Source organism: uncultured Nostoc sp. (assembly GCF_937863485.1).
GTDB lineage: Bacteria > Cyanobacteriota > Cyanobacteriia > Cyanobacteriales > Nostocaceae > Nostoc.
Genome location: NZ_CALMFY010000092.1, coordinates 1 through 43709, shown reverse-complemented (window position 1 = coordinate 43709; position 43709 = coordinate 1). Strand labels below are relative to the sequence as shown.

Sequence of the window (43709 nt, the reverse complement as noted above, 5' to 3'; positions counted from 1 at the left end):
CGTCTAGAACGTCAAACCACCCTCTACTAGGGGCGCGTCCAACTGCGATGGTCATGAGAGCAAATCTCCAAATGTTTATAAGTACAGGTTGTATCTATATTATAGACGGCTATATAAAAGCCATCCATAAGCAGAAAGTTAACTGGTTGTTAACCAAGTTTACAATTTTTTACGAACCTTTAATCATTTTAGGTGTAAATCGCTAATTTTTCTAGGGGATTTGTCATAAAAATTAATTTTTGATCCAGATGAGGTCAAATTAAAGAGATGGAGCGCACAGGGGCAGAGGAGAATAACCAATGCCCAATGCCCATTTCCCTAGAATCACTCAGCTGACGCTAAAATGAGTCCTACAGTTAAATTTGATTATTGCTAAATGTTTACCATCGATTTAAGCATCAGAAACACTGCTTTCCCGATCTCAGTACAACGTAAGTCAGCAGAGGATGCTGAGGCTGTCTATCAGCTAATTTTGGCAGCAATCCGTTCTGGGAACCCTGACATTGTAGAACTCAAGTGCGAGGGCAAGACAGAGAAAAAAATTGCTGTCCGCGCTAGTGAAATTTCTGGGGTGCAGATTGTTCAGAAAGATGGTACAACCCCTGGTGGTGGCAGACCACCTGGCTTTTTCGCTGTAGCTGCTGAGTAACCAAGGTTGACAAATGGCTCAAGTGGGCATTGAGGTCAAGGATTTAAATTTCAGTTGGCCTAATGGAGAGAAAGTGATCAAATCTTGCTCTTTAGAAGTACCCAAGGGTGAGTTTTGGATGCTCTTGGGTACAAATGGTAGCGGGAAATCAACGTTACTTAGACTGCTGGCGGGGTTATTAGCTCCTGAGTCCGGGAAAATTCGGGTTTTGCACCCCGTTGGCTTTGTCTTCCAAAATCCAGATCATCAACTGGTGATGCCAACGGTTGGTGCTGATGTGGCTTTTGGATTGGTGGAAGAAAAGTTGCCACCTGCTGCCACCAGAGCAAGGGTTGAGGAGGCGCTAGGGGCGGTGAATTTGCTTGCCTTCCAACGACGCCCCATCTATGCGCTCTCTGGGGGACAAAAACAGCGAGTAGCGATCGCAGGTGCGATCGCCCGTCGCTGCGAAGTCTTATTATTAGATGAACCCACTGCTTTACTAGATCCAGATAGTCAGTTGGATTTAGTTGCTGGTGTCCGCCGTCTGGTCAAAAGTCGAGGTATTACAGCCCTGTGGGTGACACATCGATTAGACGAGTTAAATTACTGTGACGGCGCTTTCTTACTAGAAGAAGGCTCTCTGGTAGATAAGGGTGAAGCCCAACGCCTCAAACAACGTCTGATGCAGGTACACAGCGAAGCCTCTTAATTAAGTGCCCAGTGAAGTAAAAAGTACTCAGGACTTTCACACCCAGTACATGCTCCGCCTTTTATTGGTGGTCTTTTAACTTAGTACTCTTCATTTTCACCATTACTGAAAAAGAACTGTAACGCGCCTTTTAAACAAAGGCGCGTTTTAAGTTGGTGCGTCTGTCTTAGGTTTTAGTTTTATGAGGCTGCCGTATTTTTTATTTTGTGTAACATAGTGTTACAGACAATGCATCAATTATTATAAAACTTATGAATGAATTTTGTTAACTCTAGAAAATTGTGATTAAAAACCATGCCCCGTTCTATACTCCAAGCCGTTTTGTTAGTAGACGGCTACAATATAATTGGCGCTTGGCCTTGCCTTAAAAAAACGCGTGATAGTGTTGGGCTAGAGGCAGCACGGGGTGAACTTGTGGAAGCAATGGCTGGCTATAGTGCGTTTCAAGGTTATGCAACTCAAATAGTTTTTGATGCCCAATATCAAAACTCCTCTAGTAATAAAGAAATAATTACTGAGCATTTATCTGTTTATTACACTGATTTTGGGCAGACAGCAGATACTTATATTGAAAAATCTTGTGCGTCTATGCGCCAGCAAATAGCTCAGTCTTTGATTTCTCGTGTGATTGTTGCTACATCAGATCGGGCACAGCAGTTGATGATACAAGGGTATGGGGCTGAATGGTTGTCGGCACAACAACTCTGTGGGGAAGTGGAAGCTACCGTCTGTCGGATGCGACAGAAGTATCATACGCGCAAACAATCTAAGAGTAGGTTTTTAGCTAATGGCATTGATGCTAAGGCACGGCAGCGTCTGGTTGAATTACGAATGGGATTACAGTAGATATTAGTATTTAAAAGTCTCTGCTTGAGTTGCTGAATGGATTTTGGTTGCAAAATTCTATAATTAAGCATCTAAAAGAATATTGGCGAAAGTACTTGCCAAATCTTATTTTTAGTCGTAATATTATAAATCGTGAGTGATCCTCAGTAGCTCAGTGGTAGAGCGATCGACTGTTAATCGATTGGTCGCTGGTTCGAATCCAGCCTGGGGAGTTTAGCAATTTTGGATTTTAAATTTTGGGTTCTAGATTATCCGTCAGAAATTTATGGTCGCTTGACCCGGCTGTAACGTTTCTGAATCATGGGTCTTTTGGTGCTTGTCCTAAACAAGTGCTGGCAGTTCAACAAAGACTGCGATCGCAGCTAGAACAAGAACCCTTACGCTTTTTTGGTAGAGAATGGGAACCGTTGCTAGACGATGCCAGAAGTAAGCTGGCGGCGTTTGTGGGTGCTGATGTCCAAGATTTGGTATTTGTCCCCAATGCGACGACTGGTGTTAACTCGGTGTTAAGGTCGCTGACGTTTTCATCAGAAGACGAAATACTCACAACCAACCACGAATATAATGCTTGCCGCAATGCACTTGATTTTGTTGCCAGTCGCACTGGGGCGCGGGTGGTGGTGGCAAAAATTCCTTTCCCCATTGACTCGCCGCAGCAAGTAGTGGCAGCAGTAATTGAGCGAGTTACACCAAAAACACGATTAGCACTTTTGGATCATGTTACCAGTCAAACAGGGCTAATTTTCCCAATCCAAGAGTTGGTGAAGGAGTTGCGACAACGGGGTGTAAATACATTGGTAGATGGTGCCCATGCACCTGGGATGATTCCCCTCAATTTGGAAGAAATTGGCGCAACTTATTACACCGGGAATTGTCATAAATGGCTGTGTGCGCCAAAAGGGGCAGCATTTTTGTATGTGCGACGAGATAAACAGTTAGAAATTCGTCCTCTGACAATTAGCCACGGGACAAATTCGCCACGTACTGATAAAACCTGCTTTCAGTTGGAATTTGACTGGACAGGTACAGACGATCCTACAGCTTATATGTGTGTAGCAGAAGCGATCGCTTTTATGGGTTCGTTGCTACCTGGTGGGTGGACAGAATTGATGCAGCAAAATCACCAGCTAGTGTTGCAGGGAAGACGGCTACTTTGTGAAGCGCTGGAAGTGCAGCCGTCTTGTCCAGAGGAGATGATTGGTTCAATGGCGGTTGTGCCAATGCCTGCAACTTTGGAAAACCGTGATTTTATGGCTGTACACGATGAGTTGTTTGATAAGTTTGGTATTCAAGTGCAATTGATCCCGTGGCAGGAAAAACCTCGGCTGTTGGTAAGGATTTCGGCGCAGATTTACAATACACCAGAACAGTATGAGTATTTGGCAAAGGTGCTAAAGGGGTTGCTCTCAGCTTAATCTATAGCAGTCCTAAATCATTCGTGAGAAAACACCAGATTCATCGAGCTTAGGAAAGTCAAAAATTTGACAATTGATCGCCAATTCAAATAAACCTTTAACAACAGAGAAAGAATGACAGAAAAAATAAAATTCTCGAATCAATCTTTTTGCTTGCAGCCAGATATCTTCTACAGGATTCTGTTGTGGGGCGTTTGGGGCAAACCTCTCACAAGTTACCAACCATTGTTCTGGCTTGAACTCCCGATTTAAGCAGTCTAAATAATCTTTAATTTGCTGAGAACGGGGACGCGCTAGCACCATCCCAAATAATTAAACGTTTAGTTCCACGACGTTTTGACTTAAGGTATTCTAAAAAATTAATCGTATTTTCAGAGTCACCTTTTTTTGCCTCATAAGTTATAAAATATGATTATTTTGTAGTCGAATGCACCAAAATATGTTTGTTTATAACGAGCGTTGACAACTGGAATTGATATCCGCTCACTAGTCTGACCCTAAACATATCCACTTATGTCACCCCACAGCAAATGACATTCATCAATCATAAATACAACTAGCCTTCCAGACCGGAGGCGGAGCGTCTCCGGCTCCGCTCTATTTCGGCTCGTCGCGCCGACAATAAATCACAAATCTCTTTTTTTTTTAAAGCTACCTGCTTTGCGTCATATTTAGGATTATGAGCTTGAGTTTTTTTCCAACTAATACGTGCTTCTTTAAATAGATCGTAGTAGCTTTGCTTGGACTCGAATCTTCCCCATACTTGGATGAAATATAGTACTCTAATTCATTAAGAGTCGATGATTCTTTTGTTAAAAGCCATTCCATTATCTCTACACGTTGCTGTTGGTTTAAAATTCCAATACTTCCTTTATGTGCTAGCTTTAAACCCTCAACTCCATGAAGAAAAAATGCCTTTTTATACTTACTGAGAAAACCAGACGAAACGCCCAGTATTGGCATAATCGCCTCATGCTTGTGTCCTGAGAGTAACATCTTGACTGCAATCGCTCGTTTTACCTCACGTTTGTCTTGGCTCTGTTCGATAAACTCTGTTAGCGATACCTTCTCTACGAGACGCTCCGCGAACGGTGAGCTTTGCTAACGCATCCACATTACTACTACCCCTCCTTGGTCGCAAATATTACTTACATTTTTCTTCCGTATTTTCTCACGAATCATTCAGGATTGCTATATAACTCCCTTATGGGCGATTTTACACCCTGATTTTATTCCTGTAGCTGTAAGCGTATCGCCTATGGGTGTACGTTATTTACTGCAAACATCTAACGAGAAAGAGGATACTAAGTAACTTAAGTTTGACCGTAGGTATTCTTACACGCTACCTGCGGTCGTTAACTCCAACAATCGCATTTCAAGAATTATTTCTAATCAACTGCAACAAGATAGACTCAAGACTTTGTAATGCCGCGTTTGTGGTGCGCTGATGTTCTTCAAAATTACGTTGATGTTGTTCATGGCTATCACGTAATTCAAGTAACACATCATCCAAAATTGCACTACGACCCAAAACACGGTTAACGTTACTGGTTAGCTCTCTCATTTCTTGGCTTAGTTCATCCAGTTGTGCCTGTGTGTTAGCTTGTCTAATGGTTAAATTGTCTAATTGTTCTTGTGTACTAGTTTGTCTTTGTGCCAACCCCAAGATTATTTGTTCAATACGGTCTATTCGGTTAGGGAAATATTCGGGTGTATCAGTCATTTTCCTTGTATTGAACTCCTACAATTTTACTTTCTCCTTTGATTCAATATCCTCAAACACCGATAAATATTGTTTTTAGGGCGGCGTGACAGTTAAATTATTTAATCGCTAGCACTACAAACCTGATACAAATAACGCGATTTCCTACTGAGATAACCCCACTAAATCACAATTCCCCAAAGCGATCGCTACAGGGAATCAAAGGGTTATGCGTGTTAGGGGATGGTTAGGGCGGGTTAGTCCTCTACTTCAGAATTATTATATATTAAGTCAAAATCGCCCCACCCATCAAACGCTCATACCGATACTTCAACTCTTCTTTCATCAAATACCAACGCTCTAAAGTAACATCCATCTCTATAATTTTCTCTGCTGCTTGCCGCGCTAAAAGTAAAACTTCCTCATCCTCAACCAAGCTGGCTAAGGTAAAATCTGGCACTCCAGATTGGCGAGTTCCCAATACTTGCCCTGGCCCACGAAAACGCATATCCATTTCGGAGATGAAAAAGCCATCCTGAGATTGTTCCAACACCTTCAACCGTTGTTGAGCATCAGGACTTCTAGAACTACTCATCAACAGACAGTAGGACTGAGCCGCACCCCGACCGACACGCCCCCGCAGTTGGTGCAGTTGTGATAAGCCAAATCGCTCTGCATTTTCAATGAGCATTACTGTAGCATTAGGTACGTCTACACCAACCTCAACAACGGTAGTAGAAACTAGAACCTGCGTTTGGTTATCGCGGAATTTGGTAATCGCTTCATCCTTATCGGCTGAACTCATGCGACCATGCAGCAGCCCCACTTGAAAGTCGGGAAAAACGCTTTCCTGTAACTTTTGATGCTCCTCCACAGCCGATCGCAGATCCAGTTTTTCTGATTCTTCCACTAACGGCAAAACCACGTAAACTTGTCTACCTTGGGCAATTTCTCGGCGGATGAGGTCATAAGCATGGTTGCGTTGCTGACCTGATAATACTGTTGTCTGAATCTTTTGTCGTCCTGGTGGTAACTCATCAATTTGGCTCACATCCAAATCCCCGTGTATCGTCAGTGCTAAAGTTCGCGGAATCGGGGTAGCTGTCATAGTTAACACATGAGGTTGCTCGCCTTTTTGCTGTAAACGCGCCCGTTGTTCTACCCCAAAACGATGCTGTTCATCGATCACCACTAACCCCAATTGCTGGAAGTTTACAGGGTCTTGAATCAAGGCATGGGTTCCCACTAACAGGGGTAATTCACCAGTTACTAACTGAGAATGTATTTGTCTTCGTTTAGCAGTTTTAGTGGAGCCTGTCAGTAATTCCACTGGTAAATGCAGTAAATTAAACCAGCTAACTAACTTGCGATAATGTTGTTCTGCCAAAACTTCTGTGGGAGCCATCAGCGCCGCTTGGTAGCCAGATTGAATTGCTGCGAGGATAGCCAGCACGGCGACAACCGTTTTACCAGAACCGACATCGCCTTGCACCAGACGATTCATTGGTACGGGTTTTTGTAAATCGTTGAGAATGTCGTTGAGGACTCGTTGCTGTGCGCCAGTGAGTTGAAAAGGCAGTATTTCGTGAAACTTCTCGACAAGTTGACCTCGTGGGACAAGGATGGCGCTGGTTTGAATCGCCCTTGCTTGCTGTTGACGTTGCAGTAAACCAAGTTGTAGGTAGAAAAATTCATCAAAGACTAGGCGACGACGGGCAACTTGTAGGGCGGCGCTATCACTGGGAAAATGAATGTTAGCGATCGCATCTTTCAATTCCATCAAACCATACTTCTGTCGCAAACCATTTGGCAGAGGGTCTTTCAGGTGAGTTGCAGCGGGCAAAGCAGCAATTACCGCTTGTCGCACTGTATTTGCCACCACACCCTCAGTCAGTCCATAAATTGGCACCACCCGCCCAATATTCAGCGACTCAATCGAATCTCCTGGATTTGCCAAAACCTCTAGTTCTGGATTATCCAGTGTTAAGCCGTATTTACTTTCTTTCACCAACCCACACGCCGCCAGAATACTACCTACTGGATAACGACGTTTTAAACTTTCTTGCCAAGCGCGACTGCTAAAGCGTGTACCTGCGTAAAAACGACCAATTTTGATTTGACCGCTGTTATCTTTTACGACCAGTTCTAAAATTGATAATTTCTGATTTTTAGGGCTAGTAAAGCAGTTGCAACGCTTCACTGTAGCCACTATTGTCACCGTCTCACCCGCCTGTAACTCGCGGATATTCACCTGACGCGCATAATCAATATGGTCACGAGGATAGTAGAAAAGCAAGTCGCGGACAGTGTGTAAACCAAGCCGTGCCAAATTATTAGCTTTTTTGAAGCCTATTTCTGGTAAATCACTGAGTTTTTGCTCAATTTTTGGGGCAAGCCTCCGACTCACCTCAGGGATAATTTTAGATTTTGGATTTTGGATTTTGGATTGATAAATTCTCCCTTGTTCCTCTGCTGCTCTGCTCCCCTGCTCCCCCTGCTCCTCCTGCTGTAGTTGGGAGAGATACCTGCGAGTATCTGCTACTAAGTGTTGTCTTTCTTCCAGTGCTAGATGTGGATAACTAGCAAATTGCACCGCTAGTCCTTGCCAACGGCGGCGTTCAGTTTGGGGCAAGCCTGTTGGGAATTTGCCCAAAGTGAGGCTAAGAAATTCACTGAAGCGGTACTGTCTGCCCACCAAGTCTGTAAAGCCATGTTCGGCTTCTATTGCCAAGGCTTTGTGCAATCGTATCCAGTCTGGTTTTTCATTAGTCATTGGTCAGCAGAGTGAGGAGTTAGGAGTGAGGAGTTAGGAATAAATTACTCATAACTCATAATTCATAATTCATAACTCATAACTTTATTCAAACCAACTAGCACGCCATGCAGCTTCAGCTTCAGCGATCGCTCTTTCTCGATGTTTTTTTTGATACTCTCGTCCTAGCTTGTTGATCTGAACTAAAATACTGCGGATTTGCCTGCGCTCAGAGGAGAGTGTCACATCAGCAAATTCAATTTCCCCTAGCCGCAGGTTAATAGCCATGATTTGCGTCAGTTCAGAATCTTCTGACTGCTGCTCATTTTCAATTTCAATTACTAAGTTTAATAAGTTGGGTGGCCCTGGCATAACCTCGGCAGACGCTTCTGATGCAGCCGCAGCCGCAGCTGCTAAAATCGGTTCTGGTAATTTTTTGGGTAATACCCCAGCTTTTTGTAATAAAAGATTAGCATCATGCGAAAGTTTTTTCAGTATCTCTTGCGTGACCTCTTCTAAGTTATGTTGCCATTTTGCCAGTTCTATAGGATTAGAGGTGTCGAGGGTGAGAGGCTCAGGAGTAGATGTGCCCAGTATCACAGGAGATGAGGATGTTCCTCCCCCATCTTGCCCATCTTTCTCATCTATTCCATCTGTTCCATCTGTTTCATCTGTTCCATCTGTTCCATCTTCCCCTACTTCCTCACTTTTAATACAAGTGAGTAATTGCTCAGATGCCACTTGACCCAACTTGCGGATGGCTTGTTGCAATTGTTGACGCTGATTCAATGACAAATGCAGAAAGTTTTCGGGATAGCCTTGGGTACAAAGGTGGTAACTTGCCAGAATCAACTGTTTTCGTACAGCTAGCCCTAAAGTGTTTAGATAACTAGCATAAGCGCTTTGTAGTTCTGTTGCGATCGCCCGAATCGCTTCTTTCAATGCTGCAATATCCCGTTCAATTCGCTCGATTGCTCTTGCCATATCTTTTCGTTCTTGCCCATGTGAACTCTTACATAGTACAAATGTACGAATTTATTTAAGGATAACTTTCCAGAGGATTTTAGATTTTAAATTAAATGCGATATTTCGCGTCTCTACTAATAAAATACAGGTCAGGCAATTTGCTTGACCTGTCCTTAAATAAGTTAGGAGTTAAGAATTATGAATGATGAATTATGAAGCTAACTTCCTATTAACTCCTAACTCCTGTACAGACGCGATTAATCGCGTCTCTCCTAACTAATTATTACTTGCTGCCAATTTGTGCAGCGACTTCATCAGCAAAGTTACTTTCTTGCTTTTCAATGCCTTCGCCCAGTATATAGCGGACAAAGCGAGTCACTTGAATCTCTTCGCCTAATTGCACCTTCACTTGCTTCACCAAGTCTTCCACAGAAATACTCTGATCACGAATGTAAGGCTGATCGACCAAAGCCAATTCTTTCAAGCGTTTTTCAATCCGTCCCTGAACAATTTTTTCTTTGATATTATCTGGCTTGTTCGCCAAATCATCCTTGCCCATTTCAATGTCTTTTTCCTTTTGGGCAATTTCGCTAGGGATTTGGTCTACGCTCACATACTCGACATTTGGACAAGCCGCAACTTGCATAGCAGTGTTCCGTGCCAAGGTTTGGAACTCTTGATTAGCAGCCACTGACTCAGTTTGGGAACCTAGTTCTACTAATACACCAACTCGACCGCCAGTGTGAATGTAGCTGTCTACTATCCCTTGCGTGCCTTCTGCTAGTGCAAAATTCTTAAAGCGACGCACTTGGATATTTTCACCGAGTGTAGCAATGGTTTGCTTGATAAATTCTTCTACAGTCGCACTTTGATTATCAGCATAGGGTTGAGCCAACAAAGACTCAACACTATCAGCAGTCGCTGCTTGCTTTGCCAGATTCTTAACTAAAGCTTTAAAAGCCTCGTTACGAGCAACAAAGTCGGTTTGGCAGTTGACTTCGATGAGTACACCCACTCTACCTCCGGGCTGAATGTAAGTGTCTACTAGACCTTCTGCCGCAACGCGATCGCTTTTTTTCCCCGCCGTAGAGATGCCCTTTTTCCGTAGCCAGTCTACCGCTTCTTCTATGTTGCCATCAGTCTCTTTCAGCGCCTTTTTGCAGTCCATCATGCCGGCACCAGTTTTTTGGCGTAGCTCTTGGACGAGTTTTGCAGATATTTCCGCCATGTTGCCTCAATTCCTAACTTGACCTCGATTTGTAATCGCTCACGGGTGTTGAGTATCTCTATCTTACTCAGGGCTGGAGGAGAAAAAATAATCAAGTACAAAGGTATGAGGCATGAGTTTTTTGCCTCTACCTTTGCCTATGATTTGCCGCAAGCTAGGGCGGCTTGCTGCTACTTTGCAATCCACCGCCCTCCCTTGTCCACTTACTTCACCCCTGCTTTACTTATTCCTCTGCTTCCTCGTCGGGAATTACGGCGTCAGTATATTCGCTTTCTTCGTAGTCTTCGTCATACTCACCACCTTCGTAATCTTCGTAATCCTCTTCAGCATCCAGCTGACCATGACGACCTTCATAAATGGCATCCGCCAATTTTCCTACTATCAGCTTAATTGACCTGATAGCATCGTCGTTTGCTGGGATGGGGATATCTACTACATCTGGGTCACAGTTTGTATCCAGCATGGACACAATCGGAATATTCAGCTTTTGGCATTCTTGAACTGCGTTATATTCCCGCCGTTGGTCTACAATTACAACGATATCGGGGACTTTCCGCATTGTTTTAATGCCGCCCAAGTATTTCTGAAGCTTCGTCATTTCCCGACGTAGCATTGATGCTTCTTTTTTCGGTAATAAATCTAGTGCGCCAGTTTCCTCACGGCGTTCTAAATCTTTCAGACGGTCTACTCGTGTTTTGATGGTTGCCCAATTAGTCAACATTCCGCCCAACCAGCGTTGGTTAATGTAGTGGGAACCACAACGGCTGGCCTCTTGGGCAATAATTCCAGCCGCTTGGCGCTTAGTGCCAACAAAAAGAAATTTCTTCCCTTGTTCAGCGTGCGATCGCATGTAGTTATAAGCATTATCCATCAACTGGGCAGTCTGCACCAAGTCGATGATATGTACACCATTGCGGGAAGTGTAAATGTAAGGAGACATTTTTGGGTTCCAACGCCGGGTCTGATGCCCAAAGTGAACCCCTGACTCCATCATCTGAGCCAATGAAACTACTGGCATATATTTTCTAACTCCGATTCGGGTTAAACCTCCATCCAAGTGTATTTCCCAACTGGGAAACACCCGAATTCTTAGATGTGCGAGATTAGTTAACCATACTAGGTTAGCATATTCAGAAGAGTTGTAGTTGGTTGACAGAGTGAGAGCGAGAAAATAGCGCTGCCCATTCAACAATAGGGAAGCGCTATGCTTGTAGTGATAGTGATAAAAATCTTGCTGTTTTAAACGCCTTCAACAGCGAACTACCCTTTTTTATAGTAAGAAATACTCAGTAAGAAAGCTGAAGTTACGCGTTTTAAGCCAGGGGAGCTACACCCTAGTACATGGCGTCAGTTTGCCTACCTTTAAAGAAGGGATTTTGTCCCAAATCTTGTTAATTGAGATGGTAGCTGCATTTACGCCGTGATGTACTAGTGTTTAACTGACTAGTTTTAAACTACCCCTAAAAGACCTATTTACTCGCGGTCTTCTTGATCCTTGGGCTTGGATTTTTGTCGCCGTTGTTCGACCTGCTCGTCGATAGTTTCTCTAATTTTCCGATCAGCAGCGTCCATCGCAGAATACTTAAAGCGGTTGATTATGCCACTGAACAAATTGCCAAAGAATCTTTCAATTTCTTGCATAATTTTATACCTGGATTTTTAAAGGTAAATTTTTGACTTTTCCATTGGTCTTGGACTTTCTAGTAGAAGTGGAAAATAAAACGCTAACCTGTCCTCGAAGCATCTGTTAGTCTCTTAGCGTCTCTGGGTGCTTAAAAGGCTGGCGGTTTATTTATCCTTTAATTAAGTTTTGCTTGCGAATGACTGTATAAAACAGTCTTCTCAATCAAATCAGTATTGTTGAGACTTTCAAGATTGAAACGCGCTAGAGATTTATCTATTGTATTCTGTCTAAGATAATAAATGTGGCAAAGACACAAGTAACAAATTGTCTACTTGGCATTTAGCCGAGATATAACCAAAAACCTGCAAGATGATCTGGAAAAGCTTGATTTTCAGTTGTAAATCATGGCTGAAAAACTCAGATGTAGCAAATTGTTAAACCCAGATAGGATAAAGTTTTTCAGACCATCTTGCAGAAAATTAGACGTATTTCGGTTTTATGCCTTAGATAACCGACAAAGGCTATAATTTCTTAAACAATACTAAATCTTCAAGCATCATACATAGAAAACTTGGTTCTATGAATCCACTTCACCTGAGCGAGGATCACCATAACGTTTTCATGTATGGTCTAAAATACTACACATTTTTTGCTGGGAACGCTTGGGAGTTGTGTGTAGTATTGCTTGAAACACAGATGTCATGTGACTCTGGTTGCCAAATCCCGCTTCTGCGGCTACCTGTGTCAGCGATGCCTGCGGCGAGCTGCGCTAACGCCTTTGGTTTTGTAAGAGTTGTTGGGCAAGTTCCAGCCGACACTGGAGGACATATTGATAAGGCGACAGTCCAGTTGTGACTTTAAATGCTCGTGCGAAATCGTAGGGACTGAATCCTATCGTGGCAGCAATCTGGTTCAGATTAAGTTTCTGGGATAGATGCGCTCTAATGTATTCCAAGGCAAACTTTAACAAATTTGGGTCTAAAAACTCTGGTGGACGTTTGAGCCGTCCAGATAAGTTTGAACGTCGGTAAACGATCTGTGCCAACACCGCTGTTGCAACTGATTCTAAGTAAAATGCACCACCAGTTTGTCCATTATAAAAAAATTCTTGGATAGCGATCGCAGCACTCAAGCCCCAGTGAGTTTTGGGAATTTGCCCTGGCTGTAATTCAATTGTCTGTCCCTCTGCTTCCACTTTGACTATCCGCTCTAGAAAAGATTGGAAATATCCAAACACCACAAAACGAGAAGCATCTTCCCCCTTAGCCTCATGTTCCTAATTGCCCTAAAGTGGATGCAGGCTCTTAAGGGACTGTTGTGGATGCTAGGTACTCTATTGACACTAGCTCGGATTGCCCATGCCTGGGCATTAATACAGACTTATGGCCCATCACCGGGCAGGGCGATCGGTTTTTTCGGAACTTGGCTAGTTTATGTCGTCGGCAGTCTGGCTTGTCTTTACTACAGCGTGCAGCAATTTTTATAGTCCAGCAACGACCATAACTCAACAATTATAATGCTTAAAGCAATTGATACCGACCTTTGGGTTGCTGAACAACCCCTAACATATTTTGGCTTGGAAGTAGGGACGAGGAAGGCAATGTCTATGACGGGCGTAGCTTCAGCAACTTTTAGAATTACACCTTGCATGTTACTCAATAGTATCGGGATCTACATTGAGCGAACGTAACCTTGCCTTTAACTGTTCTATCTGCAATTCTGCCTGTTCTGCTCGTTGGCGTTCCTGCTCTGCTCGTTGGCGTTCCTGTTCTGCTCGTTGGCGTTCCTGCTCTGCTCGTTGGCGTTCCTGTTCTGCCAGTTCTTCTGCTTGCTGCCTTGCTAAAACTTCCTGCCGTAAAGCCTGTACCAGTTCATCAGAGATCAGTAATTTTTCCCCTGTATCCTCACGGTAAAACCCAATTAGCCTTTCCTCAACCAGCAAACGCAGTTGTAACGGTTCACTGCGTCCATCTTGTATAGGTTCGTAGATTTCTCCCCGCAGGCGATAGCCACGTAGCTGTTGTTCTACCCACTCACCTTTAGGGTCAAATAGCCAGTATTCCTTGACACCTAGCTGCTCATAGAGGGTCTTTTTGAAGATTTCGTCTTGTCCCTTAGTACCAAAAGATGTCATTTCAAAAATTACTGTGGGTACTTGACCCTCTTCCCAAATTTTATAGTTGTCCCGACCGCCGGGTGCAACATCAAAAATCACCATCACATCTGGGGCTACGCGCAACTTAGGAAAACCCTGTGCATAGTAAAGAAATTGATTTCCCAATACTGTTGCCTGATGATCTGCCAGATACTGTTTCAGGACTTCCAAGGTAGTTAGCAAGGCATAAAGGTGGTCGTAGGTTTCTGCCACTGGTTGACCATCAGCACTGGGATAGAAGATTTCTGATTCGATACCAACTCTTAGAGTAGCCGTCATGGTTGTAAAATCAGTGCTACGAGATTATTGTAGAGCAAGTCTAGCTCTGCCTAACTTAGGATGTGCAAGCTTTTCAAAATATAACTAGATAACTCACAAAATCCTTCGCCTTCGGCAGCGTTAGTAATATAAGCAGGGTGATATTTCAACTGATTCAGATATTCCAGCACGTTTGCCACGCCTACAGAAACAGGAAAATAACGCCGATCAAATAAACTTTCATCATTGGGGCTATCGCCAACAGTGACAATTTGTTCTGGTGAGTATTGGGGCAAATATTCGCGCAATACCTGCAACAATCCCACAGCTTTATCTTGCCCTTGAGGTTTAATATGACACTGCACGTTGCTATAGGTAAATCCCCAACCCATTTGTTCACAGAGATTGTCTAGGGTTTGTAGTTCGTCTTGACGCAAAGCAGCTACATCAAAAGTCCAGTCAGTGATGCGAAAGCAATTATCAGCAGATTCTTGGATTTGGGGAAATTTAGTTTGTAAATTCTCAAAAGTCGTAGCCAAGTGCTGGCGATGTTGAACTAAATCGGGAATGGGTGTTAAGACTACTGGTTTCTGGTTTCCAGGTGGAAAGTACAAACCGCCATTTTCTGCCATAGCACCTGCCACTGGCATCAAACTACTCAATCCACTCACCCACCCAGCAGAACGTCCTGTGACAATCAGCACCTTAATGTCAACTGCCGCTAAATCCTCTAAAGCTTGCAGCAGTGCGGGAGTAAATTTTCCTCGTCTAGTCAGGGTGCCATCCATATCTGTGGCTATCAGACGAATATTGCTAAAGCTTGTAGATGAAACCTCAGACAGGGTAGGGAGGCTTAAATGTCTGGACATATGCGGTTTGTAAAAGGCTGTAAAAAATATTAATGATACAGCAAGATGGCATTGAAGATTTGGGCATCCTAAACATCAGGAGTCAAGTTTTTCAGTTTCCAACCATGCCCACTTCGATGTTTCTTGCCCAATCCCCAGGGTCAAAGCCTAAAAAAGCATCCCAGGAAGTGCCAGCAAGTAATCCTCAAATACCACCATTATTGTTGGTAACTTCTGGAGGACTGGCTTTAGCAGTGATTGCTTTAATTGTATATAGTAAGCTCCAGGTGAATAAGCTGGAGAAAAAACTTAAGTTTGAACAATTCCGCACGCGAGAATTAGAGAAAAAATTTAAGCTGGCACTAGAAACAATTCGCAAAATGGAAACCAATCCCGATTTAGTCAACTCACGGGACTTTAACCTGGATTATTTGCGAATGCGGATGTCAGAGGAGGTGTTTCATTTTGCAATCCTTAATCAAGTGAAGATTCAGATTAAAGATAAAGTTTCTCAAGCCCTGCGTCCAAATCAAGCACAACTTGGATCAGTCGGAATTGCTAATAGCGCTGGACGGCAGGTGGATGAAATTTTTGATGTAGAGTATGAGACTGGTAGTCCAGGAGACTCTGCCAAGCGAGTTCTGTTTCGCATTCAAATCCGGTTAATGAAGTTACCGACGCAAGCAAGTTCTGCGACTATTAGTCAAATTATTGACTGTATAGAAACTTACCTAAGCCCCATAGAAGACGAAGATAGCTGGCAACCAACAATTCAAGGTCGGATTGCTACCATGCATTGGGATCAAAAGGCTAAACCTACGCCTCTACTGGTGCTAGAGCAATCGAATGAAGGCGTGAATGTAACTTTTCGCACCAGTCGCCAACCAAATGCCCCAACTCCGCCAAAGCCACTTGGAATGAAAAAATCAGGCTCGGTTAGACAATAAATTATGGCTGTCATTAGTCATTTGTCCTTTTTCCTTTGTAGATACAAAGGAAAAAGGACAAAAAATCACCCTTACGAGTAAATAGACAATATTTATTTACGTCACAACTTAGTTATCAGTTGTGATTTATCACTTCCAAATCATGACCCAATAGCTGCATTGGGGGAATTACGGGTTAAAAGACCATCTTCCATTTCTACGATGCGATCGGCTATGTCTAAAATGCGGTTGTCGTGTGTCACTAATAAGATAGTAGTTCCCTGATTTTTGGCAAGACTCTGCATTATTTCCACGACATCGCGTCCTGATTGTTTGTCTAATGCAGCTGTTGGTTCGTCTGCTAGTACCAGTGGAGGACGATTCACCAAGGCGCGGGCGATCGCAATTCTTTGTTTTTGTCCACCAGAAAGGTTGTCTGGATAGTAATCAACTCGTTCTTCTAAACCAACAGACCCCAGCATAGCTTTTGATTTAGCCACTGCTTCTGTTTTAGAAATATTATTATTCAATTCTACCGCCATTTGCACATTTTGCTTCGCAGTCAAGAACCCTAGCAAATTGTGAGCTTGGAAAATATAACCAATGCTGCGTCGCATCTGCACCAGTTTGCTTTGACTGACGCCAACGAGTTCTTCACCTAAAAATTTCAAACTTCCCTCTTGTACAGAGCGCAAACCACCAATTAAGCTCAGTAATGTTGTTTTACCTGAACCGGATGGCCCGGTCATAATTACAATTTCACCAGAGTAAATTTCTAGGTTAATGTCAAATAATATCTGTTTTTTCAGTGCGCCTTTGCCATAGTAGTGATTGAGGTTTGTAATGGCAATAACAGGTTCTTTTTGGCTCATGAATTTGTTAGCTAGAAGTTAGCAATTTTGAAACTAAACTGTAGTGTTTACCAAGAATTAAGATTTCTTAACTATTAATTATAACCTCTAATTAATACTAGGCTATTTTAATTAATATTTAATTAACTAAAAAATATCTGCTGGATCGGCAGAACGTAATTTTCGGACTGCGATCGCACCGGATATAATACACATAATCATTGTCAGAATCAACACCATTACCGCCCGGTCAAAACTCATAAAGACTGGTAAAAGTGTCGCCTCTCTGGCGGTTTTATACATAAATAAAGCAAAAATAATTCCAGGGAAATATCCTAAAACTGCTAATAACAAAGCCTCTTGAAGAATGACTGTCAATAAATAGTTTTGTGTATAACCTATTGCCTTGAGAGTAGCATACTCAGCTAAGTGGTCTGCAACTTCTGTATAAAGGATTTGATAAACAATTACAGTCCCTACAATGAAACCCATGACAGTCCCTAATGTGAAAATAAAGCCAATAGCTGTACTATTTGCCCAATAATTCCGCTCAAAATCAATAAATTCTTGCTTAGTTAAAACATTTACTTCGTTAGGTAGATAATTTTGTAATTCTTTGACGACAACTTTAACATCTGCTCCCGGTTTTAATCTAATTAACCCAATATCAATTAATCCTTGTTGACGATTGTTGAATATTCGCAGAAAGTTAATATCACTTGTAATTAAATTTCCATCTGCACCAAATGATGCACCTAATGTAAATAGTCCTCCTACTTTGATTCGTCGCCTTCGTACTTCTGCTATTACAGTCTTTCCTTGCTGATAATTAGCAGCGATTGGGCCATACTCCACTCTAGAAGAACGGTCAAATAAAACGACATCAGGCAGTTTAAGTTTATCTAAATTATCCTGAACTCCAGGTAAGTTAACTAGGTTATTCTCTGGGTTCATTCCAAAGATAAGGATACTACGAGGACGGCCTGTTACAGGATTTTTCCAGACTGTATAGTCCAAATATATAGGATGTACTGATTGTACTGCTGGTAAATCTAAAGCTTTATATAACCGCCGTTGAGAAAAGCTCCTCATTGCCAGAACAGCACTAGATTGACTATTGATTAAAACAATATCGCCCTGCAAGCTGCTATGAAATCGAACGTTACTATAATACAAAGCATCCCGGAAACCGAGTTGCATAAACATCAAAATATCAGCAAAGGCAATTCCTGCCAAAGCCACAGCTAGGCGAGTTTTTTCCCTTGTCAGTTGTAGCCACGACAGAGGTATTTTTTGATTCATGTTATAGGTATCCAAGCACAGTTATCAGTTACAGTAGAATTTAGAAATAATTCAATTTTTGATTGAGGGAGAAATCTAAAATCTAAAATTGGCAGAGTCAGGAGTAAAACAGTCTTTATATCTCAATACGCTTGGGTTAAGGCTAAAATTCTTTATTTTTTGAACGTAGATGCAAAGTGGTGAAGCAGCGCCGTTTTCTCACATTGGGAGACGCCAAGGGCGATAGCGCAGCGTTAGCGAGGAACGAGCCTCACAACGAGCGTCACCCGGAGGGCTTGCCGCAGGCTACCGCAGAGGCACAGAGAGAAGGAAAAAATGCTTAACTGAACTGTATTGGCTTTTAAATCTAGTACAGCACGGCGTAAATAAACATACCATTTCAAATGGTGCAAAAGCCCGGAATATAATTCTTTTGACTTTTGACTTTTGAATGAGTGACTTCCGCCTTGCGGTACTAGGTTTTGTACCTCACTTAATTGCAACCTGTTGTAATTTATCAGACATTATTTATTGATGAAACAGCCTAATGAAAAATATTCCTAATCCAAAATATCAAATCATAAATTTGTATTACTGTTCACCTATAACTTGATTCGCTATTAATTTCGACAAGAACTTTAGCGTAAGTTAAACCAGAAACTTTCTGGCTATCTTCTGGAGGTAGAGCAATTTTCACTTCTACTACTCTGGCATCCACATCTGCTGCTGGATCTGTATTCAGCACATCTTTTTTACCAATTTTTCTACCAATTTCAGTAACAGTTCCCTTTAATTCGTCGCTAAATGCTCCATTATCGCTGCTGATAGTGGCGTTTTGACCAATACGCACTTTTCCAATACTGTCTTCGGCGACTTCAGCAATCACAAACATTTGGCTGGTTTGTCCAATTTCAGCAATACCATTTGCACCGATGGCTTCGCCTGACTTGGTGTAAACTTTTAAAATCTCTCCAGCTATTGGTGCTTGAACGTAGCTCAACCTCAATTCTGATTCGGCTTTTCTAACATTTGCGATCGCATTACTAACTTGGGCTTGCGCTACTTGCACATCGGTAGGACTAACATCTAAAATTTTGCTCAGTTTGGCCTTTTCTTCATCGATTTGTCTTTGCAAAGTTGCTAAAGTTTTGTCACGGTTAACTTTGGCTTCGATCAGCTGCTGTTGCAAAGTTGCTAAGTTTTGTATTTGGTTAGCTCTAGCCTCAGCAACTTGCTGTCGTAGGGTTGCCAATGTCTGCTTTAGCGTAGCTTGGCTTTCAGCAACTTGCTGATTAGAAGTTACTGCACTCAAGCGTCTCCTGTCCCGCTCTTGCTGAGAAATTGCACCTTCTTTGTATAAAAAATCATAGCGTCCGGCATCGACTTGGGCATTGCGCTGTTCGGCTCGGACACGTCCAACTGTGGCTCTTAGGACATCTCTTTGCCCACTAAGTTCAGCTTCTAGGCGATTCACGGTTGCTTGTTGGACGAGTTTACCTCCACTTAACTGAGCTGCAATCCGCGCGATCGTCGCTTGTTGAGCATCCCTTTCCCCAACAAACTGCGCTTGTAGGCGAGCAATAACTGCTCTTTGGGCTTGAATATCTCTTGGAGATCCGGCTCTGATTTGCGCTAAATTCGCACGGGATTCTTGCACCTTGGCTTTTGCCTCTTCTAGTCCGGCTATTTGAGTATCGCGGTTATCCAAAATTGCCACAATTTGGCCTCGCTTTACCTGTTCACCCTCTCTCACCAGAAGTTGCTGAATTCGTGACGATGGCGCTAATCCTGAGGATGGGGCGGACAATTTAACAACTTCGCCTCGCGGTTCCAAACGCCCTAAAGCACTAATGCTATTGGTAGATGGCATTACGGGTGCAGATGTAGTTAGTTTTTTCAGCTGCTCGATTTTAGCTGTACCTAGTATCCCAGCAGCTATTACTACTGGCACAGCTACAGCGATACCCCACCAAATCTTAGGTTGTTCATGATTAAGTGGCTGCTCACTTGGCTTTGGCTTTTCAGTCACCCTTGACATAGTATGTTGCCCGTTTACCTGAATTGTGCTGATGGAAGTAAAAATAAAAGGGTTTTTAATTAACAGCCAGCCGTTTAGGACAAACAACAGTGGTTTAAAGCTGGGTATGGCTTAAAATCCATTGTGTGATGAACGCTCAACACTATGGTTTTGCAAAATGGTGTTTTCTATAGCGTAGGCGTAGCCCGCCGTAGGCATCGCTCGTTTGTATGCAATACAGTGACCTCACTACCATTCCTCTCTCTTTTTAGGAGAGAGGCTTTGAAACTTACTCCCAACGCTACAAGGGTTGGGGCTGAGGTTAGGTCTGTATTGAAACCTAAAAGCGCTATAGTAGCTGGCTATTTAATAACTCTGAGTATTATTGAGACATGAGTGCAATGGGAGTTAGCAGAATTCACAAGCAGTATGAATCTAGATGTAGAGACGTGATATATCGCGTTTCTACACAAAATCCCAAATTGGTATGATGCGGTACTGTACTGCTACATTCACTACGGCTACAGTTAGTCACAAAATTGAAAAGAAACATCAAAAATAGACTGTTGCCTTTGCGGGATACAATCTTGCTACAAAAGTTAGTCTTCCTTAAGTGAATCAACGATTAACTGACTAAAAAATATCTGTTGACCCTTCGACTTCGCTCAGGGTCAACTTGAGCATTCTTAACATCAGAGTTTCCTTAACTTTCTGGTCAATGAGTTAGCTGTCTATAGTTGCTTGTATCTACCAAGACAACAAACCATTTTGTAATATTTGCTTCAAAGACCTGACTATTTTCCCTGCTGCTGTTTTGGGACTCCATTAAACTCTCGTTGAATGAATTCTACATTTATCCGTTACGCGAAAACGTAACAGAGCTTACAGATGGGTAACTGTGAGTTTGGAAGGAGATCAGGGAGATGATTAATTTGGCAGGTCGAATAAAACTGTGGTCATGTAATGTTCTGCCCAAGCTGGGCCAAAGGCTTTTTCTAGTACGCGGCGGGTTTTATCGTTTTGCTGCTGTTTGGTGCAGTAGTTGTGTTGTCCGGCGATATTTTGTGTGACTTGTTCAACTGAAACAGGATGTGAGGCGATCGCTTGGGTGCAATGAATGTCTAAAAATTCTCGCACACGTGCGAGAAACATTGTTTCTTCTTCTGGGGAACTGGGGCGGACAAAGATGCAATAATCCGAAAAAATATTTCCCCATTCAGGTAATTCACGAGGTTGAGAAAAGTTAAGCACTGTTAGCTGTGTCAGTGCAGAAGTATAAGATTCTGGTAAGGTGCGCTCTAATTGAATCGGAGAAAGGTCTGCGATCGCTGCACTAATTTGACCTCTACCCCCAACTAAATCGCAACCAAACATCGGCAGGTTGTATTCTGGACGGGGAAACATGACGCAGTGCAAAATATCCAGCATATTTCCGATTTTCGCCAGTTCCAAGTGCATTTTCCGAAACTGGGGCGTTTGATAGCAGCGATTTTCAATTGTCAGTTTTTCGCCTTCTAGTCTACCTTCCACATACCCCAACTCATCAGGCAAATGATAGGGCGATAGATCCAAGTGCTGATGCCAAACTGCCTCAATACAATCAGCTAGCTGACGAATTAGGGGATGTTGTTGCTCACGCAGCGAGGGCATAGAAGTAAATGACATATTCTAGTTGGGAATGCGATCTAGTAGCCAGTCTACAACCTGTTGTGCCACACCTGTCGTGGACTGCAATATAAGCAAACACTTGATGGGCATTGGGGAGCCACTGCGTTACCGGGGTTCCCCCGGTTCTACCCCTACGGGGATCTTGCTAGCAAGAGCGTCTTTGACAGGAGAAGCAAGTGGCGTCATTGGGCAAATGACAAAAGCCAAAGGACTATTGCCACAAATCAGTAACATCGTATCCCAATTCCCCTAGCATATGCCGCAGCAAGGGTAAACTGAGTCCAATTACATTGCTGTGACAGCCTGCGATTTTTTCTACAAAGAAACTACCAAAACCCTCAATGGCAAAGGCTCCAGCACACTTGAGGGGTTCACCTGTGGCAACATAGGCTTTAATTGCGCGATCGCTCATTTGAGCAAAGTAAACTTTTGTAACTTGAGACTTGACTAAAGAGCGGTTTTGGTCGAGGTCAATTAAAGCGTGACCTGTGTACAAGTCGCCAAAGTTACCTTGCATTATCTGCCAACGGGCGATCGCTTCAGAAAAGTCTGCTGGTTTACCGTGAATTTCACCATTGATAGACAAAACTGAATCACAACCCATAATCAAAGCCGATTCAAACTGCGGGGCTACAGTTTCCGCCTTATATTGGGCAAGAGTTTTGACCAATTCTGCTGGTTCACTTAATTGGATTTGCGACTCATCAAAGTCACTTGGTCGAACTATCGGTTCAATACCAACAGTTTGCAGCAAGCGGCGTCGGGCTGGGGAAGCTGAGGCAAGTACAAAAGGTGGAATTTTCATGATCTGACAAACTTGGTAATTTGGGATGGGGCATTGGCATTGGGGATTGGTGATTAAGTTTCTTCTCTATCCCCTATTCCCTATTCCCCACTCCACAATTAATAGACAGAAAAAGAATTGACAACCTCATCAATCATTCCTTTAACTCTCTGCCAGCGTTTTTCAGGAATTGAGGCATTAAAGGTAAAAAGCTTATCACGGCTAACAGCGACGCTGGCGATGTTGTGTCGTTCCTGTTGATTGGGGAGTTTAACCTCATACTCTAAAAGGTAGTATGTTTTACCGTCTACTTCTCGCTGTGCGGCATTAACTAATTCAGCTGAACGACCAGAGTCAGGAGGCGCTAGAGCTGCTTTTCCTAACTTATATCCTACTTCTGTTGGGGTTCCCAATTCTGACAAAGTTTTACCTTCTGGAACTGGACTAATCACAACCGAAACATTTTCAGACACCTCAATCAAATCGTGGAAAACCACATCTGGCCCGTTGGCAACTTTAACTTGCAGCCAGCCGTTAGGATATAAAAACTGATAGCCATTACTAGTGTCTACAAAGCTTTTGAGTCCAGCCGCAGCTGCTACACCAGAATTACTCAGGCTGAAGCTCAACATCAATAGCAAAATTAATACAATTCGTTTCCACATTTCTACAGATTCCTTTGGGCTGGAGACAACACCAAGCAAGCATCATTTCTCGTTTTTATTCTCCCACCAACCGGGACGCTTCGGATGACCCATTAGATGTGAAGGGATCGATCAATGCCCAAATGTCGGCAAATACTCCCTGGTGTCTCGCCTTACTAATGAAGCGGTGGGAAATGCGTCAGCGTAGCTCGTCGTAGACATTGCTTACCCGCCTCGGAATGAATTCCAAGGCTAATAGCTCAAGCTAACTGGAAGATTTTTAACCATTGCGGGAATACTAGACGCAATGAATTTCATCAAAAACAGCACGTACATGGCTCTGTGGCGACTTTATTATCATCTTATTTGGGCGACAAAAGAGCGACAGCCACTAATTACCCCTGAACGCGAAACCCAACTTTATAGTTACATCATTGGCAAAGCGAATACACTTGGTAGCATTATCCATGCTGTGGGCGGAATAGAAAACCATATCCATTTAGTGGCTTCTATTCCACCGAGACTTTCTATCTCTGATTTTGTCCAAAATATCAAAGGCAGTAGCGCTCATCATCTTAATCATCTCTCGCCCTCACAGGATTTGTTTGGCTGGCAACGCGGATATGGCATTTTTTCAATGGGAAGCAAACAACTTGAGCAAGCTGTTATGTATGTGCAGAATCAGAAAGCGCATCATTTCAATGGGACTATAATTTTGTCTTTGGAACGGCATAATCATGAAGATGATGGGCCAAAACTCACGCAGCTAAAGCAATGAATTCCATTAATCTCTAAGTTAATTGAACCTTAGTACAACATTTCACTAATTCGTAGCGAATTAAATTTGGCAATACCTTGCATTGTTAATGCGTCGGCTTGTTTTGTTAATGCGTCGGCTTGCATTGTTAATGCGTGGCTTGCATTGTTAATGCGTCGGCTTGCCTTGTTAATGCGTGGCTTGCATTGTTAATGCGTCGGCTTGCTTTGTTAATGCATCTCAATGCAATGCCAATGCATTCCCTTGGAATGTTAATGCGTTCCCCTGCATTAAAAATGCTACGCTTTTACACAAAACTGTATTTAGTCAGCTTAAGCTGACTTGAGCTATGAGCCTCAGAATTCATTCTGAGGCGGACTTGTAGTCAAGCCAATATTCCGTAATTATCATAATGTTCAATCTTGCGCCTGAACCATCACCCGCCATAGGTTAGAAACCTATGGCTAATAGCGAAAGTCATCTTAAAGATGACTAAATCAGTAGTAACTACTAAAGAAAAGTCAATCGAGAATATAAAAACCCCGACTTGATAGCCGAGGTAGATGGGAGAAGTCTAAATGTCGATGAGATATAGCGATACAGAAATCTTATTTTCTTAGCTAACACCAGTTAGGTAATTATGTTTGGGCTTTGCTAAGTTATGTAAATAAATTTAACAATAAGCTCACAAATAGTCAATTGGACTTGACAAAAAAAGACTAATAACTTCTATAAGAGCTACTTATTAGGGACAGTATAGGATTATTTTTGGAGGTGTGGTAAGTAAAGTAGGGAAAATAAAACGGCTTACTGGCTAAGATGGTGGGATGAAAATGAGAACCCATCCGCTTTCGGGAGTCAAAAAACTGAGCGATTAGCTGCATAAATCAAAGTAGTCGGAATTAAGCCAGAGATTTGAAAAGCTAGCTACTAGATCACTAAAGTCTTTACAATTCCTTTGTTGGCTCAAAAAGTATTTCTCGACCTATGACGAATCAAGCTCCTATCCCGGTTATTGTCAACGGTGCTGCTGGTAAAATGGGACGTGAGGTAATTAAGGCGGTGGCGCAAGCGCCTGACTTAAACCTAGTGGGTGCAATTGACCACAGTTTGGAACATCAAGATAAAGACGCTGGAGAGTTGGCGGGTTTAAGCGAACCCCTGGAAGTGCCAATTAGCAATCAATTAGAACCGATGTTGGGGTATGTGGCTGGTGACAGACACTCTCCTCCAGGGGTGATTGTAGACTTTACCCATCCCGATTCAGTTTATGACAATATTCGTAGTGCGATCGCTTACGGTATTCGTCCTGTAGTCGGCACCACTGGGTTAAGTTCAGAACAAATCCAAGACTTGGCAGACTTTGCTGACAAAGCTAGCACTGGTTGTCTAATTATTCCTAATTTCTCCATTGGCATGGTGCTGTTGCAACAAGCCGCAGTTGCAGCCTCAAAATATTTTGACCATGTGGAAATTATCGAACTGCATCACAACCAAAAAGCTGATGCTCCAAGTGGTACTGCCATTCAAACAGCGCAGTTATTAGGAGAATTGGGTAAAACTTTTAACTCTGCTCTTGTAGAAGAAACGGAGAAATTACCAGGAGCTAGGGGCAGTATAGCAGATGAAGGGATTAGAATTCATAGCGTCCGCTTGCCAGGATTGATTGCCCATCAGGAAGTTATTTTTGGCGCAGCAGGACAGATTTATACTTTACGACATGATACGAGCGATCGCGCTTGCTATATGCCAGGAGTGCTACTAGCGATTCGCAAAGTCTTAGCGCTAAAGTCGTTAGTATATGGATTAGAAAAGATACTTTAAACTTTAAACTCACTATTGGGCATTCATCACTCAGCACTCATGTTAGTACCACTGACTCGCCAGAAATTTGAACAAGTTGTCCCTCTAATTGCCACTGGTTTGCAGTACAAGTACTACTGGGGGAAGTTCTCAAATTTTTTGCAACGGCTGTTAATTTCTGTAGTTGCAGTAGTTGTTATTTTGCTTGTAACAGTCGTTTTCAGGCTTGCGTTTGCTTCAATAGTATTTGTGCTGGGGATACTTAGCGCTTTTTTTTGGTTGTGGTATCCAGTGTTTCAAGCAAGTATGCGGAATTTGCAATGCCGCCGTTATAAGTATGGCGGCTTTTTCCGTGGTCGAGTGTTAGATTGGTGGATTACAGACCAGTTGATGGGTAAAACCGAAACAGTCAACAGCAAAGGCGAATTAGTGATTGTAGAAAACCGAGAAAAACAGATTAACTTAGAGGTGGGTGATGACACAGGATTTAGTATTGAGTTTGTAGCACCATTACGTCCTGCCCACAAAGTTATTACTCGTGGTCAAATTGCAGAAATGGTAGTGATGTCAAATCGCTCAGATTTGAGCAGTATTGAAGAATTCAGCGATATATACTTTCCCAGTCGTGACCTCTGGGTTAGCGATTATCCTTATTTGCGGCGGGATTTCTTTAACGAAATCGGTCGCCGCTTGAGTGAAGACCAACAACAAAAGCCGCGTCGGCGGCGTCGGAGAGTAGAGGATTAAAGAAGTGAAGCAGGTAGGAGGATGTAATCACTATAGGCTTCTCTTTCAGACACATGCAAAGGACAGACCGACACTAATTATGAGCCACCTATTGCAGAGATTTTGGTAGTTTGCTCTCAACCGCAAGACTCCCCGATAGTCGTCCATGAGGTTCGGGCATTTGGATTCAGCATAAATCATCTCCTACCCTGTGCCTTTTGCCTTCTTGCTAACGGGAGCATCCTATTTTGATGAGTTTCCCTTTCAAACGATAGGTCATTGACCCACAAACAAAACCTCCCGACTTAGGCTCTACATAAGTCCGCCGAGGCGGATTTTGTTTAGCTAGCCGCGATTTCCAATTGCTAGATATTTTTTTTAGAGTGGGATGCTTCCTTAAAAACTCGGAGTCTGCAACAATATCGTGAGGTCCCTTAACATTTACTTTAGAACTATTAATGTAGATATTATAATCATAAATCACTTTTTTATTTTTATTGTTACCGTTAATATTCTTGCCAGGATAAGCATAGAGAATGTTCCTTAAAATTTTGACATCAGATGACACATTGCCAAATATTTGCCCATCTTTAATTTCTGGACTCTGATTATTTAAAACAGCTGTGTTATTGACGATATCAACATGCTCACTTAAAAATGTATGAATCCCTGAACCACCATTATTAAATGTCAAATTGTTTTGAATTAAAGTCCGTCCTACATATGCATCCAAATTTGGGTTCTGCTCATTTCTGGAAGTATCGATAATAATGCCATTACCATCTGTGATCTTTCCCACCGCAATCCAAGGGATGTACATGCGATTGTTATATACCTTGTTATTGGTCACGAACATCTTGTATCCCCGGTTGGTGTCAGAATTCCAATTGCTTCCCATCGAAATGCCACTGCAACCATAAACACTATACCAGCCATTATTGAACACAGTGTTATTATCCACCTTCACATAATCAGACTGCAATGCTCCGATACCTCCTCCTCCACAGTCATGCACTTTGTTGTTTAGAATACGGATATGATGAACATGACCATTGGCTCGTCCGTCCATGCTTATGCAGTTTCCGTTTGTAAGCGGATTTGATCTGTTAGTCTTTTGACTTAATGCATAAGCAAGGGTTATATTGGCATTGTTTCCTATGACCTCCAACCTGTTGATCTCGATATATGAAGCTGTACTTGAAATCAGGATACCGTTCCATGTATTGTGTTTAATTTTTGGGAAATGACCAGGATATGCTTTATACTTAATCCATGCTTTTGCGGTTCCAGAACGTTTAATACTTACTACACTCGGAGCTTTAGCTAAATTTGTATATACTCCGTTCATAATCAATACTGTATCGCCAGGGTTAGTTATGTCTGCTGCCTTTTGAATTGTCCTAAAGGCAGATGTAGTAGAGAGTCCACTATTTGTGTCGTTTCCTTTACCACTAACATAATATGTTTTCGGAGTCGCCTTAATGCTGATTAATTTGTGGTTGGGTAGGATGATTTCCTTGTTAGTGGATACCTGACGGGCGTTTTCAACTAAAGATACTTTTATCGTTTCTTTCCCACCCAAAAGACTTAATACCACGGGAATTGCAAGAAATGCGATTAAACCAAAACGTTGAAATACCACAGGAAAAGGCTCCTTTATCGGCACTACTTAACATAAATATCAGGTTATTTAGTAGTTTTAAATACTATTTGGCATAAAGGGAACGATAGAACCGACTTTCCTAACTCCCCCGATTTCCATCTTGTCCATAGGCTTGCCAAGCCAAGTCTACCAATCCATCAACGATCGCAGCTGCTACAACTGCATTACCTTTGCGACTATCAATTGTAATGTGAGGCACTAGAGAGTCTTGTAAGCGCTCCTTTGCTTCATTAACATTTACAAATCCCACTGGAGTCGCAATTATCAAAGCAGGTCTAATTTCCTCAGCTTCAATTAAATCCACTAGTGCTGTTAGTGCTGTTTGTGCTTGACCCACCACAAAAATGCCTTCTGGATAACGCTTTGCTAAGGTTTCTATTCCCCATGCTGCCCGAGTTTTTTCTTTTTGAGGACGTGTCAGAGCTTCCATACTGCAATACACCGGATTGGCAAAGGTGTTTTGAATCTCGTAGGCAATACCTACTTGTACCATTGGCACATCTACCACAATCGTGGTGCGCGCCGCTAGTGCTGCTGCTCCAGCTTGCAAGGCACGCTCAGAGAAACGAATCAAAGACTTATACTCAAAGTCAGCTGTAGAGTATATTACCCGACGCACAATCTCATACTCTGCTGGTGAAAAAACATGATTTTCAATTTCACTATCAATGATTGCTAAACTTTGAGCATCAGTTACGTGCCATTCCATTTTTGTTGAGCTTCTCAAATATTAGCTTTCAGCTTATCAGCTTCAGAGAGTTAGGAGTTAGGAGTTATAAGTTAATTAAAAACTTATAACTCTAACTCAGCACTCATAACTCATTACTAGAAGAAGACCGACTGAAAATAGGAGATAAGTAGGCAACCAAGACGCCAATAAGAAACCCAGAGATATTGCGAACTAGAGGTAACCAGTCGCTTGTGCGTGTCACCACTGGCCCAATACCAAAGGCAATAAATAAGATTCCCCACAAAGGTGAGAAAATTAAAGCCCATTGCCAAGCGAAAACTTGTCCTTTCTCGCGGGGTTGAGCTGCAAATCCACAAATCACCCCACCAATAACTGAGGTAATCAAGGTGAGAATCCATTGCTCTCGTGGCAGTCCGGGGACAACATTGCAACCACCCTTGAGTAAACAGCCTTTAACCGATTCTAAGGCTTGCAGAATAGCTTGGTCTTCGCCTTGTTCGCGGACAAAGTACAAATTACCAAAGCGGGTTTGTAGTTCTATCCAGAAAGTCCGGGGTAAAAGTTCATAAACAGCATCGCCGACGCTAAAACTGAGGATGTTACCGCCACGAGAATCGGCAACTAGTAGAATGCTTTTATCATCCAAACCCCAATATTTTATGACTGCCCGACCTGGGGTGCGGTCATACTGGGTCAATACTCGCAATTTCCAACCCGTATCGGTTTCAAACTGCTCTAAATCTTTGACAAGCTTTTCTTCTTGCAGCACAGGAAGAGATTTTGCTAAGTCTACAACTGGGGTAAAGGTATTAGGGAGTAAGTCAGGATTGTCATAAGCCAGTGCTGGGGGAGAGTGCATGACCCAAATTGTCCCAGCCAAGAAAAATACTGCGATAGATACCAGAATTCGTCGCCAAAAACAAGATTGCATGGACGTTTTTATACAAATAAATATCAACGGTAGAAGTAAACAAGTTGTTTTAAAAGAGTACTGGAAAAGTGATACTTCTTTACACTTGTTTACTTTACTCTAATCTAAGGGATCAAAGCAAAGCGTTTTTAGGTATTAGGGATTGAGGAGTGGCATTCGGGAGAATTTAAAGTAAAGTGCATTTTGTCAATCAGTTAAAATACTCAAAATATTCTTAATAAAAATCATAATTGTGGCTGGGGAGAAAGGTAGGAGGCAAGCGACGCTCCCTCTTTTTGATTATCATTATCGTCAAAGTTTTTAACAACTCAAAATTGACTAATACCAATTCTGTATAAAGATGCACAGCCTTTTTTTGGTCAATCTTCATCATCAAAATTAGTTTCCCAGCTAGCAGCGTCGTTGTAACCGTCATTAGCGCGGTATACTTCTGTTTTTAGTCGGCGATTTTCTTGCCTGAGCACTTCTCGTTCTCGCAACGTGAGTGGTGGTTGTTCATTGCTTGGGATGCGATCGCCTGTTCGCCTCGCGGGTTTTTGGCGTGTGAAGTTTCTCCAAGCAGCTTTCGCGCCAACAAAGATGCTGCGTGTACTTACTTGCAGATTTTGAGCCTGAATTCTTGCACTATCAAGGCTTTGATCAACTTGTTTCATGACTTGACTGGCACTTTTTACACCTTCACCGACATCATCAGTTAAGTCAGTGATCTCCAAACCAGTCACGCGGATAGCTTCTAGAGTGGGTGGTAAATCCCGTGAAAGTGTATCAAATAGCTTTTCTGCACTGCGAGCAGCGCGTGCTAACTCCTGGAAAGCCGGTATTGCCACCACTAAAACCGCAGTCAAACTTGTGGCGACTAAGAGTAAGGAAAGTCCCAACCAAAACAGGGGGTCAATCACGGTTATGTTATTTATGAGCCTTCTAATTGCTGGGCAAGAGAATCTGAGTCTTCAACAGATGTTTGCCGCTTTAAGACTTGGCTTTCTTGCTGACTGGCATCTACACCTGCTGCGATCGCTTCCCGTAATCTATCTAAAGTCTCATCCCAGTTTCGCAGTGCGCTTGCAGAGAGACGATCTGCCTGGATTTGCACACTCGTTGATAAATCTTCTGCCAATTCTGGGATAGCATTGGCAGATTTCTTCAAAATTTTACGTGTTTCGCGCCCTGTGCGTGGAGCTACGAGCAAACCGGTCAAAGCACCGATGGTAGCTCCCAGCATCAAACCGCCAATAAATACTCCAGAACGGTTATTAGACATCTTGTTATTGCTCTCCTTACACCCATTTTAGGTGGGTTTTCTACCCTTGCAAGACTTAAACGATTTTATCCAGTTAATCTATCGTGACAAAATATCAGCCAAAAATGTTGCTTTAATATCGAAACTGTTAATTACTTATAATTCAAAACTCCTAGTATCACCGTCTCACCGTATCCTCACCTCATTGTGTCACCGCATCCCCGTGTCAGCCCTAATTATAAATGTTCATCCGAACTTGACATAACTCATTTTGCGACTGTTTTTTTCCCAGGCGGTAACTCTAGCCTACGAAAATAACGCTGCCAGATTTGCTGTCCTAGCAAAAGTAGACTGATAATTTGCCGCACTTGTTGAATTTGCATTTGTAGTGCTTGATTTTTCTGCCGTAAGTTGTAAATATTCTCCTGGCTAAGATAAATATTTTCGGGTGCTTTATTCAGTGCTGCATGGGTACAACTTTCATAGACGGTTAACCTATCTGCTATGTATGCTAACTGCTGCTTGAGTTGCCACACCCGCCAAGCCACATAGAATAGTATCAGTGAAATCAGGGTGTTAACGAGGATAACTAAAATTACCATTGTTTATCTTCACCAATATTTGTAACAAGCATATGCCCACACCTGACAAAACCGCAGTTACAATTGCCTTAGATTCACGACTCGGTTTGCGAAATCAACCCGTATGATCAATAGGCCTCATCATCACTATGTTCCTCTCCTCAAGCGGATAATTCTAGTCAATTTGCGACTTTGGCGGCACATAAGCACAATGGTATAGCTGCTTCAGCAGATGGTGAGAGAACTGCACTACACTTCTTACCAAAGACACCCTAGCATCGCTTTGCTGATTGTGCTTTTATCCCTAGCAGTTTTGCAGCCTGTCGCGTGAAGCGAAGTTTTTGCCTGCAAAAACCTCATTTGTAGTTCACTTACCAAAAATTGCCGATTCTTTTTTCCCCATTCTCTTCAAAGGTTCAGTTCGCCTTTGGTGTTAGCACAGCGATCGCTAAAAGCCATAGCTCTGACTGTTCGCTAATTACCTAAGCTGAATTCAGAATTCAAAATTCTGACTTTTTTAATAATAATGATTATCTTTTTTTTATACATCCAGTAGGAGTTTAGGATGTCAAAAAAACCACCATCAAATAATTCCTTACGAGCTATTCTTGTTGCTTTGACGATTGGATTTGTTGGGTGCGGAAATCAAACTGTAAGAACTACATTTACTCAAACTACCACGCAGGTAAATGAGAATCTTCCCCAAGTCGTAGCAACTACAAGTGTACTATGCGACTTAACCAGACAGGTTGCCGGAAATACTGTTAACCTTACCTGCTTGATTTCTCCTACTGCCAACCCCCAATTTTATAAACCAAAACCGGAGGATCGTAAAGCCATTGAGCAAGCTAATCTTATTCTCTATAGTGGCTATAATTTAGAACCAAATCTGATCAAATTAATTAAAGCAACTAAAAACTCTGCACCGAAAATAGCCGTCGGTCAACTTGCGGTGCCTAAGCCACAAAAATTTCAGCGAGGCGATAAGAAAGTAAACGATCCTTATCTTTGGCACAATACTAAGAATGCGATCAGGATGGTGCAGGTAATTAATAGCAACCTGGGAAAATTAGAATCTAGTGATGCCGCGACTTATACCAGCAATACCAGAAAAATCACAAATGAACTCACTCAACTAGATAGCTGGATTAAGTCAAGAATTGCGAGTATTCCTACTAAAGAACGTACGTTAGTTACAACCTCTGATGCGCTGAGTTATTACACCAAAGCATACGGTATTTCATTAGTAGGGGGATTACAAGGTATTAGTACTGACAAAAACCTAACAGCTGCAAGAGTGAAAAATTTGGTTACAAATATTAAACAGGCGAAAGTGTCAACAATTTTTGCTGAGACGGCAATTAACCCTAATTTACTTCAATCTGTAGCAAGAGTTGCTCAAGTAAAAATTTCTGACAGGAAGTTGTATGCTCAGGGACTTGGTGAACCAGGAAGTGAGGCAGACACTTATCAGAAAATGATGATTGCCAATACACGCACAATTGTAGAAGGGTTAGAAGGGACGTATTTAATGTTTCAAGCCAAAGCTGCTCAGTAGTTATAACCTCAATTGAGTAATCTGATAAACCGAGTTTTTTAGATTAGAGAATATTCGGTTTATCAGCTTATTTTATGAAGACCAAAATGGGAATGCTATTTGTCTTTCAATCTGAGATCAATAACAGTTGCATTGAAGTTGTAGTTAAAGCCTTCCAACTCAAATGGCATACCAATTTTCACTTTACTGTTACCCAGAACTGGCCCATTTTCAGTGAGTTGGGCTTTGCCATCTAAAGTCAAAATTAAATCTGTACTAAAATTATTGGTCTTCGGATCTGGCAATTCTTTAACAGTACCATCAGGTTGGGGAATATTGATTGTTCTAGGTAGCTGTTGAACGGATTTAATCTCAATCTCTCCGTGGGGTTGATTGCGGATAATCACATTAGTTTTTCCACCTTTTTTTAATCCGTTATTGAATAATTGCTCAGGGTCACGGACATTCAACCCACGGACTACTAAATCTACTTCTATGGGTACTGTTTTCGCACCAACTTGGGCAACATAACCAGAAGTACCAGGGAAGATAAAGATGCCAAATATAACTAGCAAAATTACCAGCGCAGCACCTAAATCTAGAAGATTGATTTTGCCAAACAAGCGACCTTTTGAATCTAAAATAGCCATAAAAACTTTTCCGAAGTAATAGCGAAGTAATTGATTGGAGCAAGAAGGCTTTCGATGGTAACGGCAATTTTCCCTATTTGGTAATAACTCAAAGCGGCTGGGGATTATGGTTATGCGACAGTTTATCACAAGTTCGTAAGTTCACAAGGGTGGCAGCTAACTCTCAAACTGCCCGTTAAGACTGACACACCCAGAAATTAATATCTCGTGTTTAAGCCTATCTCTAGAGGGAATCGTTAACCCCCGCAATTCGGTAGCTTTGCCTAAACATTACCTGTATAACAACTCCTTTGGTCTTGAGTTAAGAATGCAACTTAGAATACTCTAAATCCGTCTGATAATTTGTCCCATCATTTTATGTTCTCCCAAAATAATCTTCAGAGTGTATTATGTTCAACTGGAAAAGTTTTGTTGCAAATTCCCGTGTGTGGCGGCGTCGCTGGTTTTATCCTTTAATTTCAGTGGTAGTTGCTCTGAGTCTGTGCCTAAGTACACCCTTGCCTGGAAGAACTTTAGACTTCCTGCCTCTTCTACTTCAAGGAGTTCAGGCATTTCAGCTTTCTAATATATCCCCTAACCAAGAAGTTGATCTTGGTAAGCAGATTAATCAGGAATTAGTCGGTAGTCAAGTCCGGCTTTACCGCAATCCCGAAGTTAATCGTTATGTGGAACAAGTTGGTCGGCGTTTAGCAGCTAATAGCGATCGCCCCGATCTCCCCTATACCTTCCAAGTAGTTCAAGATGACAGTATTAATGCTTTTGCTACCTTAGGCGGCTATGTCTATGTCCACACGGGTTTGCTGAAAACCGCAGACAATGAAGCGCAACTAGCAAGTGTACTCGCCCATGAAATTGGTCACATTGGTGGCAAACACGTAGTCAAACAGATGCAGCAAAAAGCGCTTGAAGGTGGCCTATTAACAGCTGCTGGCTTAGACCGGAATACGGCAGTGCAAATTGGTGTCCAGTTAGCACGAGACTTGCCACGCAGTCGTAAAAATGAATTTGAGGCCGATCAAAGAGGACTACGAACTTTGACACGAACTGGTTACGCCCAGTCTGCAATGGTTTCCTTTATGCAAAAGCTGCTGAAAAAAGGTGGTTCTGCTCCAACATTTTTGAGTACGCACCCCGGAACCAGCGATCGCATTGATGCCCTCAGAAGTGCAATTAACTCTCAACCCAGTAATGGAAATTATGGCTTGAATAATGCTAGTTATAAAGCTAATATTCGACCATTAGTGCGGTCTTAAAGTCAAGAGTCAAGGGTCATTTCTGCCCCATCTCCCTCATCTTCCGATCTCGAATGATACTCAATTCTTGTAGCGGCGATCAACTTTGATTTTGGCTGGATCAACTCTGATCACTACATCTTTTAAGGGCAGGGCGCGAAGATAGTCTTTAAAAATGTTAACTTGATAAACTAAGTTATTTGTGACATCCAGTCCAGTCAACCAGCCACTCCGGGGATGATAAGCGCCAGTATCTATGTCTAGCCATCCTTGTCCTTGTGCCAGTTTACCAGGAGAAACACCCGGCAGAGTAAAGGTAATGGTGTGACCGATGATAATTAGCTTATCGGGAAAGTAGGGTTTTTCAATACTATGAAATTCCTCTCGTATCCAGCACAGTTGATCGGCAGTTTGTTCTGTCACCAACTTGCAAGGGTCAACACCAGCATGAGTTAACCAAATATCCCCCAAGTCGAGATATGTAGGCAAAGTCTTCAACCAATCCAGATGGTCATCAGGAATTGTAGCCTCGTGGTAACTGGCTACGGTAGCTCGCCCCCCACTATACAACCATGCTTGCATCGTCGGGGAGGAAGTTCTTTCGTTAGTCAGAATGTTTAATAACATCTGCTCATGATTTCCCAGCAAACATGGGTAGTTATGTCGTTTGACAAAATTAACTACTTGTGCACTATGAGGACCGCGATCAATTAAGTCTCCCAAAAAATAGACTTGATCATCTGAGGTGGGGGCGATCGCCTCCAACAATGTCATCAAACCTTCATAGTGACCATGCACATCCCCAATTACAATTCGTCTGGGGCTAATTTCGCTCATTATCTCTTAGCTTCAATAGTTTGGCTAATACTTCTGCTACAGTTTAAGCTGTCTGGTTTCCGTAATGGAAGGTAAAAATACTGAATAATTTTTATTTTAATTTAATTATTATCCTAAAAATAAAATATATTAATGATGAAGATAGGGTAAAATACATATTTTTTACTGTTAAGAAAGAAAATCAGCAAATTTCACCCGCGTTAGCTTAAAATCTTAAAATGTAAGCTGTTGCTGTATTGCTAAATTTTTATCTCAACAATGTCTAAGGATTTCTCTGCTGATATTAGTTCGCGCATCTGCAAGCATATGAATGATGATCATGCTGATGCCATAGTTGTTTATGCTAAGTCTTTTGGCGGTATAACAGATGCGCTCGCAGCACAAATGCTGTCAATTGATGCACAAGGTATGGATTTAACAGCGCAAGTGAATGGGGAAGCTGTGCCAGTCCGCATTCAGTTTGATCATGTTTTAGCAGATGCGGAAGATGCCCATCAAACTTTAATTGCGATGGTGAAGCAGGCGCGGGTGAAGGCAAAGTAGAAATTGGGATAGGTAAGTAAGTCGGCGGGAATAAATTAAACTATGTGTTTTGCAATGTAAAGTTATTGTAATTAAGTTTGTAGTAAGCGACTCAAGCCCTTTTTTGTTCGCGTAGCAAGATATCCAAAGGGGTATACTACAAACTTTTAATTATTTACGCCGTTCTACTTAAGTAAAATATAGCGATCGCTTCCATTAGTTCAGGTTGTGATCCGGTCTTGGAATCTTGATTTTCTAAAGCAATCATACTTATAGCTATTTTCAGGTAAATAGACCACGGTGTAGGGGCACAGCAATGCTCATTGGTGTCAACTTAAGTTAAAACTCTTTTAAAACCTCGTTAAGAGCCTCTGGCTGGAAATGCTCTTTCATTGCGGTGCCGCTAGTCTTGAGGCGGAGCCTCACATTAGGCATTCCCAGTCAGAAACTGCGAACGAGACAATCTCTAAAAGCTTTTTCGCTTACTGGCTTTCAGCTTAAGTTGACACCAATGAGCTATGCTGTGCCTACAATCTATGTGGTTCAAAGAAATGAAAACTGCTGTAAGTCCCACATTTTGCAGGTGCGTAGGCAATACGGTTCGGATAAGGTTTTTTGATGACACGCCCTAGATCGCAAAGACGCGATAAATCGCCGTCTTTACAATAATCAGTCCTTTGTAGAGAGGGCGATTTATCGCGTCTCTTGCCTTAACTGCCGCAGGCATCGTAAGTGCTGTATTTTTGAAATGATTTAAATGCTGCATTTTAGAAGCATGACAGCATCACCACTATAGCAATCCGACTTGATTGCGTGAAAAAATCTAAGTATATGTAGGGGAGCCAGCCGTCTGGGCGGGTTTCCCGACTTGAGCGGACTGGCGTTGTGTTATCGCCCTTGAGTACGGCACCTAGAATCAGAGGTGGTGCGTTAGCCAAAGGCTAACGCACCCTACGTATATTTCAAAAATCAAATATCAGTCCTATATATATTAGGTAGATATTAGGCTACAGGATATTCACAATTTGTAATTATTTGTTGACCACTGCGGCATAAGACTTGGTTTGAATAATTTCAAGCTTCCAGTCTGAAGAATAATCAGGCAACTCATAGCCAACACTCTTAACATGAGCCAACATCAACTCATCCCGTTGATGCCAAACTGCAAATATTTTCTCTCTGCCATCATAAAGCGTTTGCAGGTCGATTTGATAAACCTCATTTACCCGCTTTAGTTTCAAACCCAACAAATTTAACAGTCGGCTGAGTATTTTTATTGCCGAAACCTGCTCTTTCTCCCCAACTAAGTTAATACCAAGCGCTCTTTTAATATGCTTACTATGCTGAAAAACAACATTTTTCAGCAATATCAAATCTGGATTACTCTCAGTAAATTCTCGTTCTGCTTCGAGAAACTGAAGCATTCCTAAGGCTCTCATTGCCTCAACTTTGAGCGTATAAGTTTTTAAATCTGGTAGAAAAACTTTCCCTTCACCCCAAGATAATTGCTGATGCCATTCTTGCTCATCTCTAACATGAAAATACTCGCTTTCGTGAGTTAAATAATAGTGAATTAACAGTTGAGGATAATATCCGTGGTCATCCTGCAACTTCAGCCAAGGAGTAACTTCTATCTCATATTTTTGTCTGAGAACATATTTGTTAATTTGGTTGCGTTCTCCATCAGTCAGGGAATGCTTCACTAATAGCTGCTCATATTCTACATAATCGATATCTTGAGCATTAGCTACAGCAGCTGCTAGCGATAGTTGATTTTGCTGCTTAATATCTTGAATTTTGCGTTTAATTTCTTTAGCTTTTTGACGGCTTTGCGTCCAATCTTTTTGAACTTTGACAATTTCTAAAATTAATCTTCTGCGGGTAGCTAAATCATCAGCATCAGTTGCCAAAAAGGCCAGGCGTAAATCTCGAATAATATTATTGTGAACAGCATTACTCCGCATCTGAATTTGATGTCCATCAGCAATCAAACCATCTTGCATCGATTGACGGTAGAGGCGGATAGAGGCATTTACCCTTGCAGATAACTTAGCCCAAGTTCGCAAATGAATCGGGTCATGAACTAAAGGTAAATCTACATCTATTTTATGTAATGGACTAAGCAAAGCTAAGTTTTCTTTTTGATTTTCCTGATACCAATCAGATAGCAAGCGATAATTTGTACTACCACTACCAATTAAGCCAATACCTCGTTTAGCGCACCAGACAATACGTGGAACATCATCCCGCACTCTCGCTAATGCTTGTCTTGCTTCCGAGTCAGGAATTACCCCTTGAAAAATGCCATAAACTCGGTCGAAATGTTGGACATCAATACTAATTCCTGTACCAAGACTAGGGGTAACAAAAACGCCGTCATATTCAGAGATTTTTTGATTGATAGCTGCAATAAAATCAACCGCTGCGTGACCAGGTGTGTTTGTAGTGTGGCTACTAACTACTAAAGTTTTAGGAAATTGCCGTCGTAATTTTTGTAACCGCTCTTTCAGATAACGTTCAATTGTTTCACAACTGTAACGCCCAGCCCGACTATCGGTAGTAACGTAACATTTACGTCCAGCAAGTAAATCCAATTCCAGTTGGTGAATTAGCGGTGTTGGGTTCGGCGAATCATAAAAAGTTACGTCCCACCCATGCTGAGGTTTCCACTGGTTGAGAACTACCCAAGGTGTTAATTTAATTCCTGCCAATCCCTGTAAATATTCAAGTGACACATCTGATAAATCAGCATCTTGGGCAATTACTAACCCCCCAGTTGTTAAAACTGTGGAAATTAATTGCTGGAATAATTTTAAGATTTTTACACGCTTGTTTTTACAAGTATTACTGTTTAATAGATGCCACAAAGATTGCTCTACTTCATCTAAAATTACTATTGCCCCACGCCAATTTTCAGGGTTAAGTTTCCAAATAGAGTCAACGCACAATCCAAGAGATTGCTGAGGAGAGAGTGAGCGGAGGATGGGAGGAGCGGGAGTAAGTGTTTTATCAATTCTTTTATCCGTATCTTCTTTATGTGTTCCCCATTGAATACCAATTTTTTCACACAAAAATCTTCCTAGTAGGATTCTGTGAGTAATTAACAAAACAGGTCGATTTATGCTTTTTGCTTGCTGAACAACGGCTTGCAGTGCTGTAGTTTTACCCGTTCCTTTTGCTGATTTGACTCCTACTAATCCAGAAGTGGGGAAAGGTATTTCACTTATATAAGGGCGGTTGAAGGTGAGTGCAGCAGGAATGCTTAACTCGGTGTGGGGTTTGGTTTGAGCAAGATAAATTTCTAAATCAATACTTTGACGATAAATTTTATCGAAACTACTTGCACCTTTATCAACGATAAACTCATCAACTCCTTTTTCCATTCCTGGAAGTTCAATGACTTTAACAGGGCAATTTTTTTGCTGGAATAAACAACCAAGCTGGGAAATAGCATTATTTACAGCAGCAATTTTTTTAGGTTGAGTTTCAAAATCAAAGCAAATATAAAAGCTACGCTTTGTAATTGCAAACGCTGCTAAGTCGGGAATCAGCTGACGACGGGTAACTTTACCAAATTCGTCTTTGACAACCCGATAACCACTGGTAATTCCGGGAATCGCAATAGCTGCATATCCTTGCGTCAACAGTGTGGCTGCTTTCTTCACACCCTCGCAGAGAAGGAGGGGAATGTTCTGTTGCATCACCCATTGCCAAAAGCCTTCAACTTCACCATCAGCAGTAATGGTGATATTGTCAGGCATGACCAGATTGTAACGTCTAGCGACTTGCTGCCACACTTGCAGGGTTACCCGCAAACAAAACACCCGTGTTGGCGTGCTGGGGGGATGTTCATATTTGATGGACTTACCATTGTGATTCTGTCGGGGTTGGTTTGGCTTAAAGCATCCCCATTCCATCATTTGCCAATTATTCAAAGGGTCTAACCCCGAACACCACCAACCACCTTCAGTGATATGAGCATAACGCTGCAACCATCCACTTTTCACCATTCCGGTATTGGTGCGAGGGAGTAGCTCAGAAATTAATAGGTACTCATAAGCAGTTACGCCTTGGAGTGACCTAAAATTGAGTTGCACTAGGTGTAAGTCTATACCACTACTCTTGACTAATTCTTCAAGGTGTTGGGGGTGTAAATAGTGCAGATGCATAGGAAAAGGTGTGAAGGGAAAGTCAATGAGATTAAAACATTAACATGCATCTACTTTTTTACTCTAAGAGAGATTGCGAGGCTTTTGGGATGCTTTTTTTACTTCGTAATGGGAGACACATCGGTTCTGATTTTAGTGGGTTATTCTGCCTATTAGATCCCCGAAGTAATAATTTTGTATTGTGATATTTGTTCGCGATTAATTTTTATTTATCAGTAAATTTCTGCGTTAAGGAATGCGATCGCTGGAAGGGTTGCAGCAGCGATCGCTATAGGTTAACATTTTGCAAGACAAGCTCTCTCAGAAATCGTAGACGCACAGTAGCTTGTAGCTATGTGCTATTTCAGTAGTGATATCGAGCTTGAAAAAAATCAATCAGGTCATCACTTACTAGATAAACAATCCGGTGTTCTTGAGTAAGTCGCCGCGACTAAGCATCTGAATCTAAGTATTTCAATGGTTCAGGTTTCCTAATACCTGTAAAAATATCTCGCATAATCGCTTCAACCAAGTTAAAAGCGCGAAGCGCAGTTTTACGGTTTGTCTCTACTTAATAGGCGAGGTCTTCCCGAAATTTTGGATGAAATATAGCATCTCGAACTTTATTTTCTTGGGGTTGGTTTCATCCTTATTTTTCTTCGTCAACACCCAACTCCTGACGTAGTTCGTTGATACTTTGAGGTTTTAAAGTTCTAGCTTTTGCTCTTTCCAAAGCAGTTAACAGACGGACTGCATTTTTAGGTGAACGAAGTAAATGAAATGTTTCTAGTAAACTATCTAGTTCATCAACAGCAATTAGGGCGACGCTTTCGCCTTCTTGTCGGTTAATTACTACTTCTCTATCTGCAACTACTTGAGCGCAGAGTTCGGCTAGGTTGTTACGAGCATCAGTCAAGTTTGTCTGGTTGGACATGGTGGGAGATTTCCTAATGCTGTAGGCTTTACAGTACATAATAGCTTGACTAGTTGGAGGCGCGATCGTTCTTTCGGCAATGTAATAAAAGTAACTAAAATTATAATCACTGGGTTAAGTTCGCCATATATTGCTTTATTTAGATCGGTTTATATGCTTCAGTTTGAATCAAGATTAGTTTATAATATCACATCTCAAAAATTGAATAAATTATTCTAATCCTTTAAAAATATCAGGATAATTGCTTTCCACTTGTATTTCTTTTTTTAGCTCTGGAAAAGCATCTAATATGTCTTCATTTGCAATATTCAAATAAAATATAATAGGAAGAATGACTTTTTTAAAATCATCTATTGAAATAGAGTTTGAAGGTTGAGAAATGGAATAGGGACTTATATGGACAAAATTGGATAAATACTTATACAAAAATTCGTATCTTTTATTAATCTTTTCTTTGTCCTGTTCACATCCAGGGTTTATTTCTATAAATCTTTTTAAAAGTATATCTTTGTGTTTTATAAAACATCCATTTATTTTAGCTATAGAACGCTTGAATTTACAAGAAAACAAACTTGTATCCTTAATATCTTCATATCTTTTATTTTGTTCATTAATAATTTTTATCTATTTGTAAAAATTATTGTTCTTAATACCGATTTTTAATTCATCTAATTGCTCATCTAGCTCTTTAAAATCTATCATTGGCTCTATTTGTCCTGCTTTTAAGCCCCTAATCATATCTTGCCTTTCCAAAATATCATATGATTCAAATATGAGATATCTAAATTCCAATTCAGCTTCATCAATACCAGCTTCAGATGTTAAATAATAAAACGTTTTGTAAGACTCAATTATGCTTCTTGTTAAAATTGCTGCCGATGAAAAATCAACAAAATTTTGGTTGGCAATATTTTGAGTTAAGATATGAAAAATAGTTGTGCTAGTAGACTTCATTCTATATAAAATATGATGCCTTAATTTATTTTTATCATCTAATTTTTCATAAGTTTTATGCAAGAAATTAAAAACTTGATTAGTTAAGATGAGAGATGACTTAAAAATCTCTAATAGTTCTGAGTAATTCATACTTATTACTTTGGTAAATTTTTGTTAGTTCAATTTAACCTTTCTCATATTTCCTAATTAAAATAAAAAATATGAGGGTAAAGAGCATACATGACTCCTCACCCCTAAATCTTCTCGATTACCCCGAAACTACACCCCGACGGCTTCCTTGGCGGCCTATAGCACCTCAGGATTGATTTCCTGTAACCGCGCAATTAAATTTCTTGGTGCTGTACTAAATTTATATTATGTTAGGTGAAATCATTGCTGAATAGCAGGTAAAACTTCTAATTCACTAGGATGAATTAAAACCTTGCCTAATAGCTCACTGAAATAAACAACTTGATAATTAGGTGCAAGCTCTGTTTGCAGTTGCTTCCACAGGCTGATTCCTTCTTCTTCAAAAGCCGCTTCAGCCTCTGCACTCAAATCTGGTGAGTTAGCAGGATCTTGCCAATTTAATGTTGCATTGTAAGCAGATGCCCATTTTCTCAGATGGCTAATGGTTTCTTGACTGAGGGGCAGTCTTGCTGGATCAATATTACCAACTTTATCAGTATCTGCCCACCATAAAGGGTCGCACCCATAATCAGCCATTAGTTTTATCTTTACTGCCATAGCTATTCAGATGAAATTATGGTAACGAGGCGGGATTAGCTCCGACTATATAACCATTATCGCCCACACTCATTGCAATATATTGTGTTTGTCCATTAAAAATTACTTCATAGATTTCCCGGCGAGGTTCTATTGTTCCTTGATAACCCAGAAACTTTCCTCTTGTCACAGCAGCCATAACAGCATCCGGGATTTCATTTTCGGAGATTCCACGTCTGGCAAAGTCCTCTTGATGTCTCTCTAAGATGTGTGCTAGTCCCCTTCCTCTTCTACCAGCTTTGCCCTCTTCTAAAAATACGATTTTGCCATCAGCTTGCTTGGCAATCCGCACAATATTTTCTGGACTGTGCTTAATACCAGCCTGACACAGTGCCGCAAACAATGCCGCTTTATCATCGTTCATATTTAATTTAGTTACAGCAGATTGCAGGTAACTGAGGTACAGTGATATCAGTACATTAACGGGTGA

General features: G+C 41.7%; 43 protein-coding genes, 1 tRNA gene and 2 pseudogenes. 14 read left to right on the top strand and 32 right to left on the bottom strand.

What is annotated here, in order from left to right; genetic code table 11:
• The 6 genes from Q0541_RS12330 to Q0541_RS12305 all read left to right on the top strand — a co-directional run.
• Positions 1-206: hypothetical protein (locus Q0541_RS12330; RefSeq protein WP_298910455.1), on the top strand; the 206-nt coding region annotated here is incomplete at its 5' end.
• Between the two features lie 170 nt (positions 207-376).
• Complete coding sequence (locus tag Q0541_RS12325; RefSeq protein ID WP_012410874.1) at positions 377-649, top strand: hypothetical protein; 273 nt, start codon at positions 377-379, stop codon at positions 647-649.
• Positions 650-662: 13 nt separating this feature from the next.
• Positions 663-1340 (top strand): ABC transporter ATP-binding protein, encoded by a 678-nt coding sequence (locus Q0541_RS12320; RefSeq protein ID WP_273769370.1) that lies wholly within the window; start codon positions 663-665, stop codon positions 1338-1340.
• 294 nt (positions 1341-1634) lie between these two features.
• Positions 1635-2186 carry an NYN domain-containing protein gene (locus tag Q0541_RS12315; RefSeq protein WP_298910425.1) on the top strand — a complete coding sequence of 184 codons (552 nt, stop codon included), beginning with the start codon at positions 1635-1637 and terminating at the stop codon, positions 2184-2186.
• A 140-nt stretch (positions 2187-2326) separates the two neighbouring features.
• Positions 2327-2398, top strand: a tRNA-Asn gene (locus Q0541_RS12310).
• 24 nt (positions 2399-2422) lie between these two features.
• Positions 2423-3601: an aminotransferase class V-fold PLP-dependent enzyme gene (locus Q0541_RS12305; protein WP_298910422.1), complete on the top strand. Its 1179-nt coding sequence runs from the start codon at positions 2423-2425 to the stop codon at positions 3599-3601.
• A gap of 12 nt (positions 3602-3613) precedes the next feature.
• On the opposite strand, the pseudogene Q0541_RS12300 reads toward Q0541_RS12305, so the two are convergent.
• The 9 genes and pseudogenes from Q0541_RS12300 to Q0541_RS12265 form a co-directional block, all read right to left on the bottom strand.
• Positions 3614-4648, bottom strand: a pseudogene (locus Q0541_RS12300) (IS630 family transposase).
• A 328-nt stretch (positions 4649-4976) separates the two neighbouring features.
• Complete coding sequence (locus Q0541_RS12295; RefSeq protein WP_298910419.1) at positions 4977-5324, bottom strand: hypothetical protein; 348 nt, start codon at positions 5322-5324, stop codon at positions 4977-4979.
• A gap of 265 nt (positions 5325-5589) precedes the next feature.
• On the bottom strand, positions 5590-8076 hold the full coding sequence (gene recG / locus Q0541_RS12290) for an ATP-dependent DNA helicase RecG (protein ID WP_298910416.1): 2487 nt from the start codon (positions 8074-8076) through the stop codon (positions 5590-5592).
• 84 nt (positions 8077-8160) lie between these two features.
• Positions 8161-9039, bottom strand: coding sequence for a hypothetical protein (locus tag Q0541_RS12285; RefSeq protein ID WP_298910413.1), 879 nt, complete (start codon positions 9037-9039; stop codon positions 8161-8163).
• A gap of 265 nt (positions 9040-9304) precedes the next feature.
• Positions 9305-10249, bottom strand: a complete 945-nt coding sequence (gene tsf, locus Q0541_RS12280; protein ID WP_298910410.1) for a translation elongation factor Ts — start codon at positions 10247-10249, stop codon at positions 9305-9307.
• Positions 10250-10472: 223 nt separating this feature from the next.
• Positions 10473-11267: a 30S ribosomal protein S2 gene (gene rpsB / locus Q0541_RS12275; RefSeq protein WP_298910407.1), complete on the bottom strand. Its 795-nt coding sequence runs from the start codon at positions 11265-11267 to the stop codon at positions 10473-10475.
• A gap of 455 nt (positions 11268-11722) precedes the next feature.
• Positions 11723-11890 (bottom strand): hypothetical protein, encoded by a 168-nt coding sequence (locus Q0541_RS12270; RefSeq protein ID WP_298910403.1) that lies wholly within the window; start codon positions 11888-11890, stop codon positions 11723-11725.
• 602 nt (positions 11891-12492) lie between these two features.
• Positions 12493-12621, bottom strand: coding sequence for a hypothetical protein (locus tag Q0541_RS34425; protein WP_366941862.1), 129 nt, complete (start codon positions 12619-12621; stop codon positions 12493-12495).
• Between the two features lie 21 nt (positions 12622-12642).
• Positions 12643-13113 (bottom strand): AraC family transcriptional regulator, encoded by a 471-nt coding sequence (locus Q0541_RS12265; protein WP_298910400.1) that lies wholly within the window; start codon positions 13111-13113, stop codon positions 12643-12645.
• Here Q0541_RS12265 and Q0541_RS12260 point away from each other — a divergent pair.
• A complete protein-coding gene (locus tag Q0541_RS12260; RefSeq protein ID WP_298910397.1) occupies positions 13093-13359 on the top strand; it encodes an MAPEG family protein in 267 nt (88 codons plus the stop codon). The two genes, Q0541_RS12265 and Q0541_RS12260, sit on opposite strands and share 21 nt — an antisense overlap.
• Before the next feature lie 165 nt (positions 13360-13524).
• On the opposite strand, the gene Q0541_RS12255 is transcribed toward Q0541_RS12260, so the two are convergent.
• Both Q0541_RS12255 and Q0541_RS12250 read right to left on the bottom strand, forming a co-directional pair.
• The gene (locus Q0541_RS12255) at positions 13525-14307 is read right to left on the bottom strand and encodes a Uma2 family endonuclease (protein ID WP_298910394.1); all 783 of its coding nucleotides are present in this window, start codon (positions 14305-14307) and stop codon (positions 13525-13527) included.
• 50 nt (positions 14308-14357) lie between these two features.
• Positions 14358-15155: an HAD family hydrolase gene (locus Q0541_RS12250; RefSeq protein WP_298910391.1), complete on the bottom strand. Its 798-nt coding sequence runs from the start codon at positions 15153-15155 to the stop codon at positions 14358-14360.
• Positions 15156-15259: 104 nt separating this feature from the next.
• Here Q0541_RS12250 and Q0541_RS12245 point away from each other — a divergent pair, with 104 nt between their 5' ends.
• Positions 15260-16081 carry a hypothetical protein gene (locus Q0541_RS12245; protein WP_298910464.1) on the top strand — a complete coding sequence of 274 codons (822 nt, stop codon included), beginning with the start codon at positions 15260-15262 and terminating at the stop codon, positions 16079-16081.
• A 140-nt stretch (positions 16082-16221) separates the two neighbouring features.
• Here Q0541_RS12245 and Q0541_RS12240 read toward each other — a convergent pair whose 3' ends face one another.
• The 6 genes from Q0541_RS12240 to psbP all read right to left on the bottom strand — a co-directional run bounded on the left by Q0541_RS12240 (position 16222) and on the right by psbP (position 23326).
• Positions 16222-16932 (bottom strand): DevA family ABC transporter ATP-binding protein, encoded by a 711-nt coding sequence (locus Q0541_RS12240; RefSeq protein WP_298910387.1) that lies wholly within the window; start codon positions 16930-16932, stop codon positions 16222-16224.
• A 126-nt stretch (positions 16933-17058) separates the two neighbouring features.
• Positions 17059-18213 (bottom strand): ABC transporter permease DevC, encoded by a 1155-nt coding sequence (gene devC, locus Q0541_RS12235; RefSeq protein ID WP_298910385.1) that lies wholly within the window; start codon positions 18211-18213, stop codon positions 17059-17061.
• 577 nt (positions 18214-18790) lie between these two features.
• On the bottom strand, positions 18791-20230 hold the full coding sequence (locus tag Q0541_RS12230; protein WP_298910383.1) for an HlyD family efflux transporter periplasmic adaptor subunit: 1440 nt from the start codon (positions 20228-20230) through the stop codon (positions 18791-18793).
• Between the two features lie 906 nt (positions 20231-21136).
• Positions 21137-21874 (bottom strand): phycocyanobilin:ferredoxin oxidoreductase, encoded by a 738-nt coding sequence (locus Q0541_RS12225; RefSeq protein WP_298910380.1) that lies wholly within the window; start codon positions 21872-21874, stop codon positions 21137-21139.
• Positions 21875-22088: 214 nt separating this feature from the next.
• Complete coding sequence (locus tag Q0541_RS12220; protein WP_298910378.1) at positions 22089-22682, bottom strand: nucleoside triphosphate pyrophosphatase; 594 nt, start codon at positions 22680-22682, stop codon at positions 22089-22091.
• A 98-nt stretch (positions 22683-22780) separates the two neighbouring features.
• The gene (gene psbP, locus Q0541_RS12215) at positions 22781-23326 is read right to left on the bottom strand and encodes a photosystem II reaction center PsbP (RefSeq protein WP_298910376.1); all 546 of its coding nucleotides are present in this window, start codon (positions 23324-23326) and stop codon (positions 22781-22783) included.
• Positions 23327-23639: 313 nt separating this feature from the next.
• Between psbP and tnpA the strand changes: the two genes are divergently transcribed.
• The 3 genes from tnpA (at position 23640) to Q0541_RS12200 (ending at position 26612) form a co-directional block, all read left to right on the top strand.
• Complete coding sequence (gene tnpA / locus Q0541_RS12210) at positions 23640-24083, top strand: IS200/IS605 family transposase (RefSeq protein ID WP_298910461.1); 444 nt, start codon at positions 23640-23642, stop codon at positions 24081-24083.
• A 966-nt stretch (positions 24084-25049) separates the two neighbouring features.
• Complete coding sequence (gene dapB / locus Q0541_RS12205) at positions 25050-25886, top strand: 4-hydroxy-tetrahydrodipicolinate reductase (protein ID WP_298910373.1); 837 nt, start codon at positions 25050-25052, stop codon at positions 25884-25886.
• Between the two features lie 39 nt (positions 25887-25925).
• The gene (locus tag Q0541_RS12200; RefSeq protein WP_298910370.1) at positions 25926-26612 is read left to right on the top strand and encodes a phosphate ABC transporter permease; all 687 of its coding nucleotides are present in this window, start codon (positions 25926-25928) and stop codon (positions 26610-26612) included.
• 208 nt (positions 26613-26820) lie between these two features.
• Here Q0541_RS12200 and Q0541_RS12195 read toward each other — a convergent pair whose 3' ends face one another.
• From Q0541_RS12195 to Q0541_RS12170, 6 genes are all read right to left on the bottom strand, one after another.
• The gene (locus Q0541_RS12195; RefSeq protein ID WP_298910368.1) at positions 26821-28233 is read right to left on the bottom strand and encodes a right-handed parallel beta-helix repeat-containing protein; all 1413 of its coding nucleotides are present in this window, start codon (positions 28231-28233) and stop codon (positions 26821-26823) included.
• Positions 28234-28333: 100 nt separating this feature from the next.
• On the bottom strand, positions 28334-28963 hold the full coding sequence (locus Q0541_RS12190) for a precorrin-8X methylmutase (protein ID WP_273762167.1): 630 nt from the start codon (positions 28961-28963) through the stop codon (positions 28334-28336).
• Between the two features lie 103 nt (positions 28964-29066).
• On the bottom strand, positions 29067-29876 hold the full coding sequence (locus Q0541_RS12185; RefSeq protein ID WP_298910364.1) for a TPM domain-containing protein: 810 nt from the start codon (positions 29874-29876) through the stop codon (positions 29067-29069).
• A 359-nt stretch (positions 29877-30235) separates the two neighbouring features.
• The gene (locus tag Q0541_RS12180) at positions 30236-30775 is read right to left on the bottom strand and encodes a DUF948 domain-containing protein (RefSeq protein ID WP_298910362.1); all 540 of its coding nucleotides are present in this window, start codon (positions 30773-30775) and stop codon (positions 30236-30238) included.
• 11 nt (positions 30776-30786) lie between these two features.
• The gene (locus Q0541_RS12175) at positions 30787-31137 is read right to left on the bottom strand and encodes a YtxH domain-containing protein (protein ID WP_298910360.1); all 351 of its coding nucleotides are present in this window, start codon (positions 31135-31137) and stop codon (positions 30787-30789) included.
• Between the two features lie 245 nt (positions 31138-31382).
• A complete protein-coding gene (locus Q0541_RS12170; RefSeq protein ID WP_298910358.1) occupies positions 31383-31718 on the bottom strand; it encodes a hypothetical protein in 336 nt (111 codons plus the stop codon).
• A gap of 544 nt (positions 31719-32262) precedes the next feature.
• Between Q0541_RS12170 and Q0541_RS12165 the strand changes: the two genes are divergently transcribed.
• Positions 32263-33255: a zinc ABC transporter substrate-binding protein gene (locus tag Q0541_RS12165; protein WP_298910356.1), complete on the top strand. Its 993-nt coding sequence runs from the start codon at positions 32263-32265 to the stop codon at positions 33253-33255.
• 95 nt (positions 33256-33350) lie between these two features.
• Here the strand turns inward: Q0541_RS12165 and Q0541_RS12160 are convergent, their stop codons facing one another.
• On the bottom strand, positions 33351-33884 hold the full coding sequence (locus Q0541_RS12160) for a DUF4330 domain-containing protein (RefSeq protein WP_298910354.1): 534 nt from the start codon (positions 33882-33884) through the stop codon (positions 33351-33353).
• Between the two features lie 389 nt (positions 33885-34273).
• Here Q0541_RS12160 and Q0541_RS12155 point away from each other — a divergent pair, with 389 nt between their 5' ends.
• Positions 34274-35137 carry a M48 family metallopeptidase gene (locus Q0541_RS12155; RefSeq protein WP_298910353.1) on the top strand — a complete coding sequence of 288 codons (864 nt, stop codon included), beginning with the start codon at positions 34274-34276 and terminating at the stop codon, positions 35135-35137.
• A 60-nt stretch (positions 35138-35197) separates the two neighbouring features.
• Here the strand turns inward: Q0541_RS12155 and Q0541_RS12150 are convergent, their stop codons facing one another.
• Positions 35198-35953, bottom strand: coding sequence for a metallophosphoesterase family protein (locus tag Q0541_RS12150; protein ID WP_298910351.1), 756 nt, complete (start codon positions 35951-35953; stop codon positions 35198-35200).
• Between the two features lie 258 nt (positions 35954-36211).
• On the opposite strand from Q0541_RS12150, the gene Q0541_RS12145 reads away from it, so the two are divergent.
• Positions 36212-36496 (top strand): DUF2470 domain-containing protein, encoded by a 285-nt coding sequence (locus Q0541_RS12145; RefSeq protein WP_298910349.1) that lies wholly within the window; start codon positions 36212-36214, stop codon positions 36494-36496.
• Positions 36497-37506: 1010 nt separating this feature from the next.
• On the opposite strand, the gene Q0541_RS12140 is transcribed toward Q0541_RS12145, so the two are convergent.
• The 7 genes and pseudogenes from Q0541_RS12140 to Q0541_RS12110 all read right to left on the bottom strand — a co-directional run.
• Positions 37507-40644, bottom strand: a complete 3138-nt coding sequence (locus Q0541_RS12140; protein WP_298910346.1) for a plasmid replication protein, CyRepA1 family — start codon at positions 40642-40644, stop codon at positions 37507-37509.
• Between the two features lie 343 nt (positions 40645-40987).
• Positions 40988-41140 (bottom strand): annotated as a pseudogene (locus Q0541_RS12135) (Txe/YoeB family addiction module toxin).
• Between the two features lie 132 nt (positions 41141-41272).
• Positions 41273-41557: a type II toxin-antitoxin system Phd/YefM family antitoxin gene (locus Q0541_RS12130; RefSeq protein ID WP_298910343.1), complete on the bottom strand. Its 285-nt coding sequence runs from the start codon at positions 41555-41557 to the stop codon at positions 41273-41275.
• A gap of 210 nt (positions 41558-41767) precedes the next feature.
• On the bottom strand, positions 41768-42127 hold the full coding sequence (locus tag Q0541_RS12125) for a hypothetical protein (RefSeq protein ID WP_298910340.1): 360 nt from the start codon (positions 42125-42127) through the stop codon (positions 41768-41770).
• Positions 42128-42181: 54 nt separating this feature from the next.
• Positions 42182-42643: a hypothetical protein gene (locus tag Q0541_RS12120; protein WP_298910338.1), complete on the bottom strand. Its 462-nt coding sequence runs from the start codon at positions 42641-42643 to the stop codon at positions 42182-42184.
• Between the two features lie 240 nt (positions 42644-42883).
• Positions 42884-43240, bottom strand: coding sequence for a hypothetical protein (locus Q0541_RS12115; RefSeq protein WP_298910336.1), 357 nt, complete (start codon positions 43238-43240; stop codon positions 42884-42886).
• Positions 43241-43256: 16 nt separating this feature from the next.
• Positions 43257-43709 (bottom strand): hypothetical protein (locus tag Q0541_RS12110; RefSeq protein WP_366941861.1); only part of this gene is annotated, 453 nt, incomplete at its 5' end.

Coding starts and splice junctions, on each gene's coding strand:
- Q0541_RS12325 (WP_012410874.1), top strand. CDS start 377: ATGTTTACCATCGATTTAAGCATCAGAAACACTGCTTTCCCGATCTCA.
- Q0541_RS12320 (WP_273769370.1), top strand. CDS start 663: ATGGCTCAAGTGGGCATTGAGGTCAAGGATTTAAATTTCAGTTGGCCT.
- Q0541_RS12315 (WP_298910425.1), top strand. CDS start 1,635: ATGCCCCGTTCTATACTCCAAGCCGTTTTGTTAGTAGACGGCTACAAT.
- Q0541_RS12295 (WP_298910419.1), bottom strand. CDS start 5,324: ATGACTGATACACCCGAATATTTCCCTAACCGAATAGACCGTATTGAA.
- recG (WP_298910416.1), bottom strand. CDS start 8,076: ATGACTAATGAAAAACCAGACTGGATACGATTGCACAAAGCCTTGGCA.
- Q0541_RS12285 (WP_298910413.1), bottom strand. CDS start 9,039: ATGGCAAGAGCAATCGAGCGAATTGAACGGGATATTGCAGCATTGAAA.
- tsf (WP_298910410.1), bottom strand. CDS start 10,249: ATGGCGGAAATATCTGCAAAACTCGTCCAAGAGCTACGCCAAAAAACT.
- rpsB (WP_298910407.1), bottom strand. CDS start 11,267: ATGCCAGTAGTTTCATTGGCTCAGATGATGGAGTCAGGGGTTCACTTT.
- Q0541_RS12270 (WP_298910403.1), bottom strand. CDS start 11,890: ATGCAAGAAATTGAAAGATTCTTTGGCAATTTGTTCAGTGGCATAATC.
- Q0541_RS12255 (WP_298910394.1), bottom strand. CDS start 14,307: ATGACGGCTACTCTAAGAGTTGGTATCGAATCAGAAATCTTCTATCCC.
- Q0541_RS12250 (WP_298910391.1), bottom strand. CDS start 15,155: ATGTCCAGACATTTAAGCCTCCCTACCCTGTCTGAGGTTTCATCTACA.
- Q0541_RS12245 (WP_298910464.1), top strand. CDS start 15,260: ATGCCCACTTCGATGTTTCTTGCCCAATCCCCAGGGTCAAAGCCTAAA.
- Q0541_RS12240 (WP_298910387.1), bottom strand. CDS start 16,932: ATGAGCCAAAAAGAACCTGTTATTGCCATTACAAACCTCAATCACTAC.
- devC (WP_298910385.1), bottom strand. CDS start 18,213: ATGAATCAAAAAATACCTCTGTCGTGGCTACAACTGACAAGGGAAAAA.
- Q0541_RS12230 (WP_298910383.1), bottom strand. CDS start 20,230: ATGTCAAGGGTGACTGAAAAGCCAAAGCCAAGTGAGCAGCCACTTAAT.
- Q0541_RS12225 (WP_298910380.1), bottom strand. CDS start 21,874: ATGTCATTTACTTCTATGCCCTCGCTGCGTGAGCAACAACATCCCCTA.
- Q0541_RS12220 (WP_298910378.1), bottom strand. CDS start 22,682: ATGAAAATTCCACCTTTTGTACTTGCCTCAGCTTCCCCAGCCCGACGC.
- psbP (WP_298910376.1), bottom strand. CDS start 23,326: ATGTGGAAACGAATTGTATTAATTTTGCTATTGATGTTGAGCTTCAGC.
- tnpA (WP_298910461.1), top strand. CDS start 23,640: ATGGCTCTGTGGCGACTTTATTATCATCTTATTTGGGCGACAAAAGAG.
- dapB (WP_298910373.1), top strand. CDS start 25,050: ATGACGAATCAAGCTCCTATCCCGGTTATTGTCAACGGTGCTGCTGGT.
- Q0541_RS12200 (WP_298910370.1), top strand. CDS start 25,926: ATGTTAGTACCACTGACTCGCCAGAAATTTGAACAAGTTGTCCCTCTA.
- Q0541_RS12190 (WP_273762167.1), bottom strand. CDS start 28,963: ATGGAATGGCACGTAACTGATGCTCAAAGTTTAGCAATCATTGATAGT.
- Q0541_RS12185 (WP_298910364.1), bottom strand. CDS start 29,876: ATGCAATCTTGTTTTTGGCGACGAATTCTGGTATCTATCGCAGTATTT.
- Q0541_RS12175 (WP_298910360.1), bottom strand. CDS start 31,137: ATGTCTAATAACCGTTCTGGAGTATTTATTGGCGGTTTGATGCTGGGA.
- Q0541_RS12170 (WP_298910358.1), bottom strand. CDS start 31,718: ATGGTAATTTTAGTTATCCTCGTTAACACCCTGATTTCACTGATACTA.
- Q0541_RS12165 (WP_298910356.1), top strand. CDS start 32,263: ATGTCAAAAAAACCACCATCAAATAATTCCTTACGAGCTATTCTTGTT.
- Q0541_RS12160 (WP_298910354.1), bottom strand. CDS start 33,884: ATGGCTATTTTAGATTCAAAAGGTCGCTTGTTTGGCAAAATCAATCTT.
- Q0541_RS12155 (WP_298910353.1), top strand. CDS start 34,274: ATGTTCAACTGGAAAAGTTTTGTTGCAAATTCCCGTGTGTGGCGGCGT.
- Q0541_RS12150 (WP_298910351.1), bottom strand. CDS start 35,953: ATGAGCGAAATTAGCCCCAGACGAATTGTAATTGGGGATGTGCATGGT.
- Q0541_RS12145 (WP_298910349.1), top strand. CDS start 36,212: ATGTCTAAGGATTTCTCTGCTGATATTAGTTCGCGCATCTGCAAGCAT.
- Q0541_RS12140 (WP_298910346.1), bottom strand. CDS start 40,644: ATGCATCTGCACTATTTACACCCCCAACACCTTGAAGAATTAGTCAAG.
- Q0541_RS12130 (WP_298910343.1), bottom strand. CDS start 41,557: ATGTCCAACCAGACAAACTTGACTGATGCTCGTAACAACCTAGCCGAA.
- Q0541_RS12120 (WP_298910338.1), bottom strand. CDS start 42,643: ATGAATTACTCAGAACTATTAGAGATTTTTAAGTCATCTCTCATCTTA.
- Q0541_RS12115 (WP_298910336.1), bottom strand. CDS start 43,240: ATGGCAGTAAAGATAAAACTAATGGCTGATTATGGGTGCGACCCTTTA.